This window comes from Aliiglaciecola sp. SL4, assembly GCF_041538045.1.
GTDB lineage: Bacteria > Pseudomonadota > Gammaproteobacteria > Enterobacterales > Alteromonadaceae > Aliiglaciecola.
Genome location: NZ_JBGOSE010000010.1, coordinates 1 through 57671 on the forward strand (window position 1 = coordinate 1; position 57671 = coordinate 57671).

Here is a 57671-nt window from a genome sequence, read left to right on the forward strand (position 1 = left end):
AATCAACCACAATCTTGAACTAACAACCGCGGGGCTAAAGCCACCACCTACAATACAAATTTGCTTGTAGCATGGCCTTCAGGCCATGAAATCGATATCCATGTTCCGTAGCATGGTCTAGAGGCCATAATAAAGGGCAAATTGAAATAATAATATGGATTAAAAATCTCTGAGATAGAGAATAGATGTAGTACAGGATTCTTTTAGAAAGAATGGTGCCCGGGGCCGGACTTGAACCGGCACGTCCTTACGAACGAGGGATTTTAAATCCCTTGTGTCTACCAATTTCACCACCCGGGCATCGGATGAACTCACATAACCTGTGAGAGGGTCTTGCATTACCTCATAAGATATGAGGAGGCTTTATGGAGGCGGAACCCGGAGTCGAACCGAGATCCACGGATTTGCAATCCGCTGCATAGCCATTCTGCCATTCCGCCAATTTGGAGCGGGAAACGAGACTCGAACTCGCGACCCCGACCTTGGCAAGGTCGTGCTCTACCAACTGAGCTATTCCCGCATTTAACTGCTTTCAATATCTTTTCAGTTAATTACATTTGGCTCTCGCTAAATGATGGCGTGCATTTTACATTCACAGAGATAACTGTCAACAACAAAAATGATGATTTTGTACTGTTTGCACGAAAAATGACTTAAACGCCTCAATTTCGAGCAAACCGCGTTTATTTTGTACTGTCTTGTTCCTTAGAGGTTAAACTTTTCCATGCTGCCACTGTATAAGAAATCATCGACCAAGTAGATAATATGGTAGAAATATACAATAAGACATATCCCAACTTCACCCAATAGATGGGGAAACCCATGAAATAATCCATTTCCGACAGCAAACCGATTAAAGCAAGCATTTGTGCCATTGTCTTTGCTTTACCAATAAATGATACAGCAACAACATCGCGCTTGCCCTGTTGCCCCATCCATTCTCGCAAAGCAGAAATATAAACTTCCCGTGACATAAGCAAAATTGCAGGAACAGTAATCCATACAGTATTGTAACTATGGGTAATCATTATTAAAGCAGCGGCTACAATTAATTTATCAGCCACAGGATCGAGAAATGCACCAAATGCAGAGGACTGTTTTAATTTGCGCGCTAAATAACCATCAAACCAATCGGTTAAGGCCGCAAACCAAAAAATAAATGCGCCTGCCTGTCTCGCCCACTCCCAATCAAGAAAGTACACCACCACAAAAACAGGAATGAGTACCACTCTTAACATGGTAATGATATTTGGAATTGTCCACATACTTCTTTCTAACCTTTACTTGTTTTTGCAATCTTTGAAAATTGATTGTCTTTGAATTTTGGTCGTTTTTGAAATTGCTTAAGAATGCAGATGCTCATAAATAATATCTGCAAGCTCTTCACTAATTCCAGGAACTCGGGATATTTCGTCTCGGCTAGCTTTTAAGACACCGTGGATCCCCCCCATATACTTTAATAAACTCTGGCGCCGCTTAGCGCCGACTCCAGGTACTGACTCTAATACTGAAGTACGCTTGGCTTTTTGACGCTGCTGTCGGTGACCGGTAATAGCAAAACGGTGGGACTCATCTCGTATATGCTGAATCAAATGTAATGCTGGGGAATCGGCTGACAAAGGTATAGTATCATGATTCCCAGCAAGAATAAGCGTCTCTAGTCCAGGTTTTCGACTGGTTCCTTTAGCAACACCGATCAATAAAGGTTTTTTAGCCGCTTTCCAATTTTCAAAGTGCCCTTCCGCTTGAGCCAACTGTCCTTTGCCACCATCAATAAAAACAATATCTGGAATTTTAGATTCATCAGTGGGTTGTTTATAACGTCGACTTAAGGCTTGAGCCATAGCCGCATAGTCATCACCAGGTGTAATGCCCTCGATATTATAACGACGATAGTCTGTTTTAAAAGGCCCGTCACGATTGAACACCACACAAGATGCAACCGTTTGCTGACCAGATGTATGACTAATATCAAAACACTCCATACGCTGAATCGGTTGTTCAAATTCTAATACTTTCTCCAGCTCCAAATAACGTGCAAAAACCGATTTTTGCTGGTTTTGTTTCGCTTCTAAGGCATTCTCCGCATTGGTGATGGCCAGCTGTAAATACCGTTTCTTCTCGTCTCTGGCACCTTTATAAAACTTTACTTTGTAACCAGCTTCTGCACTTAACAGCTCGGTTATTGCCTCTTCATCTTCTAAGCCGATAGGCATAACGATTTGTTTTGGTATGGTTTTATTGCCCGCTAAATAAAACTGAAGAACAAAGGATTGGAGAATTTCCATTTCAGTGGTTTGACTAGGTACCTTGGGGAAAAAGCTTTTACTACCTAATAATTTATTATCTCGAATAAACAATCCTTGAATACTGGCGATACCATTTCGATAAACAAAACCGAGCACATCCATTTCTTGTTCATTACCACTTACCCATTGCTGTTCCTGTACTTTATTCAAAGCACTAATTTGGTCACGATAACGACCTGCAGACTCGAACCGTAATTCACTGCTAGCTTGTTCCATTTTGGCAACTAAACTTTCAATTACTTGTTGGTTTTTTCCTTTTAAGAACAAAGTAGCAAGTTTTATTTGCTCGTTATATTCCTCATCAGACACTAAACCTTCCACGCATGGTCCTGCGCAGCGTTTCAATTGATATTGCAAACACGGACGGCTTCTAGCCCGATAATAACTGTCTTCACACTGGCGAATAGGAAAAAGCTTTTGCATGGTTCTGAGGCTTTCTCGCACGGCCCAAGCACTAGGATAAGGCCCAAAATAACTTCCTTTTGCCTTTTTAGCGCCACGATGGAGAGTTAAACGAGGATGTTTATGTTCAGATAGAAAAATGAAAGGGTATGATTTGTCATCTCTTAACACCACGTTATAACGAGGTTTGTACTTTTTGATGAAGTTATTTTCTAGAATAAAGGCTTCTGTTTCACTGTGGACAACCGTCACATCCATATCAGCTATTTGCCTGACGAGAGACTGTGTTTTAATGCTATCTACGTTGGTTCGAAAATAACTTGATACACGTTTTTTTAAGTTTTTGGCTTTACCAACGTAAATAACCTCGTTTTTGTCATTATACATCCGGTAAACACCGGGTTTAGACGTGAGATTTTTTAAAAAGCCTTTGAAATCAAAAGGAATTGCTTTTTCTGTCATACCGATTGATTACAATTGATTAGTATCGATTAAATTATGACGCAGAGCTAAATGGGTTAATTCCACATCTGACCCAACTTTTAATTTTTCGAACATACGGTATCGGTAAGTGTTAACCGTCTTAGCGCTGATATTCAGTTTATTGGCAATATCTGGCACTCTACTTCCCTTGGTTAACATAATAGTTATCTCTAATTCTCGACGAGATAGCTGTTCAAACGGATTGACTTCATTAAGATTTAATTGTCCGATAGCAATTTGCTGCGCTATTTCAGGGGCAATATAATGTTGACCGGAAGATACCTTACGAATAGCGATGACCATTTCTTGGGGGTCTGTGCCTTTGGTGATGTAACCATAAGCCCCTAATTGCATCACCCGAGCAGGAATAGGATTTTCAGTGTGCACCGATACCACTATTACTTTTGAGTCTTGCGCATAATGAATGATTTGTTTAGTCGCTTCTAAACCACCAATGCCTGGCATATTCATATCCATTAGCACGATGTCTGGCGGAGAATTTCGACAAAACTTAATCGCTTCTTCACCATTATTAACTTCACCAACAACCTTGAAGTCATCTACATCTTCAAGAATACGTCGGATACCAGTTCTCACCAGTTCGTGATCATCGACTAAAAGCAGTTTTATCAAGGTTTACCTCAAAATCAATCAACATCATTAAATTCATTAGACTTCGTTACCAACACTTTGCTGATTAAATGCATATTAAAGCAATCAGACTGTAACGAAACTCTGACTAAATCCTAAAATCCTTTTTGAGGAAACATGTATGAAACAATTATAGCGGGATTAAAAATAACCTGTATAGAGTTAATTTGAAGTTTACCGATGAAAACTGCTAGGAAGGGGTAATAAATCAACACTAAATGACGATTATTCACGGCCCCCACCAACAATGCTGTAGCATGGCCTTTAGGCCATTGGCACAAACCTATCAACCACAACCTTGAATTCATTACCGCGGGGCTAAAGCCACCGCCTACAATGCTGTAGCATGGCCTTTAGGCCATAAACACAAACCTATCCACCAATCCCCTGAATTCAACACCACGGGGCTAAAGCCACCGCCGACAATGCTGTAGCATGGCCTTTAGGCCATTGGCACAAACCTATCCACCAATCCCCTGAATTCACCACCACGGGGCTAAAGCCACCGCCTACAATGCTGTAGCATGGCCTTTAGGCCATTGGCACAAACCTATCAACCAAACCTTTGAATTCATTACCGCGGGGCTAAAGCCACCGCCTACAATACAAATTGGCGTAGCATGGCCTTCAGGCCATGGACACAAACTATTCTTCGAGGCGTAAACGCAAAAAACCCGCAACATGTGCGGGTTTTTCAAATGTGGCGGATAGCGAGGGATTCGAACCCCCGGTACGTTTGACCGTACGTCTGATTTCAAGTCAGGTGCATTAAACCGAGCTCTGCCAGCTATCCGAATTGTCTACTTCAATATTAGTCTAAATCATGTCACTTTTTAAGTAAAATGTTTCAGCGCTTTCGAAGTGGGGCGAATATTAATGACCTTTTTGCTGCTTGTAAAGGGGATTAAGCAAATTTTTATTCAAGTGCTCTTTCTTTGTCCGATTTGTTCGCTATTTCAGCGATATATGACTTGTTACAAAGAGTTAATACGATAACACTTGAAAAAGTGAACCAAACACCATACAAATACACTAATTAAACAATACTCAAGCATTTTGCTTAGTCACTCACTTTTTATAAGCCTATTGGAGGTTATTTTATGGATCAAGATCGTTATGCTCATATAGACAGGGTTGGCTCACGCCCGTCAGTATTGGAGACCAATAAGGTTCTTCGCAATACTTACATGCTACTGGCAATGACATTGGCCTTTAGTGCAGTGTGTGCTGGCGCAGCAATGGCGATGGGCCTAAGCCAAGGTGCAGCAATGATGATGAGTCTAGCTGCGTTAGTTATGATATTTTTCTTAAATAAAGTAGCAAACAGCTCGAAAGGAATTTTGTTTGTTTTTGCTTTTACTGGATTATTAGGTGGCTCTTTAGGGCCAATGCTTAATTACTACTTGGCTTTCCCAGGTGGTGCAGCACTTGTTATGCAAGCTCTAGGTACCACTGCGTTGGTATTCTTTGGATTGTCAGCATATGTATTGACTACCAAAAAAGACTTTTCTTTTATGGGCGGTTTTTTAATGGTCGGCTTAATTGTTGCGATTGTAGCGAGTCTTGCTAACATCTTCTTAGCGATTCCGGTACTTAGTTTAGCCATTAGCGCAGCTATCGTATTCATTATGTCTGGTCTGATTTTGTTTGATACAAGTCGTATTGTGAATGGTGGCGAAACCAATTATATTCGCGCTACTGTTTCAATGTATTTAAACATCTATAACTTGTTCACCTCTATTTTACACCTACTTGGTGCATTTGGCGGCGACGATTAATATTTTTTGATATGCTAAAACACCTCAGCATTTGCTGGGGTGTTTTTTTATGTGGCATTCGATTGCCACCAGAACCACGGAATCATGATTTGGCTAGTTTCTGCATAATAGTGACCTCTTCCCCACTTGAATCTCAAGGTTGTTACAGCGCCTACCGTTTTACTCAAGCCGCATTAGAAGCTGGCCATAGCATAACAGGTGTATTCTTTTATCAGTCAGGGGTGGAGCTTGCTAATTCATTTCAAACCATGCTCTCTGATGAATTAGCTATGTATCCCAAATGGTGTGAATTAGCGCAAAAGCATGTATTTCCTTTACAGGTTTGTGTGACTGCAGCTAATCGACGGGGTATTCTAAGCGAGCAAGATGCCGTACAAAATGACACCCCTAACCTATTTAACCTTGATGCGCCTTTCGAGTCTGTGGGCATTGGAGAGCTGGTTAGCATGCTCAATGAGAGTGACAGGAGTATTCAATTTTGAAGTCACTGGCAATCATTAATCAATCTGGCCCCATAACAAACAATGCTGGCCAAGAGTCTGTGGATTTAGTCCTCGCATCCGCTAGTTTTGGCCAAGATGTCAGTGTGTTTTTTGTGGATGACGGTGTTTTTCAGTTGCTTAACACCCAAAAACCAGAAGAACTAGCACATAAGCATTTTGCCAAAAGCTTCGGTGCTTTCGAATTTTACGATGTTGAAAATATATTTGTGTGCAAAGAAAGTTTACAAAAACGGGGGCTTGAAAAAGCTCAATTAAATGTAAGTTGTCAGCTATTAACCCAAACAGAGTTAAATGCGCAACTTCAAAAATCTGATAATATAATTACACTATCATGATCTTACATAAATTTTCAGTCAGCCCTTTTTCACAATCGAACCTAATCAGTGCGTTATCTCGTATTGATCCTAACGACGGCATACTGTTGATGGAGGATGCGGTCTACGGATTAAATTCAGCGCTTATTTTCGAGCCCATTATACAACGAACTAAAAATGTCTATGCCTTGCAGCCAGACTGCGTTGCTAGGGGCATAACCTGTACAGAACAAGCAATTACTCTAATTGATTATGATGGCTTTGTCGCCTTATCACTTGAGTACGATAAAGTCATATCTTGGTAACAGAATAAATGGAACATTTCATCGAATTTAACAACAAGAAAATAGCCACAGATAAAATGGGATACCTGTTATCTGTAGAAGACTGGGAGCCTGAACTTGCGGAGGTTATTGCTGCCGGTGAAAATATAGAATTGGATGAAAACCGCTGGCAAGTGGTTAATTTCGTTCGAAACTTTTATTTAGAATTTAACACCAGCCCTGCCATTCGTGCCTTGGTGAAAGCCATGGCTACCGAATACGGCCCCGAAAAAGGCAATAGCCGCTACTTACAACGTTTGTTCCCTAAAGGTCCAGCGAAACAGGCAACTAAGATTGCAGGCTTGCCAAAACCGGCAAAATGTTTGTAATTCTTTTAATCCCTTAAAAGACCCCAAATAAAAAAGGATGCAACATAAATCATGCTGCATCCTTTGGGGTTAGTAATAAACCGAGCTAGTTATTGTCGGTTTAATAGCGATTGATTTTAGTTAGCTTTGATCACTTCTAAACCATTCATATAAGGAACTAACACTTTAGGAACGGCGACAGAACCATCTTGCTGCTGATAATTCTCAAGAATCGCCACTAAGGTGCGCCCTACTGCCAAACCTGAGCCATTTAAGGTGTGCAATAACTCTGGTTTATTGGTTTCAGGGTTACGATATCTGGCTTGCATTCTGCGTGCTTGGAAGTCCAACATATTCGAACAAGACGAGATTTCACGGTAGGTGTTTTGCGCCGGTAACCACACTTCCAAATCGTAGGTTTTACATGAACCAAAGCCCATATCGCCAGTACACAACAACATTTTGCGATAAGGTAACTCTAGCAATTGCAGTACTTTTTCAGCATGTCCAGTTAACTCTTCCAATGCATCAAAAGAATCTTCCCCTTTGACCAACTGAACCATTTCAACCTTATCGAACTGGTGATTACGAATTAGGCCTTTGGTATCTCTACCATAGGATCCGGCTTCACTACGAAAACACGGTGTGTGCGCGGTTAATTTAATTGGTAAATCGGCTGCACTGTATATCTCATCACGAGCGGTGTTCGTCAAAGGTACTTCTGCGGTTGGGATCAACGATAACCCCTGCCCCTCTTCAGTTGCTGGCATTGTGTGAAACGCGTCTTCTTTGAACTTTGGAAATTGCCCGGTTCCAAACATACTGGCTTCATTCACCAAGTAGGGAACATACATTTCAGTGTAACCATGCTCAGAGGTGTGCAAATCCAACATAAACTGCGTAATTGCACGGTTTAAACGGGCAATTTGACCGCGCATAACAACAAAGCGAGAACCCGACAATTTTACACCGGTTTCAAAGTCTAGGCCTTTTGCCAGTTTTTCTGCCACGTCTACGTGATCATTCACCTCGAAATCAAATTCTCTAGGTGTACCCCAGCGACTGACTTCTACATTTTGATCTTCATTAATACCAACAGGAACTGAATCGTCAGGAAGGTTTGGAATGCCTTGAGACCAAGCAGCAATTTCCTCTAATAAGTCAGCTAATTCAGATTTTGCGGCATCAAGTTCATCACCTAATTTACCCACCTCTGCTAATAGAGGCGCAATATCTTCACCAGATGCTTTCGCTTTACCAATGGACTTAGAACGAACATTACGTTCATTTTGCAATTCTTGGGTATGCATTTGCAACGATTTACGACGTTCTTCTAATGCATTAAATGCGTCAACATCAAGGGTAAAACCACGGCGTTTTAGTTTTTCCGCGGTTTCGTTTATATCATTACGTAAGTATTTTGGATCTAACATCTGTTAATTATTAACCTTTAACCAATTGCGTTCCTAACCATGCTGCGAATAAACAACAAGTTATATTTAAAACGATATTAAGGATTCCTTTCAACCAAAGCCCTTGTTGCAGAAGCAACAAAGTATCCACAGAGAACGTTGAGAAGGTAGTAAAAGCACCGAGTAAACCGATACCAATTGCAGTTCGCCATACAACTATTTCTATTTGCCCGTGTTCAATCAGAGCGTATACCAAGCCAAGAAAAAACGAACCAACTACATTGACCAGCAGTGTACCAAAAGGAAAGCCTTTACCAAACCATTGCAACATCATTTGTGAAAGAAAAAAGCGCATGCACGCACCAACTGCTCCACCTGCAGCGATGTAACCATAAATAGCGATACTGTGCGTCATTAATTACCCTTTTTACTGTTTACCATCTAAATCTTTAAGAAAGCGTAATTTAGCCTTAATTTTAGTCTCAAGTCCACGCTCAACTGGTTGATAATATTCAGTATCCTGCATTTGTTCAGGTAAATAGGTTTCACCCGCTGCATAACCATGGGGTTCATTATGGGCATATCGATAATCTTTACCATATCCCAAGTCAGCCATTATCTTAGTAGGCGCGTTTCGTAAATGTGCCGGAACAGGATAATCGGGTTTATCTTTCACATCCGCCATAGCGGCTTTAAATGCTGTGTACACTGCGTTACTTTTTGCCGCACAAGCACAATAAATAGTCGCCTGAGCGATAGCTCGCTCACCTTCAGCTGCTCCTACCCTGTGGTAAATATCCCAAGCATTTAAACATACTTCCATGGCTCTAGGGTCGGCATTACCAATGTCTTCAGTGGAGATAGCTAATAAACGTCTCGCTACTGCTAAAGCATCACCACCGGCCGTTAATATTCGGGCGTACCAATATAAGGCACCATCAGCGGAAGAACCGCGAACGGATTTATGAAACGCCGATAGCATGTCATAAAATAAATCGCCGCCCTTATCAAACTGTGAAACTTTCTCACCCACCGCTTGGGCAACGGTATTGAGCTTTACATGACTATTTTCGGCAAAATCGGCACTGAGTTCTAAATAATTGAGCAAGCGACGGGCATCACCGCCGGCCAATTCAATTAAACGTTTTTGCGCATCTTCGTCTAATTGAATGTTTTGCTTGCCTAAACCTCTTTCATAATCCGTTAACGCCTGTTTAATAACTTGTTGTAAGTCATTGTGATTCAATGCCTGCAACACATACACTCGGGCGCGAGATAACAAGGCGTTGTTTAGCTCAAAAGAGGGGTTTTCCGTGGTTGCGCCAATAAAGGTCACGGTACCGTCTTCGATAAAGGGTAAAAATGCATCTTGTTGGGCTTTATTGAAACGATGGACTTCATCTACAAACAAAATCGTTCGTTTACTTTTCACCGCGGCATGTTGTTTGGCGACTTCAATGGCACTGCGGATATCTTTAACCCCAGAGGTAACCGCTGAAATCCGCTCAATATGAGCATCACAGTGACTGGCAATGATCTCAGCTAGAGTTGTTTTACCTGTGCCAGGTGGCCCCCAGAGGATCATCGAATGGCAGTTGCCGTTTTCTAATGATTTTCGCAGAGGTTTATCCGGCCCAATAATATGTTGTTGACCTACATATTGATCAACGGTTTTGGGTCGCATTTTTGCCGCTAAGGGCTCAAATGAAGGCGTGTCGTTAAAATCCAATTCCATTTTTAACGTTGATCGTCCAAATCAAAACCATCGGGAATGGCAAAAACGAATTGCTCATCACTTATTTTAATATTTTGTTTTACATCTGAAAATGTAAGTTTACTTGTTTGTTGTTGACGATCGATAAAACTTAACTGGCTTAATTGATTATTTTCAAACTTTAGTTTTAATTCGCTTATTTGCGACTCTGGAGAAATCGCAATAATGCTATAGACCTCATCATCTGAATAGCTAATGGTAAACTCTGACCACTGTTCATTGCTCGGATTGGTCAATAGTACGATAGGATTGTTGGATACCGAATCGGCTTGATTAATGGCTGTAACTTGTTCCACAAACGGGTCTGAATACCAAAGTGTATTTCCATCCGCGACCATTAGATTTTCATCTGGCGCATTAACTTGCCAAATCATTAAATTGGGTTGTTTTAATGTCATTTGACCGGAGGATTCTTGGACTAACTCCCCTTGCCCATCCGTGACTTTTTGTTCGAAGGAAGCGCTAAACGTTTTTAAGGTTAATAATTTTTGTTTTAACTGTTCAGCAGCAAGATCTTGTTGTTGATTGGCATTTGCCAGACCCGCATTTAGTAATATCAGCATCCAGACGCTGATGAATACAGAGGTTGTTTTGATTAATTTACGTCTCATTTTGATTAATCCTTTGGTGGCGGTGGTGCTAAAACTTCACGAGTACCATTATGACCCGCTGCACTTACGACGCCACTTTGCTCCATTTGTTCAACTAATCGTGCTGCACGATTGTAACCAATTCTGAATTTACGCTGCACACTTGATACCGATGCCCGTCTCGATTCGGTAATAAACGCCACGGCTTCATCGTAAAATGCATCAAACTCTTGATCTGCGCCCTCTGGTTGCTCACCGGGCAATAAAACTTCTGCACTGCTTTCGCCATTGAGGATCTCATCAATGTAATTAGGTTCGCCGCGTTTTTTCCAATCCGCGACCACGGCGTGTACTTCATGATCATCCACAAAAGCACCATGTACTCGAGTTGGTACGCCGGTACCTGGGGGTAAATACAGCATGTCACCCATTCCCAACAAAGACTCAGCCCCCTGTTGGTCTAAAATGGTTCGAGAGTCAATTTTCGACGATACCTGAAACGCAATCCGAGTAGGGATATTTGCTTTTATCAAGCCGGTAATTACATCCACCGATGGACGTTGTGTGGCAAGTACTAAATGAATGCCTGCGGCTCGGGCTTTTTGTGCAATTCGCGCAATTAATTCCTCCACTTTTTTACCAACAATCATCATCATGTCAGCAAATTCGTCTACCACTACCACTATAGCGGGTAACTTTTCTAAATCAGGGGCAACGGTTTCCATGCTTTCTTCAAATCGCCACAGGGGATCTTTAATAGGATTGCCGTCGTCAATAGCCTGTTTCACTTTTGCATTATAGCCTTTGAGGTTTCGCACGCCTAACGCTGACATCAATCGATAACGGCGTTCCATTTCGCCAACACACCAACGTAGGGCATTAGCCGCTTCTTTCATGTCTGTTACGACTTCAGACAATAAGTGAGGAATACCTTCATAAACCGAAAGTTCAAGCATTTTCGGGTCAATCATGATCATACGTACATCTTCAGGGGAAGATTTGTATAACAAACTGAGGATCATCACATTGACCCCCACAGACTTACCAGAGCCAGTAGTACCCGCCACTAATAAGTGAGGCATTTTAGCTAGATCCACAATTACCGGTTTACCGGAAATGTCTGCACCTAACACCATAGTTAATGGAGATTCATTTCCTTGAAACGCTTGGCAAGCAATAACTTCACTCAAACGAACCATTTCTCTATTTTTGTTCGGCAGCTCAAGGCCAATAACAGATTTACCGGGGATCACTTCCACCACTCGCACCGACATTGCCGACATGGCCCGCGCCAAATCTTTAGACAACGCAGTAATTCGACTAACCTTTACACCAGGAGCAAGATCTAGTTCGAACCGAGTAATCACTGGACCAGGAAAGACACCAACCACTTTAGCTTCAATATTAAAATCTGCTAATTTTTCTTCCACCAAGCGAGAAACCATATCTAACTCTTCTTGAGTAATAGGGTTTTTCACTTTGTCGGCGCGCTCTAACAAATCGAAAGACGGCAATGGACCTAATGACTCATCCCCCTCCTCGATCGTGTCAGAATTTGTATTGCCATTTAAAGTTGACGTTGAGGTATTCTGAGTTGGTTTTGGCACTACCTTGGGGTCATCGATACTAGATTGCGGCCTATGGTTTGACTCAGTGTCATCTGACTTTTGTTTGTCCTTTTTACCGGATATTTTCTTTTTAAGCTCAGAGACAGACAAAATACTGGGCTTCGGCTCAGGTTCTGGCTGTTCAAATATTTCATCAGGAATCGTAATTGACGGTTCAACAGGTATAGCCCGCTCAGCGGCTTTAAAAGTGGTAATTTCTACATCATTGTCTTTTTCTTCTTTATTGGAAGGTCTAAATGACAATCTGGCAATTGGGCTTTGTTCAATAAGTTTAGGAGCTTGATACAAAAATAAGCCAGACTTTATACTCACTTCACCGAGCTTGTCGATTACGGTAACTAAGGAAATCCCAGTAACTAACGTCAAGCCAGTTAATAAAAAACACAATAGTAATAAGGTGGTCCCCACAAGGCTAAAGTAAGGGATTAACGAGCTGCTAATGACATCTCCAATCATACCGCCCGCTGAGAAGTGGAAGATATCATCGAAGTTAATACTCAAAATACCCGAGATACCCACTAAGAACAATATTGAGCCGATAATCCGCAGACCTATGGTTAGGTAATCAATTTGCTCAATACGTTTAACTTGCTGAAACAAAAACCAGCCAGTGAAGGCTATAATAAACGGTAAAATATAGGCGAATCGTCCAAAACTGAAAAAAAGCACATCAGCGAACCAAGCACCAATGGGTCCTACCCAATTGTGGATATTGCCTTGAAAACCAGCTTGAGACCAACTTGGGTCTGCACTATTAAAAGATGCTAGAGCAAGGAGAATAAAAAATGCGAAAGCACATGATAAAATCATGCCGACTTCCATTATTCGTTGTATTCCAGTCAGACGCGCCATAAAACTATAATTCAATTCAAGGTGTTATTTTTATACTCATACCTTACCAGTGACAGTGCCAAAATCCTAGCTAATGCACTATCAATCAAGGTGATTTACTTCAGATTGATTTTAATTTGAGCAGTATGCTTCACTTCTTCCATAACCACGTAAGTTCTTGATTCACTTACTCCCGGTAATCGCAATAAAGTATCTCCTAATAACTTCCGGTAACTGGACATGTCTGCTACCCGCGCTTTAAGTAGAAAATCAAAATTACCTGAAACCAAATGACACTCTTGAATATCGTCATGTTTTCGCACAGCCGCAGAAAAATCTTCAAAAATATCGACACTGGTTTTAGTTAGCGTTATTTCCACAAACACTAACATAGCTGCGCCTAATTTTTCAGGATCGACTTGCGCATAATACCCTGTGATATATCCTTGTTGTTCTAAACGCTTTACTCGCTCCAAACAAGGACTAGCGCTAAGGCCAATGGATTTTGCCAGATCGACATTTGAGATTTTGCCATTTTTCTGCAATGCAATCAGAATATTACGATCGATTCTATCGAGGTGTTTAGGTGTTTTTACCAACATTATAAAAATTCGTTAAAATACATTTTTACCATATAATACACTGCATATTTAATAATTACAGGATATAACTTCTTTTGATGTAGCATATACTGCGCACTTATTCTTACAATAAAAAATTGAGTTAAAAAATGCTAATTGGAGTTCCTAAAGAAATTAAAAATCATGAGTACCGTGTTGGTTTAACACCTGCTGCAACAAAAGAGTTTGTTACACATGGACACGAAGTACTAATCGAAAACAATGCTGGTGCTTCAATAGGGTTTGATAATGAACAGTATATTGCTGCTGGTGGTGTGATTGTTGATACTGCAGAAGAGATTTTTGCTCGAGCAGAAATGATTGTGAAGGTAAAAGAGCCTCAGCCAAACGAATGTAAAATGCTTCGTGAAGGACAAACGTTATATACCTATCTGCACCTTGCTCCTGATCCAGTGCAAACAGAGCTATTAGTTGCATCTGGCGCAACCTGTATTGCTTATGAAACAGTAACAGATAATAGAAACGGTTTGCCTTTATTAGCGCCGATGAGTGAAGTTGCAGGCAGAATGGCCGTGCAAGCTGGCGCTCATTACCTTGAAAAAGCTCAAGGCGGCAGCGGCACTCTACTTGGTGGTGTTCCAGGTGTTGCACCAGGTAAAGTTCTAGTTATTGGTGGCGGTGTTGTAGGAACGAATGCAGCTAAAATGGCTATTGGTTTAGGTGCTGATGTGACTATTTTAGATCGCTCATTGACACGTCTACGTGAACTAGATGATATTTTTGCGAACCAAATAAAAACGGTTTATTCCACCATAGATGCCATCGAATACTACTCATCTAAAGCAGATTTAGTGGTTGGAGCGGTATTAATTCCAGGTGCTGCAGCGCCAAAACTACTTACTCGTGAACACATTGCAAACATGAAAGAAGGCTCTGTAGTAGTAGATGTCGCAATTGATCAGGGCGGATGTTTCGCCACATCAAAAGCAACGACTCACCAAGATCCGGTTTACATTGTTGATGGTGTTGTACATTACTGTGTAGCGAATATGCCTGGCGGTGTCGCTAGAACATCAACAATGGCATTAAATAATGCCACATTGCCTTTCGGTTTAGCGTTGGCCAATAAAGGTGCTAAACAAGCTATGCTAGATGATGTTCACTTATTAAATGGTTTGAACGTGCATAAAGGCAAAGTGACATACAAAGCTGTTGTTGATGCTTTAGGTGAAGAACTTAATTTAGAATATATGGATGCTAGCGCTGCACTAGAAATGTAGTACCGCTGCATTTTAGACAATAAAAAAGCTGCTTTAAATGCAGCTTTTTTGTTACCTCAAATAAATCAATCTATGCTACTGACAGGTTAATATCTAACAGCGCTCGCAATGGATCAGTTGCTTGGGTAATAGGTCGACCAATCACCATATAATTTACCCCTGCTAAAATAGCCTCTGGCGGTGTCATTACCCTTTTCTGATCACCATTATCGGTACCTAAAGGGCGAATTCCAGGAGTAACAAGTAGAAAATCTCTATCTAGTGAATTTCGTAAAATCGGTGCTTCCTGTGCAGAACAAACCACACCATCTAAACCACAATCTTTGGTTAACTTAGCAAGCCTTAACACCTGTTGTTCTGGTGAGTCTTGTATACCAACGGCACTCAGTTGGGTTTGCTCCATACTTGTGAGTACGGTGACCGCAATAAGTTTCGGCTGTTGAGCCCCCAATGTGGCTAATTGATTTTTGGCATTTTCCATCATTTTAGGACCGCCAGATGCATGTACATTCAACATCCATACGCCTAAATCTGCAGCCGCCAAACAGGCTTTACCCACCGTATTAGGAATATCATGGAATTTAAGATCTAGAAATACATCAAATCCCCTTTTCACCAACTCCTTGACAAACTCTGGTCCAAAATAAGTAAACATTTCTTTGCCAACTTTTAGTTTGCATAAATCACTATCAAGTTGGCTTACTAAATTTAAAGCTTTGGCTCGATTATCAAAATCTAAAGCAACGATGACTCTTGTTTCACTCATAAATCGATTATTCTCCGTCTAGTCCTTTTATGGGTTTTACCACTCCCCATTTCTTGCATGATGGACACAACCAATGTATTTGACGTCCCGAAAATCCGCAACTCAAACAACGATATTTTGGTCGCATTTTTATTTGTTCTTCAACTAAGCCCTTAACCATTGTTAGGCTTTGACGGGTTTTTTCATCCACTTCATCTTCTATGAAAAAGCCCATTAAAGTTTTGAAGCCTTTCATAGTGGGTGCTTTTTTCAACTGATCGAACAATACGGTTTCTGCGGTTTCAGTATTTTCTTTTTTCGCTAATAGTTTTACCTTAGCTAAATACGAAGTCGCACATTGCTGCCAGTAAAGATCTAACACCTCTTCTAACTGGTCATCATTGCCCAATTTCGCTGCACACTCTTCTAATTTAGGCACAGCTTCACTAAACCAAGTGATATCACGAACAGGTATTTCTTTCAAATAATCGAAAGCTTTTTGATATTCAGCTTGTTGAATGGCAAGGTCGCCTAAAATCAACCAAGGGCGAACACCATGTTCATAAGCTGATACTGCTTTTTGCAAGGATTTTTCAGCTTCATCATACTGCTCTGCTTTAATTAGTTTTAAAGCTTGTTCACAATAAAAATGTGAAATACGTACGCATAATTCATCACTATCACCATGACAATCCATCATTCGCTCACCCAGCTCAATAGCTCGGTCCCACTCTTTGGTGGTTTGATAGATACTAAATAATTGCTGCTGAGCGTCTAAAAAATGTTTATCACTATCTAATAATTCTAAAAAGGCATTTTCTGCACGCTCTAAAAAGCCGGCCATCATGTAATCTTTGCCCAGTTCTCGAAGCGCTTGTCTGTTTTGAGATTCGGAAAGCTCTTGTTTACTTACCAAATTTTGATGGACACGGATGGCGCGATCTAATTCACCGCGATGTCTGAAAAAATTCCCCATAGCAATATGTGTTTCAACGGTATCACTATCAAGACTCATCATCTTCATTAAGGTATCAACGGCTTTATCAGGTTGATCGGATAATAAAAAGTTTAAGCCTTTAAAATAATGGCGGGAAAGAATGCTGGACTGTTTTCGTTGTGCTTGTCGAACGCTATTGCGCCCCATAACATAACCATAACCAGCAGCAACTGGTAGAAGTAAAAAAAGTAATTCAAGCATCCAGATTAACTACTTACTATGTCGGTGGTATGGTTACGTTTCTGTAATCTGTTTATACGCCATTTCAACCTAAGCCAAATTAGTGTAAAAACCAACGAACTGAAAATAACGCCAGCAGCGAAAAAAGCCATTAGTAAAATTGAAAGGCGCATTTCCATCGAGCTCATTAAATAATCAAACATGACTGCTTGATCATTTTTTGCACCTAATAGTGATGCTACCAACATGATAATAATGAAAATGATAACGATCAGGAATATTTTCAATCTCAAACCTCAAATTGTTAGGGGGAACACTAATTAAAACGAGCAGAGGTTATAGTACAAAACTATCGACCTATTTGTCACCCAAACAAAAACGGCACTCTAAAAAGAGTGCCGTTTTTTACAAATAAATAAGCTTAATGTGCCAAGCCTTCATTTACACGTTCACGCAATTCTTTACCAGGTTTAAAATGAGGTACATATTTTCCCTCAAGTTCAACTGTTTCACCTGTTTTAGGATTACGACCTACTCTAGGAGCACGAAAATGCAATGAGAAACTACCAAAGCCACGTATTTCTATACGTTCACCCTTTTGCAGAGTTTGCGCCATTTGCTCTAGCATTTCTTTAATTGCAGACTCAACATCCTTAGCAGGAACGTGACGAGCTTTATCGGCAAGTCTTTCAATAAGTTCAGATTTAGTCATTGGAAATCTCCGTTACTCAAAAAATACTATACCGATGAGACTGACAAACAGGCACTTGAGTTCAAGTGCCTGATATTAGCTTTATTCTTCGCCTTTAGCAGCTTTGAATGCTTCTGCCATCGCGTTAGCAAATCCAGCATCATCTGGCTGTTGATTTACTTTTTCGATAGCTTCTTTTTCGTCTGCTTGGTCTTTCGCTTTAACTGACAAGTTAACAACGCGGTTTTTACGATCTACGCCCATAAATTTGGCTTCAAGATCATCACCAACGTTAACAACTTCAGAAGCATCTTCTAAACGTTCAACAGTCAAATCACCAACACGAACGTAACCATCAACTTCTTCTGCCAAGTTAACCGTAACACCTTTAGCGTCTACAGCGGTAACCTTACCAGTAACGATAGCACCTTTCTTATTATCTGTCAGATACTTATTGAACGGATCTTCTTCAATCTGTTTAACACCTAGTGAAATACGCTCGCGCTCTGGGTCAACTTGAAGTACCACAGCTGAGATTTCATCACCTTTCTTGTATTCGCGAACAGCGTCTTCGCCAGTCTTGTTCCAAGAAATGTCAGATAAGTGAACTAGACCATCGATGCCACCGTCAAGACCGATGAAGATACCGAAGTCAGTGATAGATTTGATCTTACCGCTAACTTTATCGTTCTTCTCGTGAGACTTAGCAAATTCTTCCCAAGGATTAGCTTTACATTGCTTAAGACCTAGAGAGATACGACGACGTTCTTCGTCAATTTCAAGAACCATAACTTCAACAACATCACCTAGGTTAACAACCTTAGATGGGTGGATGTTTTTGTTAGTCCAATCCATTTCAGAAACGTGAACCAATCCTTCAACACCGTCTTCGATTTCAACGAAACAACCGTAGTCAGTAAGGTTAGTAACCGCACCAGATAATTTAGAACCTTCAGGATAACGGTTAGCAATTTCTTGCCAAGGATCGCTGCCCATTTGCTTCATACCAAGGGAAACACGTGATTTCTCTTTGTCGAACTTCAATACTTTAACGTTAATTTCGTCACCAACGTTAACGATTTCACTTGGGTGCTTAACGCGTTTCCAAGCCATATCGGTAATGTGAAGTAGACCGTCTACACCGCCTAGGTCAACGAATGCACCGTAGTCAGTAAGGTTCTTAACGATACCTTTAACTTCATGGCCTTCTTCAAGGTTAGCAAGTATTTGATCACGTTCAGCACTGCTTTCAGCTTCGATAACAGCACGACGAGAGACAACAACGTTATTACGTTTAGCGTCTAACTTGATAACTTTAAATTCTAATTCTTTACCTTCAAGGTGAGTTGTGTCGCGAACTGGGCGAACATCAACCAATGAACCAGGCAAGAATGCACGCACTGTATTCACTTCAACAGTAAAGCCACCTTTGACTTTGCCATTAATTACACCAATGATGGTTTCTTTTTCTTCGTAAGCTTTTTCCAGTTCAACCCAAGCTTCATGACGCTTAGCTTTTTCTCTGGAAAGGATAGTCTCACCAAAACCATCTTCAACCGCGTCTAGTGCAACATCTACTTGGTCGCCAATAGCTACTTCAAGCACGCCTTCAGCGTTTTTGAACTGCTCAACGGGAATTGCGCTTTCAGATTTAAGACCTGCATCAACAAGAACTATGTCTTTATCAATTGATACGATAGTACCTTTAACGATGGCACCAGGACGTGTTTCAAGTTCTTTTAAACTTTCTTCAAATAGATCAGCAAAATTTTCAGTCATAGATTACTTTAATAGTTACTTTTAAGTGTATCCACGAAAAATCCAGTTAACGTGGGGTTGTTATTCAAAACCAGTTTAATCCTTTACCTGGCGGGTAGAGCAATTAAAGAGCACATTGGACACTAAGTTTTGAACCAACGAATTCTTTAACCTTTTCAAGGACTTGCTCTACATTCATATTGGTAGAATCAAGTACTAAAGCGTCATCAGCAGGTACTAAAGGAGCCACACTTCGGTTAGCATCTCTATCGTCTCTGGCCTTGATGTCGGTCAAAAGGCGCGCAATATTAACATCATGCCCCTTATCTTTCAACTGATTGTATCGTCTCTGTGCCCTTTCTTCAGCGCTGGCAGTAAGGAAAATCTTGGCTTCGGCATTGGGAAATACTACGGTTCCCATATCGCGACCATCGGCTACTAATCCAGGTTCTTCACGAAAAGCCCGTTGACGTCTTAATAATGCTTCACGAATTCGTGGCAAAGATGCTATTTGTGAAGCAATACTGCCGACTTCTTCGGTACGAATTTCGTAAGTTACATCCTCGCCTTCAAGGATAATTTTACTACCACTATCTGAGGTCGTAAAATTAACATCTAAACTACTAGCTAACGGTAATAGTGCATCTTCATCATCGGTTTCTATTTGATGGTGAATAGCTGCTATGGCTAAAACCCGATAAATAGCACCACTATCCAAAAAATTCCAACCCAAAGATTTTGCCAATAATGCACTCAATGTTCCCTTTCCTGCACCGCTAGGACCATCGATGGTGATGACGGGTGATACTTGCATGTGCTCTCCTGAGCTGTATTAAAAAATCGGGCGGAATTATACTCGTTAACGAAACTTAAGCAATGCAAGCTATCTATTTAGCACTTAAAGGGTTGATTTAAAAAGTAATTTTAAAGATATATTTACTTATAGGCGTAAAAAAGAGACGGTATTAACCGTCTCTAATGAGTAGAACGAATAAATTTTAGCTGCTTATGCTAGCAAATCGCTCAAAATAGTCGGGAAAGGTTTTCGCGGTGCAAGCAGGGTCATTAATTACCACGGCAGTATCACTTAGCGCCACCAACGAAAAGCACATGGCGACACGGTGATCATTGTAGGTATCAATTTCCGCTTCTTGCAATTTTGCAGGCGCTGTAACTTCAATAAAGTCATGACCTTCATTTACTGTTGCGCCTAGTTTACGCAACTCAGTGGCCATAGCTGCTAAACGGTCGGTTTCTTTAACACGCCAATTATAAATATTAGTCATTTTGGTTGTCCCAGAGGCAAACAATGCTGTAGTTGCAATTGTCATAGCCGCATCTGGAATATGATTCATATCCATATCAATGGCGGTCAATGGTGCTCCTGTGACTTCGATATAATCATCACCCCAAGTCACTTTTGCGCCCATTGCTGATAATACGTCAGCGAACTTAATATCACCTTGAATACTTTTCGCACCCACACCAGTGACTTTTACTGTGCCACCTTTAATCGCACCGGCGGCTAAAAAATACGATGCGGATGACGCATCCCCTTCAACTAAGAAAGTGCCCGGCGACTGATAAGTTTGCTTGCCGGTTATTTTAAAACTTTGATACTCATTGTTTTCGACGGTAACACCAAACTTGGCCATAGTATCTAAGGTGATATCAATATAAGGTTTAGATACCAACTCACCGATAATTTCGATTTCACTATCATCAGAAAATAACGGGGCAGCCATCAGTACAGCAGTTAAAAACTGACTTGAAACACTACCATCGACTTGGATTTTTCCACCTGATAGCGCTTTGCCTTTAATATTCAAAGGCGGATAACCATCGTTCTTCAAATAGCTGATTTCCGCACCAGCTTGCGCTAAGGCATCGACCAACGCACCGATAGGACGCTCTTCCATACGAGGCTCGCCAGTTAATACGTATTCACCATTTGATGCAGCCAATGCCGCACATAAAGGGCGCATGGCCGTGCCTGCATTGCCTAAAAACATCTCTATTTTGTCGTTGGTATTGAAGACACCATTATTACCTTTGACGACGCACTGGGTTTTATCTTCGCTAAGTTCATAGGAAACCCCTAACAAGCTCAACGCATCCAACATATGCCGAATATCATCACTATCAAGCAAGTTGGTCAGAGTAGTTTCGCCTTGCGCTAAAGCAGCCAAAAGCAGTGCTCGATTAGATAAACTCTTTGAACCTGGTACATTTACCGTACCTTGTACTTTAGAAATGGGTTCAAGTCTTAGTTGTTGCATCTTTTATCCATTCCTTTTAGCAAAATCATTCATAAACTCGATTAAAGCTTTCACCCCTTCGATGGGCATTGCGTTATAAATGCTGGCACGCATACCACCGACAATTCGGTGACCTTTTAACGCTTTTAAACCAGCCGCTTCAGATTCTTGTAAAAACAAAGCATCTAACTTTGTGTCTGCTAAATGAAATGGCACATTCATACGAGAACGGTTTTGAACCGCCACACTATTGGAATAAAAATCGTTGTTATCAATAGCCTGATAGAGTAAATCAGACTTTTCTTTGTTACGTTTTTCAATCTCAGCAACACCGCCTAAATCAAGCAACCACTCAAACACCAAACCTGCTAAATACCAAGCAAATGTTGGCGGTGTGTTATACATAGAGTCATGTTTGGCAATCAGGCTGTAATTCAGAATAGAAGGCGTTTCGATTCGAGCTTTGTCTAACATGCTGTTATGCACAATGACCACTGACAATCCTGACGGACCAATGTTCTTTTGTGCACCGCCGTAAATAACTGCGTAGTTATTAACATCGATTTGTTTAGACAAAATATTAGATGACATATCGGCAACAATAGGCACACCTTGGGTATCAGGTACCTCGTTTATTTCAATGCCTTCTACGGTTTCGTTTGGACAATAGTGAAAATATGCAGCTTTCTCATTTAAATTCCACTGACTTTGCGGTTGAACTTGAGTAATGCCGTCAACCACATCGATGCCACCAACCACATCTGCGGTTAAGTAGTTATTTGCTTCATTCACCGCACCTTTAGACCAAGATCCGGTGACTAGGTGATCGGCATGATCGCCGGCAGCAGAAAGGTTCAATGGCACAGCAGAGAACTGCCCTCTTCCACCACCGTGAGTAAACAATACTTGATAATCATCGGGAACCGCTAAAAGCTTTCGCAAATTATGAGTAGCACGCTCAGTAACCTCGATATAAGCTTTACTGCGGTGGCTCATTTCCATCACCGAGCACCCTTGACCTTGCCAATTGATAAACTCTTGTTGTGCTTTCAACATAACATCAGTCGGTAACATCGCCGGACCTGCACTGAAATTATAAGTAACTGCCATAATTTGATTTTCTCCCGAAAAAAAACGAGCGGAATAAGCCACTCGTTTTAAGTATGATTAAAAACTAGCGTTTAAGATTTATTCAGTAGGGTCAGAGTCAACTTGTCCAGCATCATCATCTGCCACTTCCGCTTGTTCAGCTTCCACAACATCTTCGCCTTCTAATAGCTCTAAATCTTCTGTTTCAATCTCTTCAATTTTTTGTAATCCCACCACATGTTCGTCTGTACCTGTGCGGATCAATCTTACACCTTGGGTATTTCGACCCACAGTGGAAACTTCATCTACTCGTGTTCTAACCAAGGTACCTTGGTCACTGATCAACATAATTTCTTGACCTTCGAACACTTGTACTGCACCCACTACTGCACCATTACGCTCCGATACTTTAATTGATACAACACCTTGAGTAGCACGACTCTTAGCTGGGTAATCGGCAATAGGTGTACGTTTACCGAAACCATTTTCCGTTGCAGTTAAGATAGCACCGTCACCTTTAGGTACGATAAGTGAAACCACTTTTTGACCTTCTTGTAAACGAATCCCTCGAACGCCAGTAGCCGTTCTGCCCATAGGACGTAACGCTAATAGCTCTTCACCCGTCTCTTGGTCGCGTTTTACTTCACCCGTTTCTGAGTCACGTTGTTTTTCATTAAAGCGAACGACCTTACCGGCATCTGAGAACAACATAATATCGCTTTCGCCATCGGTAATATCTACACCTATCAATTCGTCGCCTTCGTTTAAGTTCACGGCGATAATACCGTTTGAACGAGGACGTGAGTATTGAGATAGAGCAGTCTTTTTAACCGTACCGTTTGCAGTCGCCATCAATACAAATTTATCGTCTTCAAATTCTTGAATAGGTAAAATTGCGGTGATTCTTTCACCTTCTTCAAGGGGAAGAATATTCACGATTGGACGTCCACGTGCATTTCGGCTGGCAAAAGGTAATTGATACACTTTCAACCAATATAAGCGGCCTCGTGTAGAGAAACACAAAATGTGATCATGGGTATTGGCGACCAATAACTTTTCAATGAAGTCTTCATTCTTCATTTTGGTTGCTGATTTACCTTTACCACCACGTCGTTGCGCTTCGTAGTCAGAAAGTTTCTGATACTTCACATAACCTTCACGAGATAATGTTACAACGACATCTTCACGTTCAATTAAATCTTCCATGTCGATGTCGTGTGTTGCCGCTGTAATTTCTGTACGTCTTACATCGCCATATTCATCGCGAATTAATTCAAGTTCTTCTCTAATCACTTCCATCAAACGTTCAGAGCTTGACAAGATAAGTAACAATTCAGCAATAACGTCTAACAGCTCTTTGTACTCAGCTAAGATTTTATCGTGTTCTAAACCGGTTAGTTTATGCAAACGTAAATCTAGAATCGCTTGTGCTTGCTGTTCAGTTAAGAAATATTCGCCTTCAGAGATACCGTATTGTGGTTCAAGCCAATCTGGACGAGCCGCATCATCACCAGCACGAGCTAGCATTTCAGCAACATCACCCAATGCCCAGCCACGAGCCACTAATGAGGCCTTAGCATCACTAGGGCTTTGCGATGCTTTGATCAACTCGATAATTTCATCGATATTAACCAAAGCAATAGCTAAACCTTCAAGGATATGAGCACGGTCACGGGCTTTTTTCAGTTCATAAACAGTACGACGGGTAACCACTTCTCGGCGATGCAGCACAAAGGCTTCTAAAATATCTTTTAGATTAAATACGCGAGGTTGATTATTGTCGAGGGCAACCATGTTGATACCAAACACAGTTTGCAATTGTGTTTGAGCATACAAGTGGTTTAATAGTACTTCTGCTGACTCGTTGCGTTTTACTTCAACAACAATACGCATACCGTCTTTATCAGACTCATCACGTAACGCAGAAACACCTTCAATTTTCTTTTCTTTTACCAGTTCAGCAATCTTTTCAATCAATCTTGCTTTGTTAACTTGGTAAGGGATCTCGTGAACAATAATGGTTTCTTTACCACTATCTTCAGTTTCGATTTCAGCACGAGCACGCATGTAGATTTTGCCACGCCCAGTGCGGTAAGCATCATCAATACCCTTGCGTCCACTAATTAATGCAGCTGTTGGGAAATCTGGACCTGGAATATGCTGCATAATTTCTTCGATAGTCATATCGGGATTATCGATTAACGCGATACAACCGTTTACAACTTCGGTTAAATTATGCGGGGGAATATTGGTTGCCATACCTACGGCAATCCCTGATGAACCATTCACTAACAAATTAGGAACACGCGTAGGTAATACATCTGGAATATGTTCTGTGCCGTCATAGTTAGGCACAAAATCAACCGTTTCTTTTTCTAGATCAGCTAGAAGTTCATGGGCAATTTTAGCCATGCGAACTTCGGTATAACGCATTGCCGCTGCGGAGTCACCATCAACAGAACCAAAGTTACCTTGGCCGTCAACGAGCATATATCGCAAAGAAAATGGCTGCGCCATACGAACGATAGTGTCGTACACTGCGGTATCACCGTGGGGGTGATATTTACCAATTACGTCACCTACAACACGAGCAGATTTTTTGTATGGTTTGTTATAATCGTTTTTCAACTCATTCATGGCGAACAATACACGACGGTGAACGGGTTTTAATCCGTCACGAACATCAGGTAGTGCACGTCCAACAATGACACTCATTGCATAATCGAGGTAAGAGTTTTTAAGTTCTTCCTCTATATTAATGGGGAGAATTTCGTTGGCATTGTCTGTCATATACAGCCTTGTCCCTAAATTATTTTCTGAATCTACTGATTAAACTGGTCAAGTCAGTTTTAAAAGTTCGACTTCACTTATAGTTATAGTGGGTTCTAAATCGACTGTGGATTCTACCACTGAGAAAACAAAATAAATAGCCGTGATTCGCTTATATAGTGTGCAATCAAACAATTTTTTAGCATATCTTCGGGTATAAAGGTCTGGTTATCTAAATTAATGACTGCTTATAATAGTAAATAGCGAAAATAAGGAGCAAACAATGACCAATCAAAACGTAGACGCAGCAGAAATAAACAAATTTGCAGCTTTAGCGTCTAGGTGGTGGGATTTGGAAGGTGAATTTAAACCCTTACACGAAATTAACCCCCTTCGAGGAGACTATATTCAGCAGCGCACCGAGGGTGTGTTTGATAAAAACATCATTGATGTTGGATGTGGTGGCGGTATCTTATCTGAATACTTAGCCAAACAAGGTGGTCATGTCACAGGTATTGATATGGCTTCAGAATCACTGGAGGTAGCACGTCTTCATGGTTTGGAATCTGGTGTTAAAGTTAACTATCAACAAATTACCGCAGAACAAATGGCCGCTCAGCACGCCAATCAATTTGATATTGTCACCTGCTTAGAAATGTTAGAACACGTTCCAGATCCTGCTTCTATAGTGCAAGCTTGCGCGGCATTGGTAAAACCTGGTGGCCATGTATTTTTCTCAACACTCAATAGAAATTTGAAATCTTACTTAATGGCCATAGTTGGGGCTGAGAAGATTTTAAATTTGGTGCCCAAAGGTACCCATGAATATGAAAAATTTATACAACCTGCTGAATTGTTATCATGGGTAGACAATACAGATTTGATTCCCCAGCATATGACAGGGTTACATTTGAATCCGTTATCTAAACAGTATTATTTGTCGGATCAAAATGTGGATGTTAACTACATAGTTCATTGCCAGAAAAGTGAAGGATAAATATGAGCTCAACTCCCCCATTATTTAATAACAAATTTGCCGGTGTGTTGTTTGATTTGGACGGCACTTTATTGGATACAGCTGCGGATTTAGGGAATGCATTAAATCACGTACTAACCCATTATAAGCGACCACTTTGTCAATACGATGAATATCGGTGTGTTGCTTCAGATGGCGCTTTAGGGTTATTAAAATTGGGGTTCGCAGATGACTACGACAGTTTATCCGAGCAAGAATTACTCAGTTGCAGACAAATGCTACTTGACCACTATGAACAAAATGTCTGTGTCGATACAACCTGCTTTGACGGAGTGGAAGATACCTTAAGCCATCTAAATCAACATTCGATTCCATGGGGCATTGTGACTAACAAACCCGGCTTTTTAACGACTCAGTTACTTACCCACTTTCCCATTATGGAAAACTGTGGGGTAATTATTAGTGGCGATACTTACATTAAACGTAAACCTCACCCGATGCCATTATTAGAAGCGGCAAGAATACTTGCGCTGCCACCTGAAAATACTTTGTATGTAGGAGATGCAAAGCGAGATATCGAAGCGGCGCAAAACGCAAACATGGTAAGTGTTGCCGCCCTTTATGGTTACATCAAAGATGCTGAGGAGGTTAGCCATTGGAAGGCAGACTATTCCATCAATGATTTTGCTCAGTTGTGTCATATTAACTGATACAACAATTCATCAAATTTATACTTCAATGCTTTGTCATAAATAGAGGGTAGGAAGCATAAAGAATACCAGATATAGTGATTGTGAACATTTTTAACACTATATATCGTGATATTATAAAAATTGATTTAAACCTACAAAAATAATTTAACTTTAAAATTTAATAAAAAATAAGCTTGCAATCAGCTTAACTCGTTCAACAATACCCCTTCTAAGTTAGTCAACACTAACCTACCATTTGGTTCAGTTTTATTGGTGATAAAACCACCAGATATTGGGTTGCAAACGGAAGCAAACACCTCTATCTTGTGCTGGTCACACTTTTTCTAACTACTCAAAAAACAATAACAAGTAAACGCTGTTGAAAGCGATTAATTTACTCGCATAAGTGTGGACAGAAAACTACATCATTAATTTAAAAAGTTAATAAAAAATATAATGTGTTCGTTAAATTTATTTCTCAGAACATTCGGCGCTAATTATTTATACGGCTATCAAATACATGAATAACTCTCTAAATGTCACGAAACGCGATGGTGAACGTGAAGTCTTAAACTTGGACAAAATTCACAAAGTCATAACTTGGGCTGCGAAGGGATTAAAAAACGTCTCTGTTTCTCAAGTTGAAATCAAAGCTCATATTCAGTTTTATGATGGGATTAAAACCGAAGATATTCACGAGACATTAATCAAATCAGCTGCTGATTTAATTTCAACAGACACTCCAGACTATCAATATTTAGCTGCTCGTCTAGCCGTTTTCCACTTGCGTAAAAAAGCCTACGGTCAATTCGAACCGCCGGCGTTAGTTACTCATGTTAAAAACATGGTTGCCAAAGGAAAATACGACGAACACATTTTAGAAGACTATTCAGAACAAGAACTTAATGAACTAGATCAATATATGGATCATTGGCGTGACATGAATTTTAGTTATGCCGCAGTGAAACAATTGGAAGGCAAATACTTAGTTCAAAACCGTGTAACCGGTGAAATCTATGAAAGCGCTCAGTTTTTATATATTTTGGTTGCCGCTTGTTTGTTTGCGAATTATCCCAAAGATACGCGTTTAGATTATGTAAAACGTTTTTATGATGCCGCTTCGCTATTCAAAATTTCGTTGCCAACACCCATTATGTCAGGAGTAAGAACCCCTACCCGTCAATTTAGCTCTTGTGTATTAATTGAAGCTGGGGACAGTTTAGATTCGATTAACGCTACCGCTAGTGCCATCGTTAAATACGTAAGCCAACGAGCTGGTATCGGTGTGAATGCGGGCCGTATTCGTGCACTAGGGAGTGAAATTCGAGGTGGTGAAGCCTATCACACAGGCTGTATCCCGTTTTACAAATACTTTCAAACCGCAGTGAAAAGTTGTTCGCAAGGTGGCGTTCGTGGTGGCGCTGCAACGTTATTTTACCCAGCGTGGCATTTAGAAGTTGAGTCTTTATTAGTACTCAAAAATAACCGTGGTGTTGAAGAAAACCGAGTTCGTCACCTCGACTATGGTGTGCAGTTTAATAAACTCATGTACACAAGAATGATCAAGGATCAGCACATTACCCTATTCAGTCCTTCAGACGTACCTGGACTTTATGATGCCTTCTTTGCTGATCAAGATGAATTTGAAGCCTTGTATGTGAAGTACGAACAAGACGACTCTATTCGTAAGAAGAAAATAAAAGCCGTTGAGCTATTTAGCTTATTTATGCAAGAACGCGCAAGTACTGGTCGCATTTATCTACAAAATGTAGATCACTGTAATACCCACAGCCCGTTCGATCCTAAAGTAGCGCCAGTTAGACAAAGTAATTTATGTCTAGAAATCGCGCTACCTACTAAGCCTTTGCAGCACATTAACGATGAAAACGGCGAAATAGCCCTTTGTACATTGTCAGCGTTCAACCTAGGTGCAATTGAAAGTCTTGACGAATTTGAAGAAATGGCTGACTTAGCAGTACGCGCTTTGGACAGCTTGTTAGATTATCAAGATTACCCTGTTCCAGCAGCATATCGCGCTTCAATCGATAGAAGAACGCTAGGAATAGGCGTTATTAACTTCGCTTACTATTTAGCTAAAAACGGTAAAAAATATTCAGATGGCAGTGGTAACGCACTAATTCATAGAACTTTTGAAGCCATGCAATATTATCTTCTCAAAGCATCAAATAACTTGGCAAAAGAGAAAGGTGCTTGTCCTAAGTTTAATGAAACCACTTATTCTCAAGGTATATTGCCCATTGATACCTATAAAAAGGATTTGGATAAAGTATGTAATGAACCCCTTCATTACGACTGGGAAACCTTGCGTAAAGAGATTGTTGAACACGGACTGCGTAACAGTACCCTATCAGCCTTGATGCCTTCTGAAACATCATCGCAGATATCTAATGCTACAAACGGTATTGAACCACCGCGTGGACACATAAGCGTTAAATCATCTAAAGATGGTGTTTTGAAACAAGTAGTACCTGAATACGAGCGATTGAAAGAGCAATACGAATTGTTATGGGATATCAACTCTAACGATGGTTACTTGCAATTATGCGCCATCATGCAAAAATTTATCGATCAAACAATTTCTGCCAACACCAGTTACGATCCTGGTAAATATGAAGGTGGAAAAGTGCCTATGAAGTTGTTGTTAAAAGACTTACTGACCACCTATAAACTAGGTATCAAAACTTTGTATTATCACAACACTCGAGATGGCGCATCGGATACATCTCAACTTGAGTTAAAGAAAGAAACCACTACCCCATTGGCGCAAGAAGTTGTCATTGAAGAAGATGACGATTGTGCCGGTGGTGCATGTAAGATATAGACAAAAACCAAGTTTGGTGGCGCATTATGCGCCGCCTAGTGTTAAACCTCACAGAGTACTGACGGTAAATGAAATACACCACTTTTAATCAAAAACCAACGAATCCTCTACTGGAACCAATGTTTTTCGGTAATCCAGTGAATGTTGCTCGCTATGATCAACAAAAACACAGTATTTTTGAAAAGCTAATTGAAAAACAAATTAGTTTTTTCTGGCGTCCAGAAGAAGTTGACGTCAGTAAAGATCGCGTTGATTTTCAATCTTTAAGTGATTCTGAAAAGCATATTTTTATTTCTAATTTGAAATATCAGACATTGCTAGATTCAGTGCAAGGAAGAAGTCCTAATATCGCTTTCTTGCCGATAATTTCCTTACCTGAATTAGAGACTTGGACTGAAACCTGGTCATTTTTTGAAACAATACATTCTCGCTCATATACTCACATTCTGCGCAATTTATTCACTGATCCCAGTGCAATTTTTGATGACATTGTTGTGAACGAACAAATTAAACAGCGTGCAGGTGATATTTCAAAATACTACGACGACTTGATCTTTTATACACAACTTTGGCAAACCCAAGGTGAAGGCGTTCATACAGTCGACGGTATTGCACATACCGTGAACATGCGAGAATTAAAGAAAAAACTGTATCTTTGCATGAACTCAGTGAATGCATTGGAAGCGATTCGTTTTTACGTATCTTTTGCTTGTACCTTTGCGTTTGCAGAACGTGAATTAATGGAAGGAAATTCTAAGATAATTCGCTTGATTGCTCGTGATGAAAACCTTCATTTAACCTCCACTCAACACATTATCAACCTTTGGCAAAAAGGAAAAGACGATCCTGAGATGGCAGAGATTGCTGAAGAGTTAAAAGACGAAGCAAAAGCCATCTTTATGCAAGCAGTTGAGCAAGAAAAACAATGGGCTGGTTATTTGTTTGCACAAGGTTCAATGATTGGCTTAAATGAAGAAATACTCTGTCAATATGTTGAGTACATTGCCAACCACCGTATGTCTGCCATTGGCATGGGGCAACCTTTTGATATCACCAGTAATCCTCTCCCATGGATGAACAATTACTTAAACTCAGACAACGTTCAGGTTGCACCGCAAGAATCTGAAATAAGTTCTTATTTAGTGGGTCAAATTGACTCAGAAGTAAATGCGGGTGACTTTGACGACTTCGATCTTTAATGACTCAAAAGAAACAATTTGTGATCACCATCCAAGGTGATCACAAACCTATTAATACCAATACTTCAGACACTATTTTAGAGAGCTTAGAGCAACAAAATGTAGAAGTGCATTATCATTGCCGCGAGGGTTTCTGCGGAGCATGCAGAAGTAAACTTATATGTGGTGAGGTAGATTACACGACTGACCCCCTAGCCTATATAGATGATGATGAATTCCTGCCTTGCTGCTGTATCGCCCTTGGCGATATCGAAATTAAATTAGTCTAGCAATAAGTTACTGACCGAACACACATTCGCCCGCATACCCTGAACGTATTTTGTGCAAAAGTCTAAATTCACTGCCATCAAATTGATAATAATAGGTGAATGCCCAATCTGGAGTTTCATCACCAAAGTCATTAAGCCTGGGGTTAACAATTAATAATGAACTATCAGCTTGATGACAAAGCCCCAGCCCTGAAGTAACAGTGTCAATAATCTTGCCGGTTTCCACGTTAATCACAAGATTATGTTGACATCCAGTACCGCATCCTGAGCCCAAAATATAAAACTTGCCGGCAAAATTGGCTGACTCTCCAATAACAGTTGCCATCATGCCATGCCAACTTTGTTCAACATAAACACCATCAGTATGACTATCAAAATCCACTTCTTTTAGGGTCATTGGGGAAATCTCAGAAACCTTAAACTGTTCAAAGCTTGGCATGTCTTCAGCATAGATACTAACGCTAAAAGCCACACTCAAGCACAGAATAAGTTGCCTAAAACACGTCAGGTTAATTCGAAAATATTTATCAGTGTGAAACATGTTTTTGTACCTAAATCATGCCAAATACTTTGAGTAAAAAGATCCCTAATGTTGTAGTCACTAGGGACAAAACACTGGTGACAGCGATAATAGCCGCAGCTAGGAAATGATTGCCGTGCATAGCCTGCACCATGGGATAACTGGCGGCAGCAGTGGGTGATGCACACATTAGATATAAAACACCTAACTGCTCACCTCTAAAGCCTAGTAAAACCCCACCTAACGTAATTGCAACGGGTACTAAGATCAATTTCATCGCGGAAGTCCAATAAAGCACACTGGAAGAATGAAACTCTTTAACCCGAATTGAAGCACCTGCACATAATAGGGCTAAGGGTAAGGTCATCCCCGCAAAATACTCACCAGTATGTAAGGCTATTTTAGGTATAGGTATATTTAACAATGACACAACAACACCAGCCACAATAGAGATAATCAAAGGGTTCTTAATAATCGTAATTAACATTCCCCCTAGGCGATTACTGCCCCTTTGTTGCAAATGCCGAGACAAGGTCACTACGGATAAAATATTAAATAATATGGTTAATACGGCTAAGTAAATGGAAGCAATACCTAAAGCCTTTTCTCCATAGGCACTTACCACGAAGGCAAGGCTAATAATACCCATATTACTTCTGAAAGCGCCTTGCACAAATACGCCTTTGTCTGCCTTATCATCAATCAATTTGGTTGCAAAAACATCCAACAACATAAATATCAATAAGGTTGCAAAAAACGCATAGATTACCAATGTAGTAGGCAGACCATGAGTAAAATCAGTAGTGGATAGTTTAGTAAAAAGCAGACAGGGTAACGTCACTTTAAAGACTAAAGCGGATCCCATTCGGGCAAAGTCATCATTTAGCCAACCAATTCGTTTAAACAAAAACCCTAGACCAATAATAAAAAATATAGGCGTGGTAATTTGCAATGAAAAATTTAGATCTGAGAGCAAAATCGCTCCTTATGATGATTTAAAAAATAAAGTTAATTATATATTTAGTGTGCTTGTCTTAAACATCTACTCTAAATAGGAATGACTTACTCGTCCCTGCTCATTTATTTCAATGACACAACGATAAGCCCCCAAAGTGAGCTTGCTATCCATTACAATCAAGGAATTTGAATCATTTTCAGTGACAGAGAAATTAGCTAAATGAAGTGTATTGAGCTGCCTTAAAACACTTTCTTGGGTTACTCCTTCACTAAAATTTCCGCATAAATATACCACTTCTTTACGTGCTTCATTGCAGTAAAAGGCGAATAACATCCCGCAAATGAATATTAAGCGAGTAACAACAAACTTTAGTGTAATGAAACGACGAATTGAATTAGCAGAAATAATCTCGACTCCTTACTTAGCCAATGCTTACGCATCATTAAGCCATGCTTTTTAGTTGATGAGTATTGATTCAGTTCGATTCTAGTCTAACTTAAGGCATTGTTGCTTAGTCTACTTTTAACAACCAATTACTACAATAAACGAATCTCTTAATTCGGTCTATAATTTTGATTTTGAAGAATTTTATTACGAAGTTATAGGCACAAAAAATCCGATAAATCTTAATGAAAAATACAAGACATTGGACACCAGCTTATATTCAATTCAAATCGAAATTATCGGATTGAAGGCTAAAATTGTTTTTAAACATTAGATAGCCATATTATTTTTGTTTTCAGTTAACTAACCACTACCTAAAGTAGCTATCAAATGATGCAGTTTACTTTTCTAATTTAAGAAAGTAATCGAAAATTTCAGGAACGTTACCGTGCCCCATACCTTCGTCAAAAGCTGCTTGAAGGTTATGTGAAGTCCCTTCTGCAATCTCGGCACGAGTACCAAGATCTTCAACCATTTTAAGGAAATAACCCAAATCTTTATTTGCATTAGCAATAGAGAAACCTAAGTCACTTACACCATCAACTGCATAGTTTTTACAGAATTGCATAAACGGTGAATTAGATGGACCGGTTGACATAATATCGAACAATTGTTGACGATCAACACCAGCACGGTCAGCTACCGCAAAAGCTTGTGACATAGTACAAACTGTTGTCATACCCATAAAGTTGTTAATTAATTTAGTAGTATGACCTGCACCTAATGCGCCAAGATAAAAGATGTTTTCGCCTTGTTGGTCGAGCACTGGTTTAACTTTGTCAAACGTCGCTTTATCTCCAGAAGCCATAATATTAAGCAAACCGTCTTTTGCGTGATCTGGTGTACGACCTAGAGGTGCGTCAATCATGCCTGCGCCTTTTTTGGCTAAATCAGCGCCGATCTTACGAGTGGATGCTGGAATTGAAGTACCAAAATCAATTAAAACAGCACCTTCTTTAATACCAGCAAGGATACCGTTATCACCGTAAACAACTTTCTCAACAATATCAGAAGTAGTAAGAGCAAGCATAATGATATCACTAGCAGCTGCTAATTCAGCAGCAGATGATGCGGCTTTACCACCACGAGCAACAACTGCATCAACGGCGTCTTTATTTAAATCCATTACGATTGGCTCGTAGCCTTTTTTCTGCAAGTTTTCTACCATATTGCCGCCCATCAGACCGAGGCCGATGAAACCGATTACTGGTTTTGTCATTTCTAACTCCTGGAGTTTTGATATGTAAAGTTGAGTATAAAGAATATACACCTGTTAAATTTTAAAACCTGATGAACAGCGCACAAAGTTGCCATTCTTTAATGACGTAATTGGTGATCAAAAATAGAATTTAATCAAAAAGATGTTTGCTCACCTAACAATTACGAAATAATAATCTCGTAAAATACAGGCTTGCCTTTTGCAAAAATATCTAGCCTTATTAAAGCCAACTTTGATACATCGCTGTTAACACCAATCAGCAAATTTAAAAAATCACAAACGCAATGCCATTACCAAATCATCATACCATTGTAGATTAAGTAAAACCACATGCCATTACCAAATTAAGAATAATGACAACCAATTGGTAATAATAAATACTTGTTAACAGAGTTTTAAATTATTAGCGCAAGTATTAATTAGTTTAACGGCCCAAATCATTGCTTAGTCAAAACGGTTTAACTATATGCCTAATTTTTAATAATCTTCAAAGCCTAGTCTAATTTAGAATATTCGTGACTGTTTTTTTAATGACAATGATTAACAATCAAAAGAGCATCGCCTTACTTCCACTTCAATTGTTGCTTAGCTACAGACGATTTATTGATTAAGTGCTTTGTTAAAAGCTTCTATAAAGGTTGGATAATCTTCATAGTGTTGCATATGCTTTAGCCCTTCCAACTCATATAAAACCGAACCTTTTATAAATCTTTGCGCTGTTTTGCCTAGTTTAGTGTAATCACCTAAAGTTCGTGTTACCCCGGGGTTTTAACCAAATTCAACCTGCCTCCCTATTATCGCGAATGCCAATAATTAAAAAGCTTTTATTTTTAATTTCCGAGAACTTAGCCACCCCATTTTCCGAAAAAAATCGGTCCGTAAGTTAATACGTTATTCCTGATCAAATTGTCCAAACCCAATTTGATCAGGAATAATAACTCTATAACCTTGCTTAACGATATCCTGTGCAACCCTTTCTCTTTAGTCTTCAGCAAAGTTTTTACCATGCAATAAAACAACTACCTTGTCTGAAGCTCAATCTCCTATATCGTATAACGCATTTTCAAACTTTGATTTTACGAATTGAAATTGAACGTATCGACTGAAAAAGGATTTCACATTTTAATTTCCTTGTTTTATGGTTTGAAGAGTTATACAAGAACACGCGCTGCGTATTTAGTTATCTTATTCGCTAATTTGTTTTCATGAGCCTTAGAAAAAGTGCATTAACCTTTAGTTAGAGAAAAATTAATACAATTTCAGCTAATTTTACTTCCAATTGGTATTACAATGATTATTATATTGATCAGAATATATACTTGAGGATCGAATAGTACTTTCGTGGCTCAAGTTTAATAATGCTTATTGAATAAACTATTTCCACAAATCTGATTAACGCAACGCACGTTCTAATTTTGTTGTAAGGTGAACTAAATTCCCTTAACTTAGCTCTTTAAGGACACAATGCTTAGATTTTCATTTTACTCAGACAAGAGTAAATAAACGAGTTGATAATACATGAAGTATAAAGAAACTATTCTCTATGTAGAGAGTAATGATGACACCCGTGCGCTTTACGCAGAATTCCTAAGAGGAATATTCACTACCGTTCTTGAAGCTTCAAATGGACGAGAAGGTATTTCAAAATACCTTACACACAGACCAGACGTTATCATAACGGAAATTCAGATGCCGCAAATGAACGGGCCTGAACTCATTCATAAAATACGCAAAACAGAAGAAAGTATTCCCATCATTGTGTTCAGTGAACATATTGAAGAAGATTTTATTTTAGATACGATTAAAGAGCAGATTAACGGCTTTATAAGCAAACCCGCAGACACCAAAAAATTAAAGCGTGTAATCGATAGTGTTCTATTAGGTGACAAAGAAGAAGTTAATGACAGCACTAAAAATACGGGCGAAAGCTTCGCGCTAAATAATGAAATTGAAGAAGAGTATGGGCTTTTTACCAACAGTATTATGGTGGTAGGAATTGGTTCAAGTGCTGGCGGATTAGAAGCCTTAACCACACTTATTAAAGGACTTCCGCTTAACAATAATACAGCTTACATCATTGCTCAGCACTTAAGTCCTAAACACAATACGATGCTAGTTGAGTTGCTTTCTCGAGAATGTAGCTTGATAGTTAAAGAAGCCGAACATAATGAAGTTTTAGAAAGCGACACTCTGTATATCACCCCGCCCAGTAAAAATGTAGAAATTAATGATAGTAATCAAATTATTCTTTCGGCACCGGAAAAGCATTCATTTCTGCCAAAACCCTCTGTTAACCAGCTGTTTATATCCATTGCAAAACACAAACGAGAAAAGTCTGTAGGTATCATTTTATCCGGAACAGGCTCAGATGGATGTCAAGGAATGCGAGCCATCAACGCCGAAGGTGGTATTACTATTGTGCAAGAGCCTAGCACAGCTAAATACGACGGTATGCCAATGGCCGCAATCAATGGTTCTGTGGTCGACATATTAATAGAGGCAGAAAAAATTGGTGAAGAATTAGTCGCTTTAGCTAATTTCCCTAGAAACAAAGTATTAAAGAAACACCAAGTTACACCGGCGAACGATCATATTTCAGTTATTTTTGCTTTGCTTTATAAACACAAACATGTGGATTTTTCTGTATATAAAAAAGCCACAATTGGTCGTCGTATTGAGCGTCGAATGGTGGCTTTGAAAGTCACGAACCTAAGTGAATATGTAGAGCTGATAAAAAAGGATGAAAACGAAGTTGAATTGCTTTACAAAGATATACTAATTGGAGTTACTAGCTTTTTCAGGAACAGAGACGCTTACGACTCACTCGAAAACTTACTAGACAAATATTTAGACGAAATTCCCGATGCTAAAGAGCTCAGAATTTGGATGCCCGGCTCATCCACAGGTGAAGAAGCATATTCCGTTGCAATTATCGTAAATGAACTGTTGAACGATCGACAAAACTCTCTTGATTTGAAAATTTTTGCCACAGATATTGACGAAGATGCATTAAAGATTGCCCGTCAAGGTGTTTACAGTCAAGCTTCCATGACTGAAGTCTCGGATGCTCATATTAAAGACTACTTCCACATAACCAATAATGAATTTGAGGTTAAGAAAAGCTTAAGACAATCTATTGTATTCTCGTACCATAATTTGCTCTCAGATCCCCCTTTCAAAGATTTAGATCTAATAGTTTGTCGAAACCTACTTATATATTTCAATATTGATGCGCAAAAATGGATCATGCCTGCTTTCCATTATGCACTCAAAACTAATGCATTGCTTTTCTTAGGAAAATCGGAAAACGCCACTTATTTTGAGCACTTATTTGCGCCTGTCGATAAGCTCAATAAAATATTCAAAACAGTAGCTAATTCGAAAAAAAATCATCAGTCAATAAGCGTTGGCCCGCCTAAATACGTCAAGGTATCACAACAAGAACAATCTAAAATTCCTGAAGGAACTCCGCTCCAAGAGACGATTGTTACTGAAGCTGCAAAACTTTTAATGCCAAATATCATAGTGACAAACGAACAGCTTGATGTGATATATAAAAAAGGTAATCTTGACTTTGTTTCAGTACCAGAAGGATACGTTTCTTATAATCTATATAAGATTATCGATTCTCGGTTAGCAATTGACTTAAGAAAATTAGTCAGCGATGCCAAAAAAGTATCTAAAATTAGTGCCAGTAACTATATCCCACTACCTCAAAAAGATGGAAAGTCGCGCCTTATAAAAGTGCACATAGTGCCTGTATTAAACGGCCGGAACCAAATGTATATCTTTTATTTCCAAAGTATCTCCGTCAATGATCTCCCTATGATCAACAGCGAGGTTGATGAGAAAACCGTATCCTCTACCCATGAGTTAGAATTCGAATTACAACGTATTAAAGAACATATGCAAACTCTGGTTGAAGAACTTGAGACCTCGAATGAAGAGTTACAGTCGACAAACGAAGAATTGCAAAGCGCCAATGAAGAGTTACAAGCGACCAATGAAGAAATGGAAACCAGTAACGAAGAGCTTCAATCAACTAATGAAGAGCTTCAAACGGCCTATGCAGAACTCAAAGAGATGTTCAATGAAAACTCTTTAATCAAAGAAAAATTTGTATCCCTTAATCGCCGCTATGAATCTGTTCTAGAAAACATACATGACGGCGTCATCATTACCAATTTACAAGGCATGATCCTAAAGACCAATCACGCCATGCAAAAATTTACTGGTTTAAGTAAAGAGCAGCTATTAGCTAAAAGCCTTTTAAATATATATCCTATAGATGATACTGGTTATTTTTTAAGTCGACAGAAACAACTCATAGAAAAAGGCACCTTTGGCCCTTACATTATCGAATTAAACTCAGCAAACAATGGCAATACAATTCTTGAAATTGAAGATTATCTGAGTCGAGACGAATCAGGTAATACTCAAGTTTGGTCTTTTGCGTCTGATATTTCAAAAGAAAAACATGCCTTAGCAGAGTTATCTCTGAGCCAAAAGAAATATAAAGCAACCTTTGAAAATGCCAATATCGGAATTGGCCACGTCTCCTTAGATGGTTCATGGGTTTCGGCAAACAATGTATTAGCGACTATGTTGGGTTATAGCCACGAAGAATTGTTAAAACTATCTTTCCAAGACATAACCTTACAAGACGATCTGAAAGAGGACTTAGATCTTGCTCAACAACTTATAAACGGTGAGCGAGACTCATACAAACTAGAAAAACGTTATTATAAAAAGAATGGCAAGATTTTTTGGGCAAACCTTTCCGTTGCCATCGTAAGAGACAATGGTGTTCCTTTATATTTCATTTCAGTTGTAGAAGATATTAATGAAAAGAAACGTGCTTCTTTAGAGAATGTACAAGCCAGAATGGTATTTAACTCTACCCAAGAGAGCATTGTAATAACCGACAAAGAAACGCGAGTTATTAACGTGAACCCTGCATTTGAAAATCTAACGGGTTACTCTTTAGATAAAATAAAAGGTCAAAAAATCAGCATATTAAAATCTGATAAACACAGCTCAGAGTTTTTCAGTGAAATGGAACGCTCATATAAACAAAGTGGTTTTTGGTCTGGTGAGGTCTTAAATAAATCGAAAAGTGGTGATATTTTTCCTGTCTTTTTGAATATAAGTGCAGTCAAAGATGAAAACGGCAATATCATTCAGTACATTGGTGTACTAACCGATATTTCGTTGATCAAACAATCTCAGAATAAAATTCAATACCTCGCTAACCACGACTCTTTGACCGGTTTACCCAACCGAACGTTATTAGCAGACCGTTTAGAACACGCTTTACAAGAATCTCGCCGAACTAAAAATCAACTTGCAATCTTATTTGTCGATTTAGACCGATTTAAAATTGTGAATGACGGACTAGGACATAACATTGGCGATGCGGTTTTAATCGAGGTTGCAAAACGGTTTACCGATATCTTACGTTCTGTAGATACCGTTGCTAGAGTGGGTGGCGATGAATTTATTGTTATTGTTCAAGATTTAGAGTCAGCCTTAAATGCATCAAAGATTGCCACTAACTTAATTCAAGCAGTTAAACGAGAAATCGTTGTCAAGGAACATAAAATTAATATCGGAGCCAGTATTGGTATCAGTATCTATCCAAATGATGGCCATTCGGCAGATGACTTGATAAGACAAGCAGACATAGCCATGTATGACGCCAAAGAAAATGGCAAAAATATGTACCGTTATATCTCCCAAGAACTTTCTTCATTTGCTTTTGAAAAAGCCTCAATGGAAAGCTTGATTCGTGAAGGGTTAAATAAAGATGAATTTGAAGTTTATTACCAACCTATTATCGATTTACAAACCATGAAGGTGTCTCATTTAGAGGCGTTAACTCGTTGGAATCATCCTAAACTTGGATTGGTTATGCCCAATAAGTTTATTCCTCTAGCAGAGGAATCTGATTTAATTACGGAAATCACTAAGTATGTGGTTTACAAAGTAATGAAAACCATCAGCGAATTAAATCGTAAGAACAATTACCACTATAAAATTGCTATAAACTTTTCATTAAAAGATTTAGAAAGTGATGCATTATTTTATTCATTCAAGAAATACCTACAGCAATTTAAAATCAAAGGAAATGCCATTTCTTTGGAAATTACCGAACGTAAAGTGATCTTATCGAATGAGAAGAATCACAAACATCTAGATCGTTATAAAAAGTTAGATGTATCTTTTTCCATGGATGACTTTGGTACCGGCTATTCAAATTTGGGTTACTTAATCAACAAGCCTTTCGATATGCTAAAAATTGACCGCTCTTTTATATCTCAGATTGGCACAGTTAATAAATCCGAAGAGGTAGTTAAAGCCACCATATCCATTGCCAAAGCCCTAGGGTTAAAAACCATAGCTGAAGGTGTGGAAACAAAAGAGCAATTCGAATTTATCTCCAATCATCATTGTGATTTTGTGCAGGGCTTTTTGTTTCAGACGCCAGAACCCATTGATAAACTAATGAACTATCTCAAGAATGACGATAAAAAAGAAATTAAGAACTAGCTAAGCATAAAATAGCCCTATTCACCTCCAAGGATGGAATAAATTTGGTCTGTTAACTCAAAAATGCAGCCTGCCATAGCTTCTAAATACTTTAGCAGCTATCACATAGCTTACCCCTGCTTGCCTAATCTCAACCATTTAGCAGCATTATCGTGGAGGATTCCACGTTTTTGCTTATCGGTTAAAAACGGCGCTGACTCGATCATCGCAATACTACCAGCAATAGCTCCCCAGAAATCGGAGCCAAACACAATTCGGTCCTCATGACCTGCCTCTATAAAAGCATTTAAGGCTGCGTAAACAATTGGTTTGGGAACTGACATCATAGGCGACGTTTCCACCATCACATTTGGGTATTTATCTAATAAGACAATGGCCTGTTGAACAAAGTCGGGCATAAATGCATGGTACAACACCAACCTTAGCTGTGGATGCCGGGCAAGAATCGGTTCATATAGTGCGGGTCTGGCAAAATCTCCATTGAATGCTTCACAACATCCAGCGACTCGACGCTCAGGTGGTGGACCTACATCGGCATGGACCAAAACCATGAGGTCGTATTGTGCAGCTAGCTCGAAATATGGCCTCATTCTAGGATCATCTGGCGCTACCCCTGCGTAAACATTGTAGAGCTCTCCAATTGCTCCTATTCGGCCTGCCTCAACCTCTGTACGCAACCAATCCACATCCGGCCAATTCCCTCCCTTCTCAAAACACGGAAAAAGATTTGGATCTAGTCCTTTAGAACATGGAAATGCGACGCTACCGATTAGCCGAGATGGATCTGCGCTTCGAATACGTTCGACGTCTGATGGAGGACCACCAATGACACCTTTGACGATAGAGTGCGCCTTAAATGTCTCCAATAAATAACGTGTCTGAGCCCCATCAGTGGTTTCGTCTTTGCCAACAGAATACCATTTTGAGCTAGTTCCACTCGGCCCTGCGTGTAAGTGCAGGTCGATAACCGGAGACGGTGCGGCGTGGATAGGAGAAATGTATACGATCAGTAACAGACTGACAAAAAAATAAATAGCTCTTAAGGCAAACATGTAAAATCCTCCTGCAGATAATAGTCTCTTCGTTCATTATCTAAACTTTAAACAAAATGATTCTGTTGTTCGGTTTGCTCGGCTTAATAATCAACATAGATTCTTAACCTTGAAAGGACCAAACAATAACTGAGGGATTGTTTAAACATAGCAAAGTGCTTAATGTAAGCAAGCTTGGCTAAGGAAAACATCAGCTTTTTTAATATCCTGAGTTCTAGTAATACTCAATTATATATAAAAGAAGAGGTACAACCGCACAGGCCAAAGTGACAGCCAAACCGAATAATCCAGGTTTGACTAAATAGCTTTTCTGGGGAGCCTTAGGATTATAAAAAACATTGACGCTGCCATCTTCATTTGTCTGGATTTTGTCTAACTGTTTATTGAGGATCATTTTCGCATTATGAGATGCAGTAATGATCCAAGGTGATACCCGAGTACCACGGTAAGGCTTATTAGCAACCTGGTATTGGTACAATGAATCAACTTTGTACTCTTGCTCTGAAACAATAGGAAGATGACTCCCCCACTTGTTTACAGACGCAGTTTTTAGAACTCCTCTAGCACTTGGCCATTGCCTCACAAAAACCTGCCAAACAAACGAATACAAGCACACGATCAATAGATAGGTAACAACGTAAAACAAAATCCCTTGCTTGTCGCCGCCAACAGCTAGCTGCCACATGTCACTAAAATACCCAATCATACGCTTAGAGGCCCTTTGATTTAGTATGCTAAATCAATACTTTAACTTAATATTGAGTAAAAAAGATAAAAAATAATACTAAAAATTGCATTTATTTATCCTTTAGGTTCAAAACCTTAGACAGCTTTGCAACAGTAATTTTGGGCAATAAATTGATATGTAGATTAGTCGTATAAAAAAACGGAAAGTGTTAAATAAGTCAACCTATTCAGTGTAACCCTTGTGTACGCCTTTAGCGCTGTTTGTACTGAGTAGGACAATACCCACGAGTAATACTCTTGCTGCGTAATTTCATATGTTTAGTTGTTCGCCCAGAAACCCGTTTGCGCCATAACTTAAAACAACTTGGTTTTAACCGACTTCGCATGAACCGAATCACTTGGGGCTCAGTTAAACCAAATTGCATTTCAATTGCTTCAAATAATGTTCGGTCTTCCCAAGCCATTTCAATAATTCTTGATTCACTTTCTTCACTAAACAACATCTACTTGCCACCTCAATTTACAATGACACCTTGTACGGATTTGCTGGATGTTTAGTTCAAATAGTGAATCTTTTGTTGGGCTAACGAATATCAGCAACTAGATCACAATTCCCCTTGGACAGGTTGATCGTTTTTGCGTTAAACAAAGCAAAATAAATCAAAAGTATTTACACAAACTAAAAGCAGTCTTAAGCATTTTTCCCGCAACATTTTTTAAATTTCTTTTCGCTACCACAAATACAAGGATCATTGCGCCCAACTTTAGGGTGCTCACGCTTAATTGTTCCTTGAGCAGGCGGGCAACAACTTGTATTGCTACAGCAGCTATCTTCTACTTTTTGATTTTCATTACTTGGGCTATTCATAGGTGTTAGTTTTCCTTTTGTCGAATTAATTTTGGTTTTTCATGATGACTAAAGCTTCTCCAGCCTAGCATCAACAAAAAGTTTATGGGTTTCTTGTTTAAGTGCATATTTAACAGCGGATGCATTGCAAAGGCTTTCATTTGTTGCACCCTCCAAATTTGCGAAGCCTCCATTTAATACGAAGCAACACAACAAGAAAAAGGCAACTTTAAGAGCAATTTTAAGAGCAATTTTAAGATTGGTTTATTTTACACTATTTGGTTTTTTAGTTTAAAGCTTAATTCAGACTATTCAGCTTTTACAATGGGTAGGGCTATTTAGCGTATTCATGAAAACGGACGCACCTTAAATGCGTCCATGTTACTTTATGTGTCTATTTAGCTAGCTTTACAATAGACTTTGGCATCCCGAGGTGTGTAGATACCATAGGTGATAAAGCCAAGGAAACCATTTAGAAAAGAATATTGAGTTTCTACCTTAATAACATTTTCTGCACCGCCACAAACTTCGGCAGCGTTGGTTATTTTTTCTTGTCCAATTCCACTAATAAAAAAGTGGTCTGACTTTTTATATGTAGGAACCTCTCCCCCTTCACCATTGATAGTGAACGTTTGAGTAGCACATCCTGCCAAAAGTGTCGTCGTTAGAAACAGTCCCAAAACCTTTAAATGCAAATTCCATCCTTTAGTATATTAATTAAAAATCCGTCGTGAGAAAAACATCACAACGGGTAAATATAATACCCTTACAAAACAATTCTGCAACAAAATAATGATGATCATTGATGTACTTAGTGCTTAGTACTCGCTGTCCGTATGATTTTGCTAGGTTTTAACAAGCCGTAGATAGTATCAACGGCACTGCCCCTGCAGTTTCGTCCCTGCCGCTTATTATCAACTCATAACACTAATTTCAGCCAAGGCTGTTTCAATTTCCTGCTCATTATTAATTAATGAAGGAGCAAATCGAGCGTAACTCGTTCTATAAGGAGTACTACTCATAATTATGCCTTTATCGTGCATTCTTTTTACCACACTTTCAGGATCGACTCCTTGTACGTCAAAACAGACTAACCCCGATGAAAGTTCGCTACTATCGGGAGTATATAAGGTCACATTAGGCATTTTGGCTAGGCCATGTTTGGTTTGCTGATTCAATTGATGGATGCGGTTTTGAACATTTTTTTTGCCTAACTGAAGATGTAACTTAAAAGCTTCAGGAAGCGCCCAACGATGCTCAAAAGAATGGAAACCGCCCGGTGACATATGTTCACCTACCGGAACTTGTTCTTGCTGCATTAATCCCATCCAAACGGTGTATGAATCACTAAAACTTGGAATGACAGCTTCACTTTGTTCCCACGCTTTGTCGTTTCCCCAAATGACGCCGGTTCCTCTTGGACCAAAAATCCATTTATGAGTACCTGCAATGAAAAAATCACAGCCCAGTTCACTCACATCCTGATTTTCAATCCCAAATCCATGCACCCCGTCAACACAAAACAAGATTTGTTGAGTAGACTTACGGGTTTTATTAATTCGCTTAATTGCGTCTGCCATTGCTCGTATTGGGAGTTTAACCCCAGTTGACGAATGTACCCATGTGGCGGCAAAAACTCGCGTATCGCGGTTTATTCCTTCTTCTAAACGAGCGACGACTTCCTTGATACTCACTTTCGCGGGGTCATCATAAAGCGAAATACGCTGGATTTTCACTCCGCTTCGGTTCGCCCGATGAGCCAATGACATATCCGTAGAGTAATGATCATGAACTGTTTGCAGAATTTCATCACCAGCTTGCAACTTTAATCCGCTATAAACCATGGCTAGCCCCATAGTTGTGCTGTCGGTTAAAGCAATATTCTCACTTTTACCTCCCATATATTGGGCGGCACTTTTTGAAATTTCACTATCAATGGTTAAATAGTTATCATGCCAATAATCTGAAGGGTTCTCATCAAATGCACGCCGATGTTTTTCGATGGCATCCGCTACGGGTTTTGGATGAGATGCCAACAAAAAAGTCGATAACTGTATATAATCGTGTGTCAGTGGAAACAATTTTCGTAATGCTTTCCAATCACCAGCACGAACGGTTGTCCCCTCCATACTCTTGTCTGCAGATTGTGCTATTACTGAACCGGGGGCTAATAAACTTGCTCCGATCCCAAAACCTAAACTATTCAAAAATTCCCGTCGCTGCATCTCTCTGTCCTTTTATTTAAATAATATTTTCGACCATGAGTTTAGATAAACGAAAGCAACAAGTTGGGTTAACTGCAATGACAACTAATATCGTTGATAAACCATTTATTAGGGTCATTAAGTATAGACCATTTTCAAAATCGTGGTTTTAATGGAGAGCAAAGTGAAAAAAGGGAAGATGAAGCTATCTATTAAGCTAATGGTTTTATCAATCTATCGACTAAAGTTAAGAAGGATGTTGAAGTTGCGAAGGTACATCCCTTTTTAAATAAAAAAGTGTTAGCGTCATCAAAATATTTGCTTGTAATTTAGTGCGAAATTGGCTGGCAAGGAATTAATCAACAATTTTAAGACACACTACCGAATGGCATTTATCAAGGCTTTTGCTCATCGGCAAGCATTGCCATGTATTTTACAAATCGCCTCTGTCTCGTTTCGGCTTTTTTTGCACTAATTAAACCATAAGCAATGACAAATCGACTGGATTTGTTGAGGGTCTCAAAAAATTGTTTTGCTTTAGGATGATTTTTCAGTTCAACAAGAAAATCATTAGGCACTTCCATATCACTTACTGCATAAGCATTTTCCCAACGACCATCAGATTTAGCAGCACGAACATGAATGAGCCCAGGCTCCTTCATCCGCCCTTCCCTCAGCAAGTTTTCAACATGTTTAGTGTTTCTTTTAGACCAGTTACTTCTCGCTGTTCTAGGCGTGATCCTTTGAAGGTAAGCTTGCTCATCAATTGACTTTTTTACCCCATCTATCCATCCCACACACAATACTTCCATCACCACATCGTCCCAAGAAACGCTCTGAATACCTGAGTTTTTCTTGAATATTTTAATCCACAACTCGTTTTCAGTTGCGTAATTTAAACTGAGCCAATCTCGCAGCGCTTTCGGTGTATCAAATGTCATTGTTTTCATTGATTGAACTTCACGTATTTTCCTTAGTACCTGTAATAACAATGGAACGACAATCACCAATGGCATAAGGGCCTTTAGTAAATTTTAACGATGCAAAGTGATACTTTAAATCACAATACTCATAAATCGACTCTAGTTGTGAATTTGTAGTATCAAATCTAGCAACAATTAAGTTTTCACTTTAATGAAGAATTAAAATTGAGTCGAGTGAAATAGAAGTTAAAAAGTCTTCTTGTGGTATCCCAACTTTAGGTTTAGGTGCGTTAATAAAAGTAGCCACTAAAATATCCCTAAAGGTTAACGGATTATTATTATCAGCTGTTATTACCTCTTTTACTTCTGCTTTATCCAGAGCAGAACATGCACCGAGTAAAACCACCAATGCAGCCACTAGACAAACTCTTACTATCTTCACTCACCCTCCTTTAATAATTAATCGTATTACTGTTTAAATTTATCAATATTGTTATTTCAACCAACTAAAAATCAGTTAGGTGATACATTATCATTCTGGCAGTTCATCAAATTTTGACACTTTATTTAGCTCTTTATGCCAACTTGCTTCACTTCTCAAAAAGATTTGTGCAGTGGGGAGTATTGAAATCTTGCTGTCCAAACTTCCAGCCGGAACAACAAGCATACCGTCGCTCTGCGCACTGGGTAATGCCGAGCCGCATATTTTACAAAAGCTTTTGTTGTGACGCGTGCCAGGAAGAGTAAAAGAAGACACAGCGTCTGCACCAGAGCGCCAAATTAATTTAGCTAAATGTGAGAATAAATTTGCAGCATGGGCGGAACCTGTATCTTTTTGACAGTGCTTACAATGACAAACATAAAAACTGTCAAAGTCCCCTTGCACTTCAAATTTTACAGTTCCACACAAACAAGAACCGAAATGATCACTCATAAGCCCTCCTAAATATTAACTCTTACAGCACCAAAATGAATCGCGTGTTTTAACACTAAAAGTTAGTAAACATGCTTCAAAGAGCAATTCCACGAATGCTCATTTCTCATATACAACGTTCAACTGACATTGCTAATTTTTCAATACCATGTGACGGAGTCCATCGTTTAAACTCCACAAAACCATGCTTTTTGTATAAATTAATTGCAGGGGTATTGGCAACAGCTGTTTCCACAATGGCTTCTGAAAAACGAAATTTCTGTAGCACATAGATTAACAATTTATCAGCAATGCCTTATCGGCAACAAACTATTGTCGCCTTTATTTGATAAATGACACAAGTAATCGAGCTTGACTGAAGCACGGCTTCTTTTGTTTACTTTTATTAGCTGTTGAACAAAAGTCAATTGGGCCTCATGAATGAGGCTCGAAAAACGCTATGGATGGCGGTGAGCGCAGCGTATTGAAAGCAAGCGAATCCCTCCACTCACCTACGTTTTCTGCCCATTTTAATCCCAAGGGCTTTATTTCTAGCCTGTTTTCTTTGTTTACCTGTATTGCTTCTTTTTTCTGCTTGATTTTGTTTAGACAAATCAGGTTCATACCCGGGCAACCATTGTGATATCAATGCTGCACCTAGTACTTTTTCAACTGCATCAAGTAAATATTTTTCATTAGGGCTCATCAAAGAGACCGCCAATCCGGTATTACCAGCTCGGCCCGTGCGTCCAATACGGTGAATATAATCTTCAGCTACAAAAGGTAATTCGTAATTGATTACATATTGCAAATCAATAATATCAATGCCTCGTGCTGCTACATCAGTGGCGACAAGTGCTCTGACTTTACCTTGCTTAAATTCCGCTAATGCCCTTTCTCTAGCGCCTTGTGATTTATCACCGTGAATAGATTCAGTTTTAATGCCGTCTTTACACATTTCTTTAGCTAAGGCATCTGCGGTTTGCTTGGTGCGCGTGAAAATAAGCACTTGTTGCCAGTTTTTTGAACCTATTAGAAAAGACGTGAGTTCTCGTTTACGATCTTTATCTACCGTGTAAAACAACTGTTCAATTTGTGTGGCTGCGGCATTGCGCTCATTGACTTCAATTAGCACAGGATTTATGAGTAAAGTTTTACTCATACGAAAAATGGCATCGTCGAAAGTGGCCGAAAATAGTAACGTTTGTCGTTGCTCAGGCAAGCGCTTCAAAATACGATTGATTTCGTCTTTAAAGCCCATGTCTAACATACGATCGGCTTCATCGAAAACGATGACCTGGAGCTGGCTTACATCAACACTGCCTTTAGCAATATGATCTAGCAATCGCCCCAGCGTAGCGACTAAAACATCAACACCTTGCTCAATAGCGGCAATTTGCGGGTTAATACTAACCCCACCGTAGGCAACTGCCACATTCAACTGAGTATTTTCAGCATAAGCAACAAAGCTGTTAAACACTTGCTGCGCCAACTCACGTGTTGGTGTTAATACTAACGCGCGGATCGGCCTCAAGCTTTGAGTGTGTTTCAGTAGAAGTTGCAAAATTGGTAAAGCAAACGCTGCAGTTTTACCGGTGCCTGTTTGCGCACCGGCCATTACATCTTTACCCTCCAGAATTTCTGGAATTGCTTGCGCTTGAACCGGTGTAGGACGCTCATAACCTAAAGCTTCAACAGCATCAGTCAGAGATTTATCTAAAAATAGTGAAGAAAAACGCATTAATAACAATCGGTGTTTGATGAATTATTCTCTTTATACCATCTCTGACTTGTATCCCAAACACTTAAGCCATTTATTCAATCAGTTATAACAATTTTACCGTTCGCTTAGTGCTATTTTTATAAAATACTTCTTAAATTATCCGACACGTTTTTAATTCAGCCAACCTAAAAAGGTTCCCTCGGCTAATGAGCTTGAATTTAATAAGGAAAATGGCAATTTGTAGTTAGCCAGCGCAAATGGAATGCATCACCTCAATGCAGAAGTAGGAAAATTGAAGATATTAAGCTTTCATCTGACACAGGTGAAAGCTATCAACGTATATCAGCTTTACTATTTCTATATAGTAAAATTTAGAGGAGGCAATAGTTTAGACTACAAGGTCGTCGTCGTCTTCTTCTTCCCGACTTTCATCATGCATCGCCATTGCAATACCAAAGGTGAGAATGCCAACCCTTCCCATCAACATAAGTAAAATAATGATCAATTTACCGAGAACGGTTAAATCTCCGGTAAGTCCCATGCTTAACCCAACTGTGCCTAGGGCAGATATAGCTTCAAACAGAATCATTTCAAATGTTGCACTTTCCAAAGCCAACAAAAGTATCATCGCACCTGTGAGCACTACCATGTAAAACGCAAAACTTGCGGTTGCAATTTGCAAGCGTTCGGATGACAGCTCGCGCTTATGAACACGGATAGTCTCTCGTCGCTTTAGCGTACTTTTGATCAGCCCCAATAATGCTGCCAAAGTGGTCGATTTTAACCCCCCTCCCGTGCCAGAAGGCGATGCTCCAAAAATCATAAAGACATACATGAGCATGATGATAGAGGCAGAAAGACCACCAATATCAATGGTATTAAAACCAACGGTGGTACTGGCTGTCATAACTTGAAAAAAAGAGGCCATTAGGCGCTGCCAAGGTGGCATCAGCTGAATAGAAGGCTCAATAATAAAAAATAATATGGTGCCTACCAAGGCGAACCATATCGTCACTTCTAAAATAATTTTTGTGGTGAAATGCAAAAACTGCTGCTTACCCGTTAAGCGCTGCCATACATCAGTGGCTACGATAAAACCAATAGCACCAGTATATGCCAAAGCTGCAATCACAAAATTAAGCATTGGATTATCACTAAACTCCATTAAGCTATTACTATTTAGGCTGAAACCTGCTGTACAAAAAGCAGATACGCTATGAAAAATGGCACTCCAAATAGCGTCATTAACGCCATGACTAAGAAAAATCAAATAAAGCCCGAGTGCACCAATAGCTTCGCAAACAAGAGTAAATATCACTACCATTTTGATAAATCGACCGATTTCAAAATCACTAGGCAACGCGAAAGCACTTTTGGTTAATCTTGTGCGAAAAGATGACATTTTGTGACGTGTAGAAAGAATAACAAATGAACCAAACGTCATGTATCCAATGCCACCAACCTGAATAAGCAGCAAAATAACCAGCTCCCCAAAAAAACTGTAACTTAAGCCAGGATCTATTGTGGCAAGTCCTGTAGTGGATACTGCCGAAGTAGCAGTAAACAAATTATCTATGTTACTTATAGGTACATTTTGGCTAATGGGAAAGCTTAAAAAGATCCAGCCCAAAACAACGTAACTTGCGTAGCCAAGTAATAGAATTTTGGCAGGATTTATAGTTTCTAAAACACGCAAAGACGACACTAATGTTAACTCCATTCTAATGGTTGTATATGATCACTGTTTATCAGGGATCACGTTTTCATTTACATTGAAAAAAACTTGCTGCTAATAAACCATAACGCTAAGTTCACATGCAAATATTGCTACGCTCGTTTTGTGTAAAATGCAGCCAAGCGATATACACAAAACGAGCTTAGCTATTTTTTCCCCACAACTTTGATTTAAATTTTTGTGAGATTTATTGAATCCACTGATTTTCAAAACCCATTGCTTCTATGGTATCAAACCATAGATCTCTCTTGACTACCTTGTACAGCTAACTTTCAAAACAACGCAACCAGTGAGTGCTTTTCCGATGCATTTGTTTGTTTTGAGGTGACACCATGCCCCCCAAAAGGTTAATACATGTAATAACACCCTATTGGGTTTTTAAAAACAACCAGAATATTAATTTCGGTGATTCTAAAAAATAATATCCCCCCTTGTTTAACAAAATATGGCCGTAAGCTGTTCCACACAATTTAAACAACAACAAAAGTCAGTAAAGTTAAAGTGTTTACGGAACGATTACGCTAAAAAAGGAAAAATATTAACCAACCACGTTAAAAAATGAATGAAATACGATGTTTAAAAATCTAAAACTAGCCAGCTTAAAAGTATTTTAGAATGCCACCACTCTTATCCCCTTTAACCTTATAACTTTTCGATAACGGGCGCTGACGTGCAGATCATAATGTGGCTGTTAATGCACCTTAAAAAATCCAATTATCTTATCGCTCTCATAAAACTACCCCCTTTTATTCTAACGCTCCTTCGCAATTCCTTCATAAACTAAGCAAGTTTGGAATCTCTCGCTCTTATACTTTAGGCTAAATTAGCACTATTTTTGTTTATTTTACCGTCAACTTAGCTATCCTATTCGTGGTAGAGCAATAATTTAACCCGTTTGCAACCTAGGCAATGCAAACTTAATCAAGAGGATAATGATTATGAAAACGCCCTATGGTTCCTATAATTTGACTATCGATGGTAATATTGCACACATGCGTTTTGTAGGCATGTTTAACGCTGCGACTACAAAGCTTTTGCTTAAAGAAGTTAAAATTCAGATTGAACAGTTTGGCGACAAACCTTTTTTAATTCTAGGTGACTTGCTTGAGTTAGAAGGAGCAACACCAGAAGCATATTCTATAATCAATGACCTTAACGTTTGGATTAATAAGCGCAACATGATAGCTAAAGCATTACTTATAGAAAATAAAATCATCGCTCAAATCGCTAGGCACAGAATTGAATCTTTAAAGTTCCAAAATATCCGCTACTTTACCAACAACGATGAAGCCTTAGCGTGGTTTGAACAACTACAGAAGCAACAAGTAGCCAGTTAAACAACATTTGATCAAAGCTGCTTTAGCTTCTATTTTGGTCTGGCTAAAGTAAATTTTTGTTGTTCACTAACTGAAAAATAATCAGCAGGACCTCCACCTCGCATAACCGGTTGATTCTGCGCGGTTTGATATATCCCATCAATAACTGCAGATTTTTCAATATGAACGGCAACCACCTCGCCTAACACTAGATAACTGTTGCACTCTTCTCCACTTGCGGTTTTTAATCGAATCACTTGAGATGTTTTACACTCCATAATAACTGGCGAATTAGCAACGTGAGGGCATTTAACTTTCTCAGAACCTCGCTTTTCTAAACCAGCGAGCTCAAACTCATCACAGTCAACCGTTGCGCTGGTTTGATTCATATTTTCGGCTAAATCTCTAGTCACTAAATTCCAACAAAACTCACCGTTTTGCTGAGCATTTCTGACCGAATCTTTAAAGCCTAGACTTGAAAAACCGATAATTGGAGGAGTGTAATTAAATGCGTTGAAAAAACTATAGGGAGCGAGGTTGGCACTACCATCTTCATTTAAGGTTGAAATCCATCCTATAGGTCTTGGGGCGATAATAGAATTAAAGGGATCATGTTTTAAAGGGTGCCCATTTTTGGGTTCGTAAAAATGGTAATTGTTCGCCATAACGACCTCTTATCAATGGTTCTATGCCGATTACACTTGTAAATATTTGAGCTTTCTCACTTGCTTAATTTAGTTGAGAAAGTTTTAACGGGCAACTAAATTACCTATACGGATTGGCTGAATTAATCCACCAATCCGTATTTGTTTTGTAAAACATCAATAATTTCTTGTTTAGGGTTATCGCTAAGATGTATGGGTTTACCAGTGATTTTTTCAGCTATATTAACGTAGGTTTGTGACAAATCCATCAGCGCCTGTTGGGGCAAAAAATTACGTTGTGCTAATGCGTCACGCTCGGGCATTCTGTCTTTGTTGAGCAATATGTCAGGCTCTGGAAAATACTGTAACAACATTTGCCTAAAGCCTTCTTTAGAATTTTCTATCACCTTACCATTTCGATATGCAGGGCCATCCCAAATACGCGATGAATCAGGCGTTCCTACTTCGTCCATGTAAATAAGTTTGTCTCGCCCCAGCCTATCCTTGACATAACCAAACTCAAATTTAGTATCAACGAATATTTGGTCAATAGCAGATAACGCTGAAGATATGACATCAAAGCCTTGTTTTAGCAGCTTTTCATACAAATCAACATCATTCACCTGTTTAAAGTTAAAACGAGTAAAGTGGTCAACAATAGATTGCCTAGTGATGTTGGCATCATCGGCTTCTTGCACACCTGGTATACCTTTTAGCACACCTTTAGTTGATGGGGTGATGAGCAATTCAGCTAATTTACTGTCCCTTTCTAGGCCTTCAGGCAATTTGATACCACAAAAATCTCGGTCACCTTTGCTGTATGACCGCCACATAGAGCCAGTAATATATTGTCTTCCAATAGCTTCGATGAGCACTGGTTTGGCTTTTTGTACAATCCATACTAGAGGATGAGGCACGTCGAGAATATGGCTATCAGCTAAACCTTGTTGTTTAAATAAATCAAACCAGTGATTAGATATAGCATTTAATGCTGCACCTTTACCTGGTACGCCATCTAAACCTCCTTCAGCACGCCAAACACAATCAAAAGCTGAGATACGATCGCTAATTACCATCACAGCCAAAGGAGTGTCTTCTGCAACATCATAATTGTGTTGCAGAATAAGCCGGCGACTGTCTGCTTCTGTTAACCAATATACTGAGCGAACTTTACCACTATGAACAGGATCATGGGTTCGAATCGGCAAGTCATCATTTACCGCTAAAACCGTGTTGGCTAAACTCATGCTGAAAATTCCAATTTAAGTACGTGTTGTCAATTAGATATCTAGGTTCTCTGTACCCATAGCTTCTTTGAAGTCTGGATACAAATCAGTCACTTTTTTCACCTCAAAAGGTTCGCTTTCTTCAGTTAGCAAAGTAAAAGCGGTTTTAGGTCCTTGTTTTTTAACTTGGATACGGTAGTCGGTTTTGTCTAATTCAAGCTGACTATCGCTTTTTGAAAATAAGTTTTCCCACCAGGAGCTCTCTGCTCCACCGTAATTAACGAACAATAGGCCCGTGGATTTATCTAAATCTTTTACGTTAAAACCTAGTTTACGAAGCACAAGCAATAAACGAGGCCAAACCAAATCATACTCACCATCAACTACATAAGCAGGATCACCATCAGCATTGAATCCCATCTCTAAGCCAAAACCGCGACGAATTTGGCGAATTCTTTTCACATCCTCCAAACGAACTTGCTTTTCATAGTGACTGATCACTTGGTTTAGTATTTCTACTTCATTACGACGAGATTGTTCAAGATTTAAATCAACAATAACCTCTTCACCAACTGTTTCTAAGTAATCACGAAGTACAACTTTCAGCTTAGCCGTTCGACCATGGGGTTTAACATCTAAATTAAACTCAAATCGACGGCCTATGCTACGTTCAGTAGTTGTCCAATTGAACCAGCTATTGTTTTCATCTGGTTCAATGATCATCCAATCGGTTACAAGCACTTGCGCTTCTTTGTCAAATTCAACAACACCAATGTCTCTTTCATCCAAGAAACTTATTACCGAATTCCAAATTGTCGTATCCAAAGGCTCTGAATCATCTATTTGATCAAACCAGACCGTTGCTTCTTTTAATCCTTCCTCAACATGTGACCCAGAGACTAAAGGCAGCACTAAAGAAGGTGATGTTACAGTTACTTTATCGCCGATGAGTTCTTTAGGCGCATTTTCACCTAGTTCGGGAATATCGTAATCACTTTTCAAATAAGGAGTGTCTACGTCACTGGGTACTTTATAAGGTACATTTTCTTCAGATTCCACGTAGTCATAATCACCATTGGCACGCTGCCTTTCTTCAAGGCTAGTACAACCGCTTAAAGCGCCTACACCTAGACATACTGCTAAAATTGTCAATCGAGCCATGCTTTTTTCCTTTGTGTTTTTTCTAACCATTAATTGTAATGCCTGTCGCACGCATGACGTCTTCGATAACTTTTTTGGATTGGAGTTCCGGAAGAATTAACGGTAAACGTAAAAAAGCACTGTCAATTAAGCCCATTTTGTATAATACCCACTTGGGTAAAACAGGATTGGGTTCAATAAATAAAGCGTCGTGAAAGGCTGCAACTGACTGATCAATACGTTTTGCTTCAGCAAAATCCCCAGCCGCAGCCGCTTCACACATTTTCGCCATTTCAGCCGGGACTATATTAGCCGTAACCGAAATCACACCGTGGCCACCATTGCATAAAAATTCGCAACTCGTTAAATCGTCACCACTAAGTAATAAAAAATCGTCTGGCACTAGGGCTTGGGTTTGTTTTAAACGCTCCATATCCCCAGTTGCATCTTTTAATCCAACAATATTTTTGTGTTTTGCTAATTCAGCAACCGTTTCTGGCAGCATATCCGCTACGGTTCTACCTGGTACATTGTACAACAGAACAGGTAAATCTGTGGCATCAGCAATGGCTTCAAAATGAGCAACCATGCCTTTTTGCTGCGGTTTGTTGTAATAAGGCACCACACTTAAAAAGCCAGCAATTCCGGTATTCGCCAATTGTTTACTTAGAAAAATTGCTTCAGACGTTGAGTTAGCTCCACTGCCTGCAATCACAGGGATTGCATTTTTTGCATATTCAACGGTCTTCTTCACCACTTCGATATGTTCTTCAAAGGGTAAAGTTGCTGATTCGCCGGTTGTGCCAACTGACACCAAACCATGGGTTCCATTTTCTACATGAAACTCAACAAGCTTTTTAAGTCCAACATAATCTACCTCCCCGTCAGGGTTCATCGGGGTTACAAGTGCTACAAAACTACCTTTAAACATGTTTTCTCCACAAAAATGAGCGCTTAATGGTAATGATCAAGCCTGCTAAAAACAAGCAGATAATCAATAAAATAGTATTGCTCGAGTTAGTTTATCAACAAGATTAGCTGGCTGAGGTTTTGTTGGTGTATTTTAGCTCCGAATAGACAAACTTAAATAGTTGTTTTTTATTAGTTTAAAAATTCCTTTATAATACCCTCATCGTTTTTACTTTGAACTAATTTTAATTAATGAAACAACAACTCATCGTTACCATTATGGGTGGCAACAATGTGGGAATTTTAAGTGAAATTTCTAACACCGTCAGCGCCACAGGTTGCAACATATTGGACAGCCGACAAGCTTTTTATGGCGAAGACTTTTCCCTCACCATGATTTTGGAAGGGTCGCAGTTAGAAATCACTAAAGCTGAACTTAAATTACCACAAACCTGCCAGAGCCATGATCTACTATCTATGATGAAGCGTACCAAACGCCATAGTAAGCAAAATTTGGAACACCTTATTGATGTGCAAATAAGTGGTGACGATATCCCTGGGGTTATTCACAAGGTATCAACTTTGTTAACCAGTTTCGATGCTGCAATTAGTGCTTTGCGGCAACACACTTTCACCGACCAGGATAGTCAAAAAGAGAAGATGAAAGTAAAGTTCGTAGCAAGTATGCCCCTTGAGGGAGACATGGCCGGCCTCACCAGCCAGTTTAATGCATTACTAGATAGCTTTAATTTGTCAGGTAAAATCAGCGAAAATCATTAATTTGAGTACATAGGTTAGCTGCCCATCTGCTGGAGAATTACCATACATAACTTAACCAATTAATTAGGATCTTTACATGAATCAACTACAAGCTGGCGATAAAGCGCCGCTGTTCACCCTGCAAGACCAAAATGATAATGCCGTCGCATTAGCTGATTTAAAAGGCAAGAAAGTTCTTGTGTATTTTTATCCTAGAGCCTCCACTCCAGGCTGCACTGTGCAAGCTTGCGCTCTAAGAGACACTAAATCG

At 39.5% G+C, this 57671-nt stretch carries 51 protein-coding genes, 4 tRNA genes and 1 pseudogene (1 of these 56 running past the window's edge); 15 read left to right on the forward strand and 41 right to left on the reverse strand.

The genetic code is table 11. From position 1 onward, the window contains the following. Window positions 1-213: 213 nt before the first annotated feature. The 7 genes from AB6T38_RS14050 to AB6T38_RS14080 form a co-directional block, all read right to left on the reverse strand. Window positions 214-300: transfer RNA gene (locus AB6T38_RS14050), tRNA-Leu, on the reverse strand. A gap of 66 nt (window positions 301-366) precedes the next feature. Beyond that, window positions 367-440, reverse strand: a tRNA-Cys gene (locus AB6T38_RS14055). Between the two features lie 4 nt (window positions 441-444). Continuing rightward, window positions 445-520 (reverse strand) — tRNA-Gly (locus tag AB6T38_RS14060). A gap of 163 nt (window positions 521-683) precedes the next feature. Further along, window positions 684-1265: a CDP-diacylglycerol--glycerol-3-phosphate 3-phosphatidyltransferase gene (gene pgsA / locus AB6T38_RS14065; RefSeq protein ID WP_372547910.1), complete on the reverse strand. Its 582-nt coding sequence runs from the start codon at window positions 1263-1265 to the stop codon at window positions 684-686. Window positions 1266-1343: 78 nt separating this feature from the next. Then, a complete protein-coding gene (gene uvrC / locus AB6T38_RS14070) occupies window positions 1344-3173 on the reverse strand; it encodes an excinuclease ABC subunit UvrC (protein ID WP_372547911.1) in 1830 nt (609 codons plus the stop codon). A 9-nt stretch (window positions 3174-3182) separates the two neighbouring features. Further along, window positions 3183-3827, reverse strand: a complete 645-nt coding sequence (uvrY, locus tag AB6T38_RS14075) for a UvrY/SirA/GacA family response regulator transcription factor (RefSeq protein ID WP_348490592.1) — start codon at window positions 3825-3827, stop codon at window positions 3183-3185. A gap of 719 nt (window positions 3828-4546) precedes the next feature. Beyond that, window positions 4547-4638 (reverse strand) — tRNA-Ser (locus tag AB6T38_RS14080). A 307-nt stretch (window positions 4639-4945) separates the two neighbouring features. Between AB6T38_RS14080 and AB6T38_RS14085 the strand changes: the two genes are divergently transcribed. The 5 genes from AB6T38_RS14085 to AB6T38_RS14105 all read left to right on the forward strand — a co-directional run bounded on the left by AB6T38_RS14085 (window position 4946) and on the right by AB6T38_RS14105 (window position 7092). Then, entirely contained in the window at window positions 4946-5623 is a 678-nt protein-coding gene (locus AB6T38_RS14085) for a Bax inhibitor-1/YccA family protein (RefSeq protein WP_348490590.1), read from the forward strand. An 89-nt stretch (window positions 5624-5712) separates the two neighbouring features. Beyond that, on the forward strand, window positions 5713-6105 hold the full coding sequence (gene tusD / locus AB6T38_RS14090; RefSeq protein ID WP_372547912.1) for a sulfurtransferase complex subunit TusD: 393 nt from the start codon (window positions 5713-5715) through the stop codon (window positions 6103-6105). Continuing rightward, the gene (gene tusC / locus AB6T38_RS14095; protein WP_372547913.1) at window positions 6102-6461 is read left to right on the forward strand and encodes a sulfurtransferase complex subunit TusC; all 360 of its coding nucleotides are present in this window, start codon (window positions 6102-6104) and stop codon (window positions 6459-6461) included. Before tusD ends, tusC begins: the two co-directional genes overlap by 4 nt. Next, window positions 6458-6745 carry a sulfurtransferase complex subunit TusB gene (tusB, locus tag AB6T38_RS14100; RefSeq protein ID WP_372547914.1) on the forward strand — a complete coding sequence of 96 codons (288 nt, stop codon included), beginning with the start codon at window positions 6458-6460 and terminating at the stop codon, window positions 6743-6745. Before tusC ends, tusB begins: the two co-directional genes overlap by 4 nt. A gap of 8 nt (window positions 6746-6753) precedes the next feature. Continuing rightward, a complete protein-coding gene (locus AB6T38_RS14105) occupies window positions 6754-7092 on the forward strand; it encodes a TusE/DsrC/DsvC family sulfur relay protein (RefSeq protein ID WP_372547915.1) in 339 nt (112 codons plus the stop codon). 116 nt (window positions 7093-7208) lie between these two features. Here the strand turns inward: AB6T38_RS14105 and serS are convergent, their stop codons facing one another. The 6 genes from serS to lrp all read right to left on the reverse strand — a co-directional run bounded on the left by serS (window position 7209) and on the right by lrp (window position 13908). Further along, a complete protein-coding gene (serS, locus tag AB6T38_RS14110) occupies window positions 7209-8504 on the reverse strand; it encodes a serine--tRNA ligase (protein WP_372547916.1) in 1296 nt (431 codons plus the stop codon). Between the two features lie 10 nt (window positions 8505-8514). Beyond that, the gene (gene crcB, locus AB6T38_RS14115) at window positions 8515-8898 is read right to left on the reverse strand and encodes a fluoride efflux transporter CrcB (protein WP_348490577.1); all 384 of its coding nucleotides are present in this window, start codon (window positions 8896-8898) and stop codon (window positions 8515-8517) included. A gap of 12 nt (window positions 8899-8910) precedes the next feature. Next, window positions 8911-10218: a replication-associated recombination protein A gene (locus tag AB6T38_RS14120; RefSeq protein WP_372547917.1), complete on the reverse strand. Its 1308-nt coding sequence runs from the start codon at window positions 10216-10218 to the stop codon at window positions 8911-8913. Between the two features lie 2 nt (window positions 10219-10220). Beyond that, window positions 10221-10868, reverse strand: a complete 648-nt coding sequence (gene lolA, locus AB6T38_RS14125) for an outer membrane lipoprotein chaperone LolA (RefSeq protein ID WP_372547918.1) — start codon at window positions 10866-10868, stop codon at window positions 10221-10223. Window positions 10869-10873: 5 nt separating this feature from the next. Further along, window positions 10874-13327 (reverse strand): DNA translocase FtsK 4TM domain-containing protein, encoded by a 2454-nt coding sequence (locus AB6T38_RS14130; RefSeq protein WP_372547919.1) that lies wholly within the window; start codon window positions 13325-13327, stop codon window positions 10874-10876. Window positions 13328-13422: 95 nt separating this feature from the next. Further along, complete coding sequence (gene lrp / locus AB6T38_RS14135) at window positions 13423-13908, reverse strand: leucine-responsive transcriptional regulator Lrp (protein WP_372547920.1); 486 nt, start codon at window positions 13906-13908, stop codon at window positions 13423-13425. A gap of 128 nt (window positions 13909-14036) precedes the next feature. Here lrp and ald point away from each other — a divergent pair, with 128 nt between their 5' ends. Continuing rightward, a complete protein-coding gene (gene ald, locus AB6T38_RS14140) occupies window positions 14037-15167 on the forward strand; it encodes an alanine dehydrogenase (protein ID WP_372547921.1) in 1131 nt (376 codons plus the stop codon). Between the two features lie 70 nt (window positions 15168-15237). On the opposite strand, the gene pyrF is transcribed toward ald, so the two are convergent. The 9 genes from pyrF to gyrA all read right to left on the reverse strand — a co-directional run bounded on the left by pyrF (window position 15238) and on the right by gyrA (window position 25675). After that, window positions 15238-15933, reverse strand: coding sequence for an orotidine-5'-phosphate decarboxylase (gene pyrF, locus AB6T38_RS14145; protein WP_372547922.1), 696 nt, complete (start codon window positions 15931-15933; stop codon window positions 15238-15240). A 7-nt stretch (window positions 15934-15940) separates the two neighbouring features. Beyond that, on the reverse strand, window positions 15941-17110 hold the full coding sequence (gene lapB, locus AB6T38_RS14150) for a lipopolysaccharide assembly protein LapB (RefSeq protein WP_372547923.1): 1170 nt from the start codon (window positions 17108-17110) through the stop codon (window positions 15941-15943). 5 nt (window positions 17111-17115) lie between these two features. Then, window positions 17116-17337 (reverse strand): lipopolysaccharide assembly protein LapA domain-containing protein, encoded by a 222-nt coding sequence (locus AB6T38_RS14155; RefSeq protein WP_372548019.1) that lies wholly within the window; start codon window positions 17335-17337, stop codon window positions 17116-17118. A 173-nt stretch (window positions 17338-17510) separates the two neighbouring features. Next, window positions 17511-17801 carry an integration host factor subunit beta gene (gene ihfB / locus AB6T38_RS14160; RefSeq protein ID WP_348490565.1) on the reverse strand — a complete coding sequence of 97 codons (291 nt, stop codon included), beginning with the start codon at window positions 17799-17801 and terminating at the stop codon, window positions 17511-17513. 81 nt (window positions 17802-17882) lie between these two features. Next, a complete protein-coding gene (gene rpsA, locus AB6T38_RS14165) occupies window positions 17883-19559 on the reverse strand; it encodes a 30S ribosomal protein S1 (RefSeq protein ID WP_303472214.1) in 1677 nt (558 codons plus the stop codon). A 103-nt stretch (window positions 19560-19662) separates the two neighbouring features. Beyond that, complete coding sequence (gene cmk / locus AB6T38_RS14170; protein WP_372547924.1) at window positions 19663-20352, reverse strand: (d)CMP kinase; 690 nt, start codon at window positions 20350-20352, stop codon at window positions 19663-19665. A gap of 184 nt (window positions 20353-20536) precedes the next feature. After that, window positions 20537-21817 carry a 3-phosphoshikimate 1-carboxyvinyltransferase gene (gene aroA, locus AB6T38_RS14175; protein ID WP_372547925.1) on the reverse strand — a complete coding sequence of 427 codons (1281 nt, stop codon included), beginning with the start codon at window positions 21815-21817 and terminating at the stop codon, window positions 20537-20539. A gap of 3 nt (window positions 21818-21820) precedes the next feature. After that, entirely contained in the window at window positions 21821-22906 is a 1086-nt protein-coding gene (gene serC, locus AB6T38_RS14180; protein WP_372547926.1) for a 3-phosphoserine/phosphohydroxythreonine transaminase, read from the reverse strand. A 78-nt stretch (window positions 22907-22984) separates the two neighbouring features. Next, the gene (gene gyrA, locus AB6T38_RS14185) at window positions 22985-25675 is read right to left on the reverse strand and encodes a DNA topoisomerase (ATP-hydrolyzing) subunit A (RefSeq protein ID WP_372547927.1); all 2691 of its coding nucleotides are present in this window, start codon (window positions 25673-25675) and stop codon (window positions 22985-22987) included. A gap of 262 nt (window positions 25676-25937) precedes the next feature. On the opposite strand from gyrA, the gene ubiG reads away from it, so the two are divergent. The 5 genes from ubiG (at window position 25938) to yfaE (ending at window position 31632) form a co-directional block, all read left to right on the forward strand. Then, the gene (gene ubiG / locus AB6T38_RS14190) at window positions 25938-26651 is read left to right on the forward strand and encodes a bifunctional 2-polyprenyl-6-hydroxyphenol methylase/3-demethylubiquinol 3-O-methyltransferase UbiG (protein ID WP_372547928.1); all 714 of its coding nucleotides are present in this window, start codon (window positions 25938-25940) and stop codon (window positions 26649-26651) included. Between the two features lie 2 nt (window positions 26652-26653). Then, window positions 26654-27340, forward strand: coding sequence for an HAD family hydrolase (locus tag AB6T38_RS14195; RefSeq protein ID WP_372547929.1), 687 nt, complete (start codon window positions 26654-26656; stop codon window positions 27338-27340). A 502-nt stretch (window positions 27341-27842) separates the two neighbouring features. After that, complete coding sequence (gene nrdA / locus AB6T38_RS14200; RefSeq protein ID WP_372547930.1) at window positions 27843-30164, forward strand: class 1a ribonucleoside-diphosphate reductase subunit alpha; 2322 nt, start codon at window positions 27843-27845, stop codon at window positions 30162-30164. A 68-nt stretch (window positions 30165-30232) separates the two neighbouring features. After that, on the forward strand, window positions 30233-31363 hold the full coding sequence (gene nrdB / locus AB6T38_RS14205; protein WP_348490556.1) for a class Ia ribonucleoside-diphosphate reductase subunit beta: 1131 nt from the start codon (window positions 30233-30235) through the stop codon (window positions 31361-31363). Next, window positions 31363-31632, forward strand: a complete 270-nt coding sequence (gene yfaE / locus AB6T38_RS14210) for a class I ribonucleotide reductase maintenance protein YfaE (RefSeq protein ID WP_372547931.1) — start codon at window positions 31363-31365, stop codon at window positions 31630-31632. Before nrdB ends, yfaE begins: the two co-directional genes overlap by 1 nt. A gap of 7 nt (window positions 31633-31639) precedes the next feature. On the opposite strand, the gene AB6T38_RS14215 is transcribed toward yfaE, so the two are convergent. The 3 genes from AB6T38_RS14215 to AB6T38_RS14225 all read right to left on the reverse strand — a co-directional run bounded on the left by AB6T38_RS14215 (window position 31640) and on the right by AB6T38_RS14225 (window position 34797). Then, window positions 31640-32173 carry a hypothetical protein gene (locus AB6T38_RS14215; RefSeq protein WP_372547932.1) on the reverse strand — a complete coding sequence of 178 codons (534 nt, stop codon included), beginning with the start codon at window positions 32171-32173 and terminating at the stop codon, window positions 31640-31642. Between the two features lie 10 nt (window positions 32174-32183). Further along, window positions 32184-33128, reverse strand: coding sequence for an AEC family transporter (locus tag AB6T38_RS14220; RefSeq protein WP_372547933.1), 945 nt, complete (start codon window positions 33126-33128; stop codon window positions 32184-32186). A gap of 766 nt (window positions 33129-33894) precedes the next feature. Continuing rightward, a complete protein-coding gene (locus AB6T38_RS14225) occupies window positions 33895-34797 on the reverse strand; it encodes an NAD(P)-dependent oxidoreductase (RefSeq protein ID WP_372548020.1) in 903 nt (300 codons plus the stop codon). A gap of 1494 nt (window positions 34798-36291) precedes the next feature. Here AB6T38_RS14225 and AB6T38_RS14230 point away from each other — a divergent pair. Further along, a complete protein-coding gene (locus AB6T38_RS14230) occupies window positions 36292-41322 on the forward strand; it encodes an EAL domain-containing protein (protein WP_372547934.1) in 5031 nt (1676 codons plus the stop codon). A gap of 110 nt (window positions 41323-41432) precedes the next feature. On the opposite strand, the gene AB6T38_RS14235 is transcribed toward AB6T38_RS14230, so the two are convergent. The 12 genes and pseudogenes from AB6T38_RS14235 to AB6T38_RS14290 all read right to left on the reverse strand — a co-directional run bounded on the left by AB6T38_RS14235 (window position 41433) and on the right by AB6T38_RS14290 (window position 51376). Then, on the reverse strand, window positions 41433-42374 hold the full coding sequence (locus AB6T38_RS14235) for an amidohydrolase family protein (protein WP_372547935.1): 942 nt from the start codon (window positions 42372-42374) through the stop codon (window positions 41433-41435). A 214-nt stretch (window positions 42375-42588) separates the two neighbouring features. Then, window positions 42589-43080, reverse strand: a complete 492-nt coding sequence (locus AB6T38_RS14240; protein WP_372547936.1) for a DUF3592 domain-containing protein — start codon at window positions 43078-43080, stop codon at window positions 42589-42591. 232 nt (window positions 43081-43312) lie between these two features. Continuing rightward, the gene (locus AB6T38_RS14245) at window positions 43313-43564 is read right to left on the reverse strand and encodes a TIGR03643 family protein (protein WP_372547937.1); all 252 of its coding nucleotides are present in this window, start codon (window positions 43562-43564) and stop codon (window positions 43313-43315) included. Between the two features lie 188 nt (window positions 43565-43752). Continuing rightward, complete coding sequence (locus AB6T38_RS14250) at window positions 43753-43929, reverse strand: SEC-C metal-binding domain-containing protein (protein WP_372547938.1); 177 nt, start codon at window positions 43927-43929, stop codon at window positions 43753-43755. A 377-nt stretch (window positions 43930-44306) separates the two neighbouring features. Continuing rightward, entirely contained in the window at window positions 44307-44603 is a 297-nt protein-coding gene (locus AB6T38_RS14255; RefSeq protein ID WP_372547939.1) for a Bor family protein, read from the reverse strand. A 219-nt stretch (window positions 44604-44822) separates the two neighbouring features. Beyond that, window positions 44823-46133, reverse strand: a complete 1311-nt coding sequence (locus AB6T38_RS14260) for an aminotransferase class V-fold PLP-dependent enzyme (protein ID WP_372547940.1) — start codon at window positions 46131-46133, stop codon at window positions 44823-44825. 374 nt (window positions 46134-46507) lie between these two features. Beyond that, window positions 46508-47062, reverse strand: coding sequence for a YdeI family protein (locus tag AB6T38_RS14265; RefSeq protein WP_372547941.1), 555 nt, complete (start codon window positions 47060-47062; stop codon window positions 46508-46510). A 181-nt stretch (window positions 47063-47243) separates the two neighbouring features. Next, the gene (locus tag AB6T38_RS14270) at window positions 47244-47477 is read right to left on the reverse strand and encodes a hypothetical protein (RefSeq protein ID WP_372547942.1); all 234 of its coding nucleotides are present in this window, start codon (window positions 47475-47477) and stop codon (window positions 47244-47246) included. Between the two features lie 90 nt (window positions 47478-47567). Then, window positions 47568-47969: a GFA family protein gene (locus AB6T38_RS14275; protein WP_372547943.1), complete on the reverse strand. Its 402-nt coding sequence runs from the start codon at window positions 47967-47969 to the stop codon at window positions 47568-47570. Window positions 47970-48075: 106 nt separating this feature from the next. Continuing rightward, a pseudogene (locus AB6T38_RS14280) lies at window positions 48076-48264 on the reverse strand (GNAT family N-acetyltransferase); the annotation flags it as partial. Between the two features lie 192 nt (window positions 48265-48456). Beyond that, on the reverse strand, window positions 48457-49689 hold the full coding sequence (locus tag AB6T38_RS14285) for a DEAD/DEAH box helicase (protein WP_372547944.1): 1233 nt from the start codon (window positions 49687-49689) through the stop codon (window positions 48457-48459). A gap of 370 nt (window positions 49690-50059) precedes the next feature. Continuing rightward, window positions 50060-51376 (reverse strand): TrkH family potassium uptake protein, encoded by a 1317-nt coding sequence (locus tag AB6T38_RS14290; RefSeq protein ID WP_372547945.1) that lies wholly within the window; start codon window positions 51374-51376, stop codon window positions 50060-50062. 968 nt (window positions 51377-52344) lie between these two features. On the opposite strand from AB6T38_RS14290, the gene AB6T38_RS14295 reads away from it, so the two are divergent. After that, entirely contained in the window at window positions 52345-52743 is a 399-nt protein-coding gene (locus tag AB6T38_RS14295; RefSeq protein ID WP_372547946.1) for a hypothetical protein, read from the forward strand. Window positions 52744-52772: 29 nt separating this feature from the next. Here AB6T38_RS14295 and AB6T38_RS14300 read toward each other — a convergent pair whose 3' ends face one another. The 4 genes from AB6T38_RS14300 to dapA form a co-directional block, all read right to left on the reverse strand. Further along, window positions 52773-53387 carry a flavin reductase family protein gene (locus tag AB6T38_RS14300; RefSeq protein WP_372547947.1) on the reverse strand — a complete coding sequence of 205 codons (615 nt, stop codon included), beginning with the start codon at window positions 53385-53387 and terminating at the stop codon, window positions 52773-52775. A gap of 122 nt (window positions 53388-53509) precedes the next feature. Beyond that, window positions 53510-54613 (reverse strand): phosphoribosylaminoimidazolesuccinocarboxamide synthase, encoded by a 1104-nt coding sequence (locus AB6T38_RS14305; protein WP_372547948.1) that lies wholly within the window; start codon window positions 54611-54613, stop codon window positions 53510-53512. A gap of 33 nt (window positions 54614-54646) precedes the next feature. After that, window positions 54647-55753: an outer membrane protein assembly factor BamC gene (gene bamC / locus AB6T38_RS14310; RefSeq protein WP_372547949.1), complete on the reverse strand. Its 1107-nt coding sequence runs from the start codon at window positions 55751-55753 to the stop codon at window positions 54647-54649. A 22-nt stretch (window positions 55754-55775) separates the two neighbouring features. Then, window positions 55776-56663, reverse strand: a complete 888-nt coding sequence (dapA, locus tag AB6T38_RS14315) for a 4-hydroxy-tetrahydrodipicolinate synthase (protein ID WP_372547950.1) — start codon at window positions 56661-56663, stop codon at window positions 55776-55778. 230 nt (window positions 56664-56893) lie between these two features. Between dapA and AB6T38_RS14320 the strand changes: the two genes are divergently transcribed. Together AB6T38_RS14320 and bcp are read left to right on the forward strand one after the other, a co-directional pair. Then, complete coding sequence (locus tag AB6T38_RS14320) at window positions 56894-57421, forward strand: glycine cleavage system protein R (protein ID WP_372547951.1); 528 nt, start codon at window positions 56894-56896, stop codon at window positions 57419-57421. A 76-nt stretch (window positions 57422-57497) separates the two neighbouring features. Then, window positions 57498-57671, forward strand: the 5' portion of a protein-coding gene (bcp, locus tag AB6T38_RS14325) for a thioredoxin-dependent thiol peroxidase (RefSeq protein ID WP_372547952.1). It continues 294 nt past the right edge of the window; 174 of the gene's 468 nt are visible here — the first part of the coding sequence; the start codon lies at window positions 57498-57500; the stop codon falls past the right edge of the window.

What these genes read in the sequence shown, in the direction of transcription:
- pgsA (WP_372547910.1), bottom strand. Translation starts at nt 1,265, where the DNA reads ATGTGGACAATTCCAAATATCATTACCATGTTAAGAGTGGTACTCATT.
- uvrC (WP_372547911.1), bottom strand. Translation starts at nt 3,173, where the DNA reads ATGACAGAAAAAGCAATTCCTTTTGATTTCAAAGGCTTTTTAAAAAAT.
- AB6T38_RS14085 (WP_348490590.1), top strand. Translation starts at nt 4,946, where the DNA reads ATGGATCAAGATCGTTATGCTCATATAGACAGGGTTGGCTCACGCCCG.
- tusB (WP_372547914.1), top strand. Translation starts at nt 6,458, where the DNA reads ATGATCTTACATAAATTTTCAGTCAGCCCTTTTTCACAATCGAACCTA.
- AB6T38_RS14105 (WP_372547915.1), top strand. Translation starts at nt 6,754, where the DNA reads ATGGAACATTTCATCGAATTTAACAACAAGAAAATAGCCACAGATAAA.
- serS (WP_372547916.1), bottom strand. Translation starts at nt 8,504, where the DNA reads ATGTTAGATCCAAAATACTTACGTAATGATATAAACGAAACCGCGGAA.
- crcB (WP_348490577.1), bottom strand. Translation starts at nt 8,898, where the DNA reads ATGACGCACAGTATCGCTATTTATGGTTACATCGCTGCAGGTGGAGCA.
- AB6T38_RS14120 (WP_372547917.1), bottom strand. Translation starts at nt 10,218, where the DNA reads ATGGAATTGGATTTTAACGACACGCCTTCATTTGAGCCCTTAGCGGCA.
- lolA (WP_372547918.1), bottom strand. Translation starts at nt 10,868, where the DNA reads ATGAGACGTAAATTAATCAAAACAACCTCTGTATTCATCAGCGTCTGG.
- AB6T38_RS14130 (WP_372547919.1), bottom strand. Translation starts at nt 13,327, where the DNA reads ATGGCGCGTCTGACTGGAATACAACGAATAATGGAAGTCGGCATGATT.
- lrp (WP_372547920.1), bottom strand. Translation starts at nt 13,908, where the DNA reads ATGTTGGTAAAAACACCTAAACACCTCGATAGAATCGATCGTAATATT.
- ald (WP_372547921.1), top strand. Translation starts at nt 14,037, where the DNA reads ATGCTAATTGGAGTTCCTAAAGAAATTAAAAATCATGAGTACCGTGTT.
- pyrF (WP_372547922.1), bottom strand. Translation starts at nt 15,933, where the DNA reads ATGAGTGAAACAAGAGTCATCGTTGCTTTAGATTTTGATAATCGAGCC.
- lapB (WP_372547923.1), bottom strand. Translation starts at nt 17,110, where the DNA reads ATGCTTGAATTACTTTTTTTACTTCTACCAGTTGCTGCTGGTTATGGT.
- AB6T38_RS14155 (WP_372548019.1), bottom strand. Translation starts at nt 17,337, where the DNA reads ATGTTGGTAGCATCACTATTAGGTGCAAAAAATGATCAAGCAGTCATG.
- ihfB (WP_348490565.1), bottom strand. Translation starts at nt 17,801, where the DNA reads ATGACTAAATCTGAACTTATTGAAAGACTTGCCGATAAAGCTCGTCAC.
- rpsA (WP_303472214.1), bottom strand. Translation starts at nt 19,559, where the DNA reads ATGACTGAAAATTTTGCTGATCTATTTGAAGAAAGTTTAAAAGAACTT.
- cmk (WP_372547924.1), bottom strand. Translation starts at nt 20,352, where the DNA reads ATGCAAGTATCACCCGTCATCACCATCGATGGTCCTAGCGGTGCAGGA.
- aroA (WP_372547925.1), bottom strand. Translation starts at nt 21,817, where the DNA reads ATGCAACAACTAAGACTTGAACCCATTTCTAAAGTACAAGGTACGGTA.
- serC (WP_372547926.1), bottom strand. Translation starts at nt 22,906, where the DNA reads ATGGCAGTTACTTATAATTTCAGTGCAGGTCCGGCGATGTTACCGACT.
- gyrA (WP_372547927.1), bottom strand. Translation starts at nt 25,675, where the DNA reads ATGACAGACAATGCCAACGAAATTCTCCCCATTAATATAGAGGAAGAA.
- ubiG (WP_372547928.1), top strand. Translation starts at nt 25,938, where the DNA reads ATGACCAATCAAAACGTAGACGCAGCAGAAATAAACAAATTTGCAGCT.
- AB6T38_RS14195 (WP_372547929.1), top strand. Translation starts at nt 26,654, where the DNA reads ATGAGCTCAACTCCCCCATTATTTAATAACAAATTTGCCGGTGTGTTG.
- nrdA (WP_372547930.1), top strand. Translation starts at nt 27,843, where the DNA reads ATGAATAACTCTCTAAATGTCACGAAACGCGATGGTGAACGTGAAGTC.
- nrdB (WP_348490556.1), top strand. Translation starts at nt 30,233, where the DNA reads ATGAAATACACCACTTTTAATCAAAAACCAACGAATCCTCTACTGGAA.
- yfaE (WP_372547931.1), top strand. Translation starts at nt 31,363, where the DNA reads ATGACTCAAAAGAAACAATTTGTGATCACCATCCAAGGTGATCACAAA.
- AB6T38_RS14215 (WP_372547932.1), bottom strand. Translation starts at nt 32,173, where the DNA reads ATGTTTCACACTGATAAATATTTTCGAATTAACCTGACGTGTTTTAGG.
- AB6T38_RS14230 (WP_372547934.1), top strand. Translation starts at nt 36,292, where the DNA reads ATGAAGTATAAAGAAACTATTCTCTATGTAGAGAGTAATGATGACACC.
- AB6T38_RS14235 (WP_372547935.1), bottom strand. Translation starts at nt 42,374, where the DNA reads ATGTTTGCCTTAAGAGCTATTTATTTTTTTGTCAGTCTGTTACTGATC.
- AB6T38_RS14240 (WP_372547936.1), bottom strand. Translation starts at nt 43,080, where the DNA reads ATGATTGGGTATTTTAGTGACATGTGGCAGCTAGCTGTTGGCGGCGAC.
- AB6T38_RS14245 (WP_372547937.1), bottom strand. Translation starts at nt 43,564, where the DNA reads ATGTTGTTTAGTGAAGAAAGTGAATCAAGAATTATTGAAATGGCTTGG.
- AB6T38_RS14250 (WP_372547938.1), bottom strand. Translation starts at nt 43,929, where the DNA reads ATGAATAGCCCAAGTAATGAAAATCAAAAAGTAGAAGATAGCTGCTGT.
- AB6T38_RS14260 (WP_372547940.1), bottom strand. Translation starts at nt 46,133, where the DNA reads ATGCAGCGACGGGAATTTTTGAATAGTTTAGGTTTTGGGATCGGAGCA.
- AB6T38_RS14265 (WP_372547941.1), bottom strand. Translation starts at nt 47,062, where the DNA reads ATGAAAACAATGACATTTGATACACCGAAAGCGCTGCGAGATTGGCTC.
- AB6T38_RS14275 (WP_372547943.1), bottom strand. Translation starts at nt 47,969, where the DNA reads ATGAGTGATCATTTCGGTTCTTGTTTGTGTGGAACTGTAAAATTTGAA.
- AB6T38_RS14285 (WP_372547944.1), bottom strand. Translation starts at nt 49,689, where the DNA reads ATGCGTTTTTCTTCACTATTTTTAGATAAATCTCTGACTGATGCTGTT.
- AB6T38_RS14295 (WP_372547946.1), top strand. Translation starts at nt 52,345, where the DNA reads ATGAAAACGCCCTATGGTTCCTATAATTTGACTATCGATGGTAATATT.
- AB6T38_RS14300 (WP_372547947.1), bottom strand. Translation starts at nt 53,387, where the DNA reads ATGGCGAACAATTACCATTTTTACGAACCCAAAAATGGGCACCCTTTA.
- AB6T38_RS14305 (WP_372547948.1), bottom strand. Translation starts at nt 54,613, where the DNA reads ATGAGTTTAGCCAACACGGTTTTAGCGGTAAATGATGACTTGCCGATT.
- bamC (WP_372547949.1), bottom strand. Translation starts at nt 55,753, where the DNA reads ATGGCTCGATTGACAATTTTAGCAGTATGTCTAGGTGTAGGCGCTTTA.
- dapA (WP_372547950.1), bottom strand. Translation starts at nt 56,663, where the DNA reads ATGTTTAAAGGTAGTTTTGTAGCACTTGTAACCCCGATGAACCCTGAC.
- AB6T38_RS14320 (WP_372547951.1), top strand. Translation starts at nt 56,894, where the DNA reads ATGAAACAACAACTCATCGTTACCATTATGGGTGGCAACAATGTGGGA.